Source organism: Aurantibrevibacter litoralis (assembly GCF_034651555.1).
GTDB lineage: Bacteria > Bacteroidota > Bacteroidia > Flavobacteriales > Flavobacteriaceae > Aurantibrevibacter > Aurantibrevibacter litoralis.
In genome coordinates this window covers 1-57,671 of the sequence record NZ_JAYEEQ010000020.1, presented here as the reverse complement: position 1 = coordinate 57,671, position 57,671 = coordinate 1, and the positions used below count along the sequence as shown (strand labels likewise).

The 57,671-nt window shown below is 39.5% G+C and carries 55 protein-coding genes, 1 tRNA gene and 1 pseudogene (1 of these 57 running past the window's edge); 30 read left to right on the top strand and 27 right to left on the bottom strand.

Translation table 11 applies throughout. The annotated features are described in order from the left end of the window. From U1E44_RS14260 to U1E44_RS14240, 5 genes are all read right to left on the bottom strand, one after another. Window positions 1-608: the beginning of an FHA domain-containing protein gene (locus tag U1E44_RS14260; RefSeq protein ID WP_322931778.1), read on the bottom strand. It extends 1,735 nt beyond the left edge of the window; only the first 608 of its 2,343 coding nucleotides appear in the window; it begins with the start codon at window positions 606-608; its stop codon lies off the left edge, out of view. 4 nt (window positions 609-612) lie between these two features. Then, window positions 613-1,449: a M48 family metallopeptidase gene (locus U1E44_RS14255; RefSeq protein WP_322931777.1), complete on the bottom strand. Its 837-nt coding sequence runs from the start codon at window positions 1,447-1,449 to the stop codon at window positions 613-615. A gap of 56 nt (window positions 1,450-1,505) precedes the next feature. Next, complete coding sequence (locus tag U1E44_RS14250; RefSeq protein WP_322931776.1) at window positions 1,506-3,035, bottom strand: PcfJ domain-containing protein; 1,530 nt, start codon at window positions 3,033-3,035, stop codon at window positions 1,506-1,508. A gap of 609 nt (window positions 3,036-3,644) precedes the next feature. Continuing rightward, window positions 3,645-3,721: transfer RNA gene (locus tag U1E44_RS14245), tRNA-Ala, on the bottom strand. A gap of 69 nt (window positions 3,722-3,790) precedes the next feature. Next, window positions 3,791-4,588 (bottom strand): universal stress protein, encoded by a 798-nt coding sequence (locus U1E44_RS14240; RefSeq protein WP_322931775.1) that lies wholly within the window; start codon window positions 4,586-4,588, stop codon window positions 3,791-3,793. A 54-nt stretch (window positions 4,589-4,642) separates the two neighbouring features. Between U1E44_RS14240 and U1E44_RS14235 the strand changes: the two genes are divergently transcribed. From U1E44_RS14235 to U1E44_RS14225, 3 genes are read left to right on the top strand one after another with little or no spacing between them, the layout of a single operon-like run. Next, a complete protein-coding gene (locus U1E44_RS14235; RefSeq protein WP_322931774.1) occupies window positions 4,643-5,143 on the top strand; it encodes a GNAT family N-acetyltransferase in 501 nt (166 codons plus the stop codon). Between the two features lie 12 nt (window positions 5,144-5,155). Then, on the top strand, window positions 5,156-6,490 hold the full coding sequence (locus tag U1E44_RS14230) for an MATE family efflux transporter (protein WP_322931773.1): 1,335 nt from the start codon (window positions 5,156-5,158) through the stop codon (window positions 6,488-6,490). Between the two features lie 21 nt (window positions 6,491-6,511). Continuing rightward, the gene (locus U1E44_RS14225; RefSeq protein ID WP_323673908.1) at window positions 6,512-7,282 is read left to right on the top strand and encodes an enoyl-CoA hydratase/isomerase family protein; all 771 of its coding nucleotides are present in this window, start codon (window positions 6,512-6,514) and stop codon (window positions 7,280-7,282) included. Window positions 7,283-8,130: 848 nt separating this feature from the next. Here the strand turns inward: U1E44_RS14225 and U1E44_RS14220 are convergent. Further along, a complete protein-coding gene (locus U1E44_RS14220) occupies window positions 8,131-8,772 on the bottom strand; it encodes a 2OG-Fe(II) oxygenase (RefSeq protein ID WP_322931771.1) in 642 nt (213 codons plus the stop codon). A gap of 88 nt (window positions 8,773-8,860) precedes the next feature. Here U1E44_RS14220 and U1E44_RS14215 point away from each other — a divergent pair, with 88 nt between their 5' ends. Together U1E44_RS14215 and U1E44_RS14210 are read left to right on the top strand one after the other, a co-directional pair. Beyond that, a complete protein-coding gene (locus tag U1E44_RS14215; protein ID WP_322931770.1) occupies window positions 8,861-9,310 on the top strand; it encodes a 6-pyruvoyl trahydropterin synthase family protein in 450 nt (149 codons plus the stop codon). Window positions 9,311-9,402: 92 nt separating this feature from the next. Then, on the top strand, window positions 9,403-10,170 hold the full coding sequence (locus U1E44_RS14210) for a UDP-2,3-diacylglucosamine diphosphatase (RefSeq protein ID WP_322931769.1): 768 nt from the start codon (window positions 9,403-9,405) through the stop codon (window positions 10,168-10,170). Here the strand turns inward: U1E44_RS14210 and U1E44_RS14205 are convergent. Together U1E44_RS14205 and U1E44_RS14200 are read right to left on the bottom strand one after the other, a co-directional pair. Continuing rightward, window positions 10,167-10,523, bottom strand: coding sequence for a hypothetical protein (locus U1E44_RS14205; protein ID WP_322931768.1), 357 nt, complete (start codon window positions 10,521-10,523; stop codon window positions 10,167-10,169). The genes U1E44_RS14210 and U1E44_RS14205 overlap by 4 nt on opposite strands. Window positions 10,524-10,584: 61 nt before the next feature. After that, entirely contained in the window at window positions 10,585-11,511 is a 927-nt protein-coding gene (locus U1E44_RS14200; RefSeq protein ID WP_322931767.1) for a DUF6607 family protein, read from the bottom strand. Window positions 11,512-11,613: 102 nt separating this feature from the next. Between U1E44_RS14200 and U1E44_RS14195 the strand changes: the two genes are divergently transcribed. From U1E44_RS14195 to U1E44_RS14185, 3 genes are read left to right on the top strand one after another with little or no spacing between them, the layout of a single operon-like run. Then, entirely contained in the window at window positions 11,614-13,698 is a 2,085-nt protein-coding gene (locus U1E44_RS14195; protein ID WP_322931766.1) for a TonB-dependent receptor plug domain-containing protein, read from the top strand. A gap of 12 nt (window positions 13,699-13,710) precedes the next feature. Next, window positions 13,711-14,340, top strand: coding sequence for an HmuY family protein (locus tag U1E44_RS14190; protein WP_322931765.1), 630 nt, complete (start codon window positions 13,711-13,713; stop codon window positions 14,338-14,340). Then, a complete protein-coding gene (locus U1E44_RS14185) occupies window positions 14,340-14,789 on the top strand; it encodes a DoxX family membrane protein (RefSeq protein WP_322931764.1) in 450 nt (149 codons plus the stop codon). The genes U1E44_RS14190 and U1E44_RS14185 overlap by 1 nt, the downstream gene beginning before the upstream one ends. Window positions 14,790-14,868: 79 nt before the next feature. On the opposite strand, the gene recJ is transcribed toward U1E44_RS14185, so the two are convergent. The 3 genes from recJ to U1E44_RS14170 form a co-directional block, all read right to left on the bottom strand. Next, window positions 14,869-16,557: a single-stranded-DNA-specific exonuclease RecJ gene (gene recJ / locus U1E44_RS14180; protein WP_322931763.1), complete on the bottom strand. Its 1,689-nt coding sequence runs from the start codon at window positions 16,555-16,557 to the stop codon at window positions 14,869-14,871. A gap of 118 nt (window positions 16,558-16,675) precedes the next feature. Continuing rightward, a complete protein-coding gene (locus U1E44_RS14175) occupies window positions 16,676-17,026 on the bottom strand; it encodes a four helix bundle protein (protein WP_322931762.1) in 351 nt (116 codons plus the stop codon). Window positions 17,027-17,084: 58 nt separating this feature from the next. Further along, on the bottom strand, window positions 17,085-17,513 hold the full coding sequence (locus tag U1E44_RS14170) for an OsmC family protein (protein ID WP_322931761.1): 429 nt from the start codon (window positions 17,511-17,513) through the stop codon (window positions 17,085-17,087). A 49-nt stretch (window positions 17,514-17,562) separates the two neighbouring features. Here U1E44_RS14170 and U1E44_RS14165 point away from each other — a divergent pair, with 49 nt between their 5' ends. Next, window positions 17,563-18,156 (top strand): carboxymuconolactone decarboxylase family protein, encoded by a 594-nt coding sequence (locus U1E44_RS14165; protein ID WP_322931760.1) that lies wholly within the window; start codon window positions 17,563-17,565, stop codon window positions 18,154-18,156. 72 nt (window positions 18,157-18,228) lie between these two features. On the opposite strand, the gene U1E44_RS14160 is transcribed toward U1E44_RS14165, so the two are convergent. The 3 genes and pseudogenes from U1E44_RS14160 to U1E44_RS16865 all read right to left on the bottom strand — a co-directional run. Next, on the bottom strand, window positions 18,229-18,708 hold the full coding sequence (locus U1E44_RS14160; protein ID WP_322931759.1) for a c-type cytochrome: 480 nt from the start codon (window positions 18,706-18,708) through the stop codon (window positions 18,229-18,231). Window positions 18,709-19,060: 352 nt separating this feature from the next. Then, window positions 19,061-20,614, bottom strand: a complete 1,554-nt coding sequence (gene amaB, locus U1E44_RS14155; protein ID WP_322931758.1) for an L-piperidine-6-carboxylate dehydrogenase — start codon at window positions 20,612-20,614, stop codon at window positions 19,061-19,063. A gap of 335 nt (window positions 20,615-20,949) precedes the next feature. Next, a pseudogene (locus U1E44_RS16865) lies at window positions 20,950-21,015 on the bottom strand (hypothetical protein); the annotation flags it as partial. A 973-nt stretch (window positions 21,016-21,988) separates the two neighbouring features. Here U1E44_RS16865 and U1E44_RS14150 point away from each other — a divergent pair. Next, the gene (locus tag U1E44_RS14150; protein WP_322931757.1) at window positions 21,989-22,504 is read left to right on the top strand and encodes a hypothetical protein; all 516 of its coding nucleotides are present in this window, start codon (window positions 21,989-21,991) and stop codon (window positions 22,502-22,504) included. A gap of 670 nt (window positions 22,505-23,174) precedes the next feature. Then, window positions 23,175-25,346 (top strand): TonB-dependent receptor, encoded by a 2,172-nt coding sequence (locus tag U1E44_RS14145; protein WP_322931756.1) that lies wholly within the window; start codon window positions 23,175-23,177, stop codon window positions 25,344-25,346. 421 nt (window positions 25,347-25,767) lie between these two features. Here the strand turns inward: U1E44_RS14145 and U1E44_RS14140 are convergent, their stop codons facing one another. The 5 genes from U1E44_RS14140 to U1E44_RS14120 all read right to left on the bottom strand — a co-directional run bounded on the left by U1E44_RS14140 (window position 25,768) and on the right by U1E44_RS14120 (window position 33,848). Beyond that, complete coding sequence (locus U1E44_RS14140; protein ID WP_322931755.1) at window positions 25,768-28,980, bottom strand: TonB-dependent receptor; 3,213 nt, start codon at window positions 28,978-28,980, stop codon at window positions 25,768-25,770. 163 nt (window positions 28,981-29,143) lie between these two features. Further along, window positions 29,144-30,781 (bottom strand): glucose-6-phosphate isomerase, encoded by a 1,638-nt coding sequence (gene pgi, locus U1E44_RS14135; RefSeq protein ID WP_322931754.1) that lies wholly within the window; start codon window positions 30,779-30,781, stop codon window positions 29,144-29,146. A 1-nt stretch (window position 30,782) separates the two neighbouring features. After that, window positions 30,783-32,054 carry a peptidoglycan DD-metalloendopeptidase family protein gene (locus U1E44_RS14130; protein ID WP_322931753.1) on the bottom strand — a complete coding sequence of 424 codons (1,272 nt, stop codon included), beginning with the start codon at window positions 32,052-32,054 and terminating at the stop codon, window positions 30,783-30,785. Between the two features lie 6 nt (window positions 32,055-32,060). Continuing rightward, entirely contained in the window at window positions 32,061-33,023 is a 963-nt protein-coding gene (locus tag U1E44_RS14125) for a tryptophan 2,3-dioxygenase family protein (protein WP_322931752.1), read from the bottom strand. 9 nt (window positions 33,024-33,032) lie between these two features. After that, complete coding sequence (locus U1E44_RS14120; protein WP_322931751.1) at window positions 33,033-33,848, bottom strand: DUF3108 domain-containing protein; 816 nt, start codon at window positions 33,846-33,848, stop codon at window positions 33,033-33,035. 802 nt (window positions 33,849-34,650) lie between these two features. Between U1E44_RS14120 and atpD the strand changes: the two genes are divergently transcribed. Both atpD and U1E44_RS14110 read left to right on the top strand, forming a co-directional pair. Next, window positions 34,651-36,159, top strand: a complete 1,509-nt coding sequence (gene atpD / locus U1E44_RS14115) for a F0F1 ATP synthase subunit beta (RefSeq protein WP_322931750.1) — start codon at window positions 34,651-34,653, stop codon at window positions 36,157-36,159. An 82-nt stretch (window positions 36,160-36,241) separates the two neighbouring features. Beyond that, complete coding sequence (locus tag U1E44_RS14110; RefSeq protein ID WP_322931749.1) at window positions 36,242-36,520, top strand: F0F1 ATP synthase subunit delta/epsilon; 279 nt, start codon at window positions 36,242-36,244, stop codon at window positions 36,518-36,520. Window positions 36,521-36,654: 134 nt separating this feature from the next. On the opposite strand, the gene U1E44_RS14105 is transcribed toward U1E44_RS14110, so the two are convergent. The 3 genes from U1E44_RS14105 to U1E44_RS14100 form a co-directional block, all read right to left on the bottom strand. Next, complete coding sequence (locus tag U1E44_RS14105; RefSeq protein ID WP_322931748.1) at window positions 36,655-36,867, bottom strand: helix-turn-helix domain-containing protein; 213 nt, start codon at window positions 36,865-36,867, stop codon at window positions 36,655-36,657. A gap of 2 nt (window positions 36,868-36,869) precedes the next feature. Next, a complete protein-coding gene (locus U1E44_RS16860) occupies window positions 36,870-37,274 on the bottom strand; it encodes a DUF2975 domain-containing protein (RefSeq protein ID WP_416242064.1) in 405 nt (134 codons plus the stop codon). Between the two features lie 196 nt (window positions 37,275-37,470). Continuing rightward, window positions 37,471-38,007: a GNAT family N-acetyltransferase gene (locus tag U1E44_RS14100; RefSeq protein WP_322931747.1), complete on the bottom strand. Its 537-nt coding sequence runs from the start codon at window positions 38,005-38,007 to the stop codon at window positions 37,471-37,473. Between the two features lie 148 nt (window positions 38,008-38,155). Between U1E44_RS14100 and U1E44_RS14095 the strand changes: the two genes are divergently transcribed. From U1E44_RS14095 to bioD, 3 genes are all read left to right on the top strand, one after another. Beyond that, complete coding sequence (locus tag U1E44_RS14095) at window positions 38,156-39,355, top strand: aminotransferase class I/II-fold pyridoxal phosphate-dependent enzyme (protein ID WP_322931746.1); 1,200 nt, start codon at window positions 38,156-38,158, stop codon at window positions 39,353-39,355. Between the two features lie 182 nt (window positions 39,356-39,537). After that, complete coding sequence (locus U1E44_RS14090; RefSeq protein ID WP_322931745.1) at window positions 39,538-39,927, top strand: putative signal transducing protein; 390 nt, start codon at window positions 39,538-39,540, stop codon at window positions 39,925-39,927. Between the two features lie 45 nt (window positions 39,928-39,972). Beyond that, on the top strand, window positions 39,973-40,590 hold the full coding sequence (gene bioD / locus U1E44_RS14085; RefSeq protein WP_322931744.1) for a dethiobiotin synthase: 618 nt from the start codon (window positions 39,973-39,975) through the stop codon (window positions 40,588-40,590). Here bioD and U1E44_RS14080 read toward each other — a convergent pair. Further along, on the bottom strand, window positions 40,579-42,066 hold the full coding sequence (locus U1E44_RS14080; protein WP_322931743.1) for an ArnT family glycosyltransferase: 1,488 nt from the start codon (window positions 42,064-42,066) through the stop codon (window positions 40,579-40,581). The two genes, bioD and U1E44_RS14080, sit on opposite strands and share 12 nt — an antisense overlap. Before the next feature lie 86 nt (window positions 42,067-42,152). On the opposite strand from U1E44_RS14080, the gene bioA reads away from it, so the two are divergent. From bioA to U1E44_RS14060, 4 genes are all read left to right on the top strand, one after another. Next, window positions 42,153-43,421: an adenosylmethionine--8-amino-7-oxononanoate transaminase gene (bioA, locus tag U1E44_RS14075; RefSeq protein ID WP_322931742.1), complete on the top strand. Its 1,269-nt coding sequence runs from the start codon at window positions 42,153-42,155 to the stop codon at window positions 43,419-43,421. Between the two features lie 25 nt (window positions 43,422-43,446). Beyond that, entirely contained in the window at window positions 43,447-44,604 is a 1,158-nt protein-coding gene (locus tag U1E44_RS14070; protein WP_322931741.1) for a beta-ketoacyl synthase N-terminal-like domain-containing protein, read from the top strand. Between the two features lie 99 nt (window positions 44,605-44,703). Beyond that, window positions 44,704-45,792 carry a biotin synthase BioB gene (gene bioB, locus U1E44_RS14065; RefSeq protein ID WP_322931740.1) on the top strand — a complete coding sequence of 363 codons (1,089 nt, stop codon included), beginning with the start codon at window positions 44,704-44,706 and terminating at the stop codon, window positions 45,790-45,792. A 135-nt stretch (window positions 45,793-45,927) separates the two neighbouring features. Beyond that, the gene (locus U1E44_RS14060) at window positions 45,928-46,788 is read left to right on the top strand and encodes a cupin-like domain-containing protein (RefSeq protein WP_322931739.1); all 861 of its coding nucleotides are present in this window, start codon (window positions 45,928-45,930) and stop codon (window positions 46,786-46,788) included. On the opposite strand, the gene U1E44_RS14055 is transcribed toward U1E44_RS14060, so the two are convergent. Then, window positions 46,785-47,273: a regulatory protein RecX gene (locus U1E44_RS14055; protein WP_322931738.1), complete on the bottom strand. Its 489-nt coding sequence runs from the start codon at window positions 47,271-47,273 to the stop codon at window positions 46,785-46,787. The genes U1E44_RS14060 and U1E44_RS14055 overlap by 4 nt on opposite strands. 195 nt (window positions 47,274-47,468) lie before the next feature. Between U1E44_RS14055 and U1E44_RS14050 the strand changes: the two genes are divergently transcribed. After that, on the top strand, window positions 47,469-48,416 hold the full coding sequence (locus U1E44_RS14050; protein WP_322931737.1) for a 3-keto-disaccharide hydrolase: 948 nt from the start codon (window positions 47,469-47,471) through the stop codon (window positions 48,414-48,416). 55 nt (window positions 48,417-48,471) lie between these two features. On the opposite strand, the gene U1E44_RS14045 is transcribed toward U1E44_RS14050, so the two are convergent. Beyond that, window positions 48,472-50,019: a ribonuclease E/G gene (locus U1E44_RS14045; RefSeq protein ID WP_322931736.1), complete on the bottom strand. Its 1,548-nt coding sequence runs from the start codon at window positions 50,017-50,019 to the stop codon at window positions 48,472-48,474. Between the two features lie 257 nt (window positions 50,020-50,276). After that, window positions 50,277-50,567, bottom strand: a complete 291-nt coding sequence (locus tag U1E44_RS14040; protein WP_322931735.1) for an HU family DNA-binding protein — start codon at window positions 50,565-50,567, stop codon at window positions 50,277-50,279. A gap of 126 nt (window positions 50,568-50,693) precedes the next feature. Here U1E44_RS14040 and mutY point away from each other — a divergent pair, with 126 nt between their 5' ends. From mutY to gldD, 4 genes are read left to right on the top strand one after another with little or no spacing between them, the layout of a single operon-like run. Next, complete coding sequence (gene mutY, locus U1E44_RS14035; protein ID WP_416242063.1) at window positions 50,694-51,743, top strand: A/G-specific adenine glycosylase; 1,050 nt, start codon at window positions 50,694-50,696, stop codon at window positions 51,741-51,743. A gap of 24 nt (window positions 51,744-51,767) precedes the next feature. Next, window positions 51,768-52,238 carry a single-stranded DNA-binding protein gene (locus tag U1E44_RS14030; RefSeq protein WP_322931733.1) on the top strand — a complete coding sequence of 157 codons (471 nt, stop codon included), beginning with the start codon at window positions 51,768-51,770 and terminating at the stop codon, window positions 52,236-52,238. A gap of 18 nt (window positions 52,239-52,256) precedes the next feature. Continuing rightward, a complete protein-coding gene (locus tag U1E44_RS14025; protein WP_322931732.1) occupies window positions 52,257-53,585 on the top strand; it encodes a gliding motility-associated protein GldE in 1,329 nt (442 codons plus the stop codon). Next, on the top strand, window positions 53,575-54,132 hold the full coding sequence (gldD, locus tag U1E44_RS14020; protein WP_322931731.1) for a gliding motility lipoprotein GldD: 558 nt from the start codon (window positions 53,575-53,577) through the stop codon (window positions 54,130-54,132). The genes U1E44_RS14025 and gldD overlap by 11 nt, the downstream gene beginning before the upstream one ends. Before the next feature lie 2 nt (window positions 54,133-54,134). Here gldD and U1E44_RS14015 read toward each other — a convergent pair whose 3' ends face one another. Continuing rightward, window positions 54,135-54,560, bottom strand: coding sequence for a hypothetical protein (locus U1E44_RS14015; protein ID WP_322931730.1), 426 nt, complete (start codon window positions 54,558-54,560; stop codon window positions 54,135-54,137). Window positions 54,561-54,880: 320 nt separating this feature from the next. Between U1E44_RS14015 and U1E44_RS14010 the strand changes: the two genes are divergently transcribed. The 5 genes from U1E44_RS14010 to U1E44_RS13990 form a co-directional block, all read left to right on the top strand. Next, window positions 54,881-55,345 (top strand): hypothetical protein, encoded by a 465-nt coding sequence (locus U1E44_RS14010; protein ID WP_322931729.1) that lies wholly within the window; start codon window positions 54,881-54,883, stop codon window positions 55,343-55,345. Between the two features lie 99 nt (window positions 55,346-55,444). After that, the gene (rplU, locus tag U1E44_RS14005) at window positions 55,445-55,969 is read left to right on the top strand and encodes a 50S ribosomal protein L21 (protein ID WP_322931728.1); all 525 of its coding nucleotides are present in this window, start codon (window positions 55,445-55,447) and stop codon (window positions 55,967-55,969) included. A gap of 22 nt (window positions 55,970-55,991) precedes the next feature. Beyond that, the gene (gene rpmA, locus U1E44_RS14000) at window positions 55,992-56,252 is read left to right on the top strand and encodes a 50S ribosomal protein L27 (RefSeq protein ID WP_322931727.1); all 261 of its coding nucleotides are present in this window, start codon (window positions 55,992-55,994) and stop codon (window positions 56,250-56,252) included. Between the two features lie 153 nt (window positions 56,253-56,405). Beyond that, window positions 56,406-57,473 (top strand): tetratricopeptide repeat protein, encoded by a 1,068-nt coding sequence (locus U1E44_RS13995; RefSeq protein WP_322931726.1) that lies wholly within the window; start codon window positions 56,406-56,408, stop codon window positions 57,471-57,473. Then, a partial coding sequence (locus U1E44_RS13990) for a transposase (protein WP_322931725.1) occupies window positions 57,454-57,671 on the top strand: 218 nt, incomplete at its 3' end. The genes U1E44_RS13995 and U1E44_RS13990, both read left to right, overlap by 20 nt.

Below are 57,671 nucleotides of genomic sequence, written 5' to 3'. Positions count from 1 at the left end.
ACTTTTCTCAGATCTTTGAAGCCATCGCCAAGGGTTATGCTATAGAACGATATCGTGATCACATCACTGTCCTTTAGCTTTGTTTTGATTCTTATTTCTCTTCCGTTGAGGTAAGTTTTGTTGGTAGAACCCAGATCTTCAACCCAAAAATTTCCTTGGGAATAGGACAACAAAGCGTGTTCACGAGTCACCGTAGGATCGTTCAAAACAATATCATTGCTCTTTTCGCGCCCAACTTTTAGAATCCCTTTTGAAATAATTTTTTGTTTAAAGCCCGATGTTCTAGAATCTTCAATTGCTTCATGCCTCTTTTTTTGATTAGGCTTGTCAAGGGTCAGGTGGAAATTCAAAGAAGCTATGTGTATCACATCTCCAGACTCTATACTCGTCCAAACATTGGGTTTTAAACGTTTTTGGTTTACCATGGTTCCGTTGGCACTCTCTAAATCAATAATGAATACCCCTTCCAACCTTTTTTCGATCTGCGCATGCTGTCTGGAAACCTTTTGGCTGTCTACCAGCATCTCTGCGCCATATCCCTCTCTTCCAATGGTAAGCTTTTTCCCTAATTCAAGGGGAATTGACTGTGTATTATGAACTAAATACATGTTTTTAACGATTGTTGGTGATGTACGAAAGGACACAATTCTTTCTGTGTTCCGCAAAGGGGTGTGTTGATGTAAGTTTTCTTAGCAAATCTTTTTTTTCATAACGCTCCAACTTTGTAAAGAAGTCTGTAAATTTATTTACATCATATCCAGCAGCCTTAGCGAGTTCAAAACCTACTTTATCGGCTTCATATTCGTCAATTTGATCGAAGGGCGGGGAGAGCGTTTTGTTGATCTTAGTAGCTATTTCCGTGAAACCTTCCATCCGGGTCATTCCTCCTAAATCTGTAGACAGTGTAAGCTTGGTCACTTTTCGTTTGGTGTGCAATTTATCCTCGTGAGCCACTTCATGGCCTATGATAAAGGCCAGCTCATCATAGGTATCTACAAAGTCTAATAGTCCCGTGGTGATATATAGGTAACCACCGAGAGTGGCGAAGGCGTTTATTTCGTCAGATTTAAGTATACTCAATGTATAATTTACTTCTTTACGAGATACGTTCTTTGTGATTTCCCTTAGGATTTCCTCAACTTTTTCCTTGGAAAAATGGGTATTGTCTAATTTGTTCAATAGGACATACTGGTTATAAATGTCCTTGCCTATGGAACTTTTGGAATTACTACTGATGTAGAGTGCAAAATCAAGCCAATTGTTCTCGGCTTGTTTTAATAAATAAGCAGGACCATCGAATGCATGGCCACAGTTGTTCAACAAGGTGGCATCCTCAACTTTAGAAGTATAGACCGCTATGGCCTGGTCTAGTTTATTCAAGGGTATTTCTTGGGCACTTGTCCATTTAAAAATAAGAACAAAAAGAAGCGTGAACAGAGTTAGTTTCATTTCGGTTTTAAGATATATAACCAAAATTAGCAAATGTCATCTTTTATTCAGAAAGTTTAAGTAAAAACTTTGCCACAAGCCAATGATAACCATCGCTTAATTACGTTTGATTCCTCCTCCGAGGGTCTTCTGTTGCCCTTGCCCAAACATTGAACTAACATTCGGAGTTTTGGACTTATCTCAATTGTAATTACCCTATTTCCATTCTTTTTCAGAGAGAAAATCGCCGAAGTCCCTGAAGCACATCTTCCTACATAGGTTCCCACACAATGGCGCATGTACTGTCCTTCTTCATACAGCTGTTTGCCATTGATCAGTTCCGTAAAGTCCCAAGCGTCACCCTTCCCATCTGTAAAGATCCAGTCCCAGTTATGTCCCTCCCAGTGGTACCCTACCCATGAAGGCTTAAAACGTGTGGCCGCATATTCCTCACTGGCTACGAGCACGTTGCGCACCTTTCTTCCCTTCCAAGTGAATTCTTTTTCATTCCTAATTCGGGTCGTTTCGGTATATCTATGAAGCGCCCAATCTACAATGAGACTGCTTTCCTCATCGCTTATGGCTTCTCTGTTTTTTATCAACCAAAAAACGGTGTGCTGCCAAAATTTAAGATAGGATTCATCATATGTCTGCTCCGTAGGGTCAATGACCAATGAACGACTGTACATGATGCGCATAAAATCTTGTCGATTGCCTCCTAGCCTAAATATTTCGGCATAGAGGCATGATTCCATTGGGTAGTTGGTATTGGGAGCTTCTAAAAGAAAGTGCTGGAATTTATTGTAAATGTTCCATGCAAAACGTTTTGATGCCTTTTGAAGGCTTCCCCCTTGTCCGATGATAAGATACCAGACGATCCATTTAAAAGGAAGGTATCGCCTTCCGAAACCTTCGTGCGTATTTGGAAACCACTGTTCTAAAAGAAAACTTGGCACATCGTAAAAGATGAAAAGATGGTCAAGAATGTGTTTCCCGCTTTCTGGCTTCCAAGATTGCGGACTTCTCAACCAAAATGGAGATAACAGACAAGTCCATTTCGCAATAAAGGCACTATGTTTTGGATCTACCGCCTGTTCGATGATTTCAATGTTAGACACATTCCCAATTGCCGCACGAAGACTTTTAACGGTCATATCCCTATTCTGTTCAAGATTGTCTAAATCCATAAAATGCTTATAAAGCCTTTCTTCAATATGGTTTCCGGGCACAGAGCTGCTTTGGAGTTTTTGGAGGTTTGAGCCCCTAAGAAACGAAATGTCATCCCCAATATTCAAGTTCTGAACCGTCCTTTCGAAGTTTGTGATATTTTCAAACAACTTCTGATAGTTGTATTCGCAGATGTCTTTCGGACTTCCCATCCCAATTTCGTCGTAGTAACAATTCTCACAACAATGGAAACCGGGAATATATCCAATCAAAGTTGCCAGTGGGTTTCTCAGGTTATCCCAGTACATATCATGTACGTGTCCAGAATTATCTAGATGGTATTGCTCTAGTTCTTCCTCCAAAGAGGCCTTTGCGTTCTTTAAGCCATAATATCTTTGCCAACGCCAGTTATGTGGTTTCTTATAAAACTTACCGCTCATTTGGTAATGATTTAATCGTTAAACTAAATTATTTTAACCCTTTATAACTAAAATATCAAAAAGTCATCATTATAGTTTAGTAAAAAGCAAAATGAACAGAATTTGTATTTCTTATGAGTATATTCTGATGTGCTATAAAACTGCCTATTTATGGTAACATTTTAATCAATAAAAAGCTTGTACATTAAGCATCCGATTAGTGGTTTTTTTAGTATTCTAGTTAATTTCTAGTTGAAGGAACTAAGATTTCCTGACCCGTTTTTCATTTTGGTTTAGTTTATTGAATTTTTGCCCTGGCCTAAAGGGCAAATCGAAGAAATCTTCATTACTTCCTTCAGGATCGAGGCAAATAATGAAGATTTCAATATCAAATAAGCACTAAATAATCAAAATGCACAACGGGTATTTATTACTTTAATATTGAAGTTAAATCACCCCATAAATAGAGATGCTTTTTAAAAACAATATTTTGTTAACCGTTAAGAAGCATGAAATAAACCAAAATGTATCACATAATACCCAACAAAATTGAAAACCAGTTTTGCGTGCAAATTGCGTGCAAATGAAAAAAGCTCCAAAAATTAAAAACTCTTGAAGCCCTATAAAAATTGGTGGAGAATACCGGATTCGAACCGGTGACCTCTTGCCTGCCAGGCAAGCGCTCTAGCCAACTGAGCTAATCCCCCTAATGGACGGCAAAGAAAATACTTTTTACTTAGGTATCAAAATGCAATCGGCCTAAAATGAAATAAGCATTAGTCTTTTTTTACGCTCAATACTAAAACAGGAATGGGAACATAAAACTCTGACTTTAAAATGGTGCTTTTTTCCCATAAACTTTTAAAAAAGCCTCTTTTTCTCCTAAAAACACACAGTAAATCCGGATGTTGCTCCCTAAAATGTTCTAGTACGCCGTGGTACGTGGTGGCATTTTCACTTAAGGTAAGCTGCGCACTAATATCCATTAATTCCGTGTTAATTTTAAGATCATCTTCGGTATAACCGGGTGTTTTCACTAAGAGCAAGTTTACCTTGGCCTTAAATTTATCTTTTACCTGCACCAAGGGATTAAGAATTTCCTTCCCCTTTAAAATACCCGATCTAAATGCGGTAAGTATGGTTTTATAAGGCTTAAAAACCGTACCCTTTGGAACAATCAATGTTGGGATATCTGTTCGCTTTATGATCCTTCCTGAGGTATAGCCCAAGTAGCGTTCTTCGGAAATGTCATTGCTTCTCGGGGCAATAATAATTAAATCGATCCCAAGTTCTTTATCTATATCCTTTAGCCCATCAATAATATCACCATTGTAGGTAGCTATTTTTATGGTACTGTTTTTTGCATCTACTTTACGTATTACTTCCTTAAGATGCTCCTTACTGTTTTCTGCTACTTTTTCTTCAATATTCACCAAATCTCCGGCACCGGATTTTACATTAAAAACCTCCATGACAAAAATTTCAGCACTAAAATGTGCGGCAAAATCCACCGCATATTGTAAGGTTTCATGGGAGTTTGGTGATGTGCCGATAGGAACCAATATTTTTTTCATACTACACTGTTATGTTAAGATATTATAAATTTACAATTAAATTGTATTCCGCAAATGATTCGACATGCAAAGATTTCAGAAATTGCAGCTATTAGTTCCCTAACCCAAGCCTGCACCAAAATGATGGAGCAAAACGGAATCTACCAATGGAACTACCACTATCCTTCTGCTGTCGTTTTTGAAAAAGACATACGCCGAAATGAGCTCTATCTTCTGGAGAAACAAAACACTATAATTGGTTGTATTGCCATTTCATCGCTAATGGATTTAGAATATGAAACCGTAACATGGGTAACGCCAAACAACCACAGTTATTATATTCATCGGCTGGCTATAGCGCCTAATTACCAACGACAGGGATACGCCCATCAACTCATGGATTTTGCAGAGGATTTGGCGCGTAATAAAGGGCTTATTTCGGTACGTTTAGATACCTTTAGTCAAAATTCCGGAAATCAAAAATTTTATGAAAGCAGGGGCTACCAAAAATTGGAAACCATCTATTTTCCACATCAAAGTAAACACCCTTTCTATTGCTATGAATTGGTGCTTTAATCTCCCAACTGTTTGAAAACTGCCATCAGCTTTAAAAACATCAATAAAATAGCCATTCCGGCAACCATTGCCGGGATAGCAGAACCGCTGCTATCCTTAACCGATACCGCCATTGTAGGCAACATTCCGGTAAACGGACTGGAATCGTTGGCTGCAGCAGGCATCGTAGGTTCTTTTATGTCGATGTTGATTTGGGTGCTTGGCCAAACCCAAAGTGCCATATCGGCAATTATTTCGCAATATTTGGGTGCCAACAGATTGGAAGAAGTAAAAACCCTACCAGTCCAGGCCATTGCCCTAAATATTTTGGTAAGTCTTATCCTTTTATTCTCAACGGTATTTGTCATTGAGGATATTTTTAAATTGATGAATGCCTCCGGGAAAATATTGGAATTATGCATTTCGTATTACGCCATTCGGGTTTGGGGCTTTCCACTAACTCTTTTTACCTTCGCCGTTTTTGGTATTTTCAAGGGATTGCAAAACACCTATTGGCCTATGATCATTGCGATTACAGGGGCAATTTTAAATGCAGTGATGGACTTTGTTCTGGTCTATGGCGTTGAGGGGTTTATAGCACCCATGTATTTGGAAGGGGCGGGCTGGGCCAGCCTTATTGCCCAGTTGGTTATGGCATTAATGGCTTTTATCCTCCTAATTTTAAAAACGGATATCAGCTGGCACCTTCGTCTTCCTTTACACCCCGAATTGGGACGATTGGTACTGATGAGCTTAAATCTTTTTGTGCGTTCTTTTGCCTTAAATACCGCACTCATCCTGTCCGTAAGAGAGGCCACCGACCTAGGTTCTCGTTTTATTGGCGCCCATACCATTGCCCTAAACCTTTGGTTATTTACTGCCTTTTTTATTGACGGGTATGCCACCGCAGGAAACGTCATGGGCGGTCGACTTCTAGGCGCTAAGGATTTTGACGGTCTTTGGGCTTTGGTCAAAAAAACCATGCGCTACGGTCTTGTGGTTTGCATGGGGTTAATGTTTTTGGGTTTTCTATTTTATAACCCTATAGGACGCTTATTTTCTAATGATATCGGAGTTTTGGAAACCTTTTTTAGCATCTTCTTTATTCTGCTTTTAGGATTACCCATTAACACAGTGGCGTTTGTTTTAGACGGTACCTTTAAAGGGCTGGGAGAGATGAAATACCTGAGGAATTTGTTGCTTTTTGCCACCTTTATAGGTTTTATTCCCGCTTTATTTTTATTGAAATATCTTGGGTTCGCATTACATGGTATTTGGCTTGCTTTAGTACTGTGGATGGGCATCCGGGCAGGTGCACTGCTTTGGAAATTCCGAAGAAAATTTCACCCGCGATTACAAAAGTCGTAATTTTGAGTAAATTGAAAGATGATGGGAACTACAAGACCTAATGGAAGTTTATATACCAAAATTGAGGGTACTATAGCCACGGTGGAATTTGGGCATCCGGCGGGAAATTCCTTTGTTTTGGAACTATTGAATAGATTAACTTCTGAATTTCAAAAGCTATCTGATGCCCCAAATATTACGCTTATCGTTTTAAAATCTGAGGGCGACGAAGGTCCGTTTTGCGGGGGTGCTTCGTTTGATGAACTTATGGCGGTATCCACACGTGCAGAGGGGAACGTGTTTTTTAGTGGATTTGCCAACCTCATCAATGCCATGCGCCAATGTGAAAAACTTATTGTAGGACGTGTTCAAGGCAAAACTGTAGGTGGCGGAGTAGGTCTTATTGCAGCCTGTGATTATGTTTTTGCTACCGATGCAGCAGCTATCAGACTTTCTGAACTCAGTATTGGTATTGCGCCTTTGGTTATTGCACCGGCAGTGGAACGAAAAATTGGCACCGCAGCACTTTCCGAAATGTCGCTTGCCCCAACAGAATGGAAAAATGCCTATTGGGCACAACAGAAAGGCCTTTTTTCAAAGGTTTTTGAAAGTTTGAAAGAAATGGATAAGGAATTGGCGTTTTTTACGGAGAAACTAGCAGCTTATAATCCGGAAGCCCTCGCAGAATGGAAAAAAGTACTCTGGAAAGGTACCGATCATTGGGAAAATCTCTTGCTTACACGTGCCGAACTTAGCGGAAAATTGGTGTTGTCCGAGTTTACTAAAAAGGCATTGGCCACCTTTAAAAAATAAAATCGCACAAAAAACGTTTTGCCTATACCTTTAATAAATTATAGTATGAATGTGATCGACTTCCTAAACGGAAATCTCATTTTTCCCATGATGCTCCTCATTGTTGGTGCCGTATATTTTGTAAACCGGTTCCGAAATAATAGGCGCTATAAGCGATAAACATAACGCTAGTACTCGTTATAAACGAGTGCGGCGCATTGTAGTCTATTTTGTAAATCGATATAAGAACAACCAAAAGTATACATGCTGCGTTAGCTGGTTTTTAACCAGCCGGTGATACTAAGTTTATCCCTTTTGGCAGGTTTTACTTCATAAGCTAACATCCAACTTGTATCTGCATTAACTATCTTTAATGTATCTTCTAACTTATTTTCAATTTCACAAAAAATTTGAAACCTTTGAAATCGAACTTGATACTTAAGTTTGACAACTTTGTAATTTCCATTTACCAATAACCCAAAACAGTAAAGAAAAGTTCAGGTTAGGAAACCTCCTTCTGTAGTGTAGCAATCATGGCCGTAAAGAATTTTTGAAGCCTTGGAAAAAATTTAGGCCTTGATTGCGGTCCTGGAAATCCTTTTTGATTTCCGGGAACACATAAGAAGGAGTGTCTTTTTCTTTGTTTCGTTTCTTTTGGACAAGCAAAAAAAATGAAAGAACGTGTCAATTACCCCAAACACCTATTTTACCTCGCTCCTCAATTCAAACCTAAAAGCAACGCCCGCCACGTAAAAAAATCCGAAACAAAGTGTACGGAAACTTTATTTTCCCTCTTTTTAGTCCTGATTTTGAGGGTAGTTTATTTCGTAAATCGATTTAAGACCAACCGAAAATTTAAGCGGTAATTTTCATCGGGTTTTTAGCCAGCCGGTGATGCTCAAGCGATCCCTTTTGGCCGGTTTTACTTCATGTTCCAAAACCTGACTCTCAAAAATAACCATCCTACCACTAAGTGGATGAATTTTTTTGGAAAGTTCAATGCCATTTTCGTTTACATACAAAACTAACTCGCCTTCATCTTCGGGCTGCCAGTTTGCAAGATTAAGATAGCATACCATAGATAATTTTCGGCGGTCATCATTTTGAAACGTATCCAAATGCCGTTTGTAAAAAGTGCCTTTAGGATAAAGGGCATAATGAAACTCCGTGTGCATGATCCCTAAAAAACAGGTTTTGTTTAAATAGCGGGCTAGGTCATTAATTCTATTAAAAAAGAGTTTTTCTGCAGGTTCTGTTTGGCATTCATCCATCCACAGAATAAAATCGCCTCGAATTGCTTTGGCTACAATGGCATTTGAAGCATTGCCTATAGCGGCTTTTTTGAATTGATCTTTATCATAGTTTTCTAATAAGGCCAAGCGCAACTTTTCTACAATGGCTGAGGAGAAAAAATCATCTACGATGCTGTATTGCTGTGCTAGTAAATCACTAATGACCCGTTCGTACAAAGGATTTTCAACAAAGTCTAGTTGTTCAAAAAGTTCTGCCACAAGCGTGCCATTTAGAAAGCGGGCAAATGTAGCTCAAATATGGTTTCGTTGCTCAAGAATCCTTACTTTTGCAAGTCAAATCCTTTTTATGAGTACCATTAGAATTACCAAGCAATTTAGTTTTGAAACAGGCCATGCCTTATACGGCTACGACGGCAAATGCCGAAACGTTCACGGCCATAGCTATCGCTTGTCGGTCACGGTGATTGGTAGTCCTATTACCGACAAAAACCATGTAAAATTGGGGATGGTAATCGATTTTGGCGATCTCAAAAAAATTGTAAAAGAAGAAATTGTAGATACCTTTGACCATGCCACGGTCTTTAATATGAACACCCCTCATATAGACTTAGCAAACGAACTCATACAACGAGGACATAATGTAATTTTAGCCGACTACCAACCGACTAGTGAAAATATGGTCATCGATTTTGCTGCCAAAATAAAGGCGCGCTTGCCGCGACATATTCAGTTATATTCTTTAAAACTTCAGGAGACGGAAACCTCCTTTGCGGAATGGTACGCCAGTGATAATTAATTCCCCTAGCCCTAAAAAGGATATGGATCTCGTTAGGCTGAACTTTCAATTTAGCTAAATGCATCCCCACTTTTTCCATATCTTTACCACGCATGAAGACCATACCCCTGCCAAAGGACAAGAAAATCTATTTTGCGAGTGATAATCATCTAGGAGCACCCAATGCTTCGGAAAGTCGGCCTCGTGAAAAACGTTTTGTATCTTGGTTAGACAGTATCAAAGCAGATGCCGGAGCCATCTTTCTTCTGGGCGATTTATTTGATTTTTGGTTTGAATACAAAACCGTTGTTCCCAAATACTTTACCCGTACCTTGGGCAAATTGGCCGAACTCAGTGATGCAGGCATTCCCATTTATTATTTTGTGGGCAACCACGATCTATGGATGGACGGATATTTTGAAGAAGAACTACACATTACCGTTTTTCACAAACCGCAACAGTTTAGCTTTAACAATACCTCCTTTTTTATGGGTCATGGTGATGGTTTGGGACCGCACGACAAAGGCTATAAACGGATGAAAAAAGTCTTTACCAATCCGGTAGCCAAATGGTTTTTCCGTTGGCTGCACCCGGATTTGGGGGTGAAACTAGCCCAATACTTATCGGTTAAAAACAAATTGATTTCCGGAGACGCCGATATTCAATTTTTAGGAGAAGAGAAAGAATGGCTAGTGAGCTACGCCAAACGTAAACTGGAACAACAGCATTATGATTACTTTGTTTTTGGTCACCGACACTTGCCTTTAGAGATTGCATTAAATGAAAAATCGACATACGTAAACTTAGGAGATTGGATTACCTATTTTACCTATGCCGTTTTCGATGGGAAGAAGCTTTCGCTACACAACTACAAACCTTAAGCCTTGCAAATACTACCCAGATAATTGTCCAGATTGAGCTGAAATAAGGTTCCCTGGACCAAATCATAAATACCCTGCAACTCTTTTTGGTTTACGGCAAGCGATACCTGCGGCGCGGGAGTATCAATTAATAAAGCACGACAGGCATCATTATTGGCGCAATCGGAACATAAAGCATTACCATCTATGGTACATTTAATATTTTTAAGAAATTGATGTAGTTCCGGAAGCGTAAGTAAAAGTCCCGTATTGCGAAAAACGAGTTGCACTTTCTTTATGTCTTTGGTAGCACTGCTCTTCCATTGAAATGCAATCCCGAAAGAGTTATGATAAATGGCGTTAATGTCTTCCATCGGATAAAAATTTTTAACCTTTTTACTACATCTTACCTTTGAATCAGAAAATACCTCAACTTCAATTTCCGGTTGTAATAGATTCTGTTTTTGGATGAATAAATTTTTGAATTACCTGTAATACCGCTTCCTTTCCTACAGCATTCTTTTGCAATGCATCAAAATGCATAAACAACGGTTTTGCGTCCACTTGTTTTAAAAGCGTCAAATTTCCAGAACGATTATATACCTCATCCCAAGCACCGCGTATGGTAGCCCAAAAAGTTTGGTTTTCTTTCCACCATGTTTTTGCAGCCTTACATTTTGCATCAGGGACTTTAGTATAGGTGTTAAATCCTTTTTCCTGCGCAAGCAGCACATCTTCCTTACCAAGAGTCCTAATTAGTTTGTCATTATCCTGTTCATGAATCCAGCCGTATTGGGTAATTTCCTGTCGATTGCCACGTACCATTACATTATAATCAGATCGTTTGCTGTGCTCTCTTCGCGGTAGCGGCGAATCGGTTTTATTTTCCCAATAATTTCTACCATCAGCATGCACCCATGTGGCTGAACCGGAATACCTGGGACTATCATCTACCTGAAAAACTTTTTGTGTCCATTGCCCTTTTACTTGCTCTTTGGGCAAGGTTTTAAAAACCCAGTTATTGTCTTTGTCATAATAAAAGACCTTCTGGTTTTCGTATTCCCAATCTTGTCGCCAATGTTTAATCACCATGGTATCATTGATAACTAGTAAATGTTGAATGGATAGTTTTTGATCACTATCCGTTATCAATTCCGCCCATTCCAAGGCCGTAGCCCTATAATCTGAGTGCTTTGCATAAGCTGTATCTGGCGCAAAGGTTTCTGTGTACTTAAACTCGATCTCATAGCAGCCACACATATCCCTAATGGAAGCGATGTCTTGTTGCTTTTTATTGGATTGTGCTTGTAGTGCAGAAAAGGTAGTTAAGGAAATGGTAACGAGTAAGGCTAATTTTTTCATTTCAAAATAGTTTAAATGGATCTAATATTTATTTCGGCAAAAATATAAATTTTATTTAGATTAAATAAAAATAACTAATATATTTGTCGAAAATTATTCAGAATGATTCTAAATAAATTACCGATGCTTGTTGCTTTTCTAGGCATTCTTTCTGCACTGCAAGCTCAAGAAACGGTAGACAGCATTCAAACTCAAGCGCTGGATGAGGTTGTTGTAACAGCAACCCGAACCATAAGACAGCTCTCCGAAATTCCGCTTCCTGTAACTATAATTTCTAAAAAACAAATTCAAAATACCGGTGTAATTCGTCTTAACGAGATTCTAAATGAACAAACGGGCATTATAACAGTTAGTGATGAAAGTGGGTTTGATGGGGTGCAAATACAGGGGATAGCTTCCGACTATATTTTAATTTTAATCAATGGTGTGCCCTTAGTGGGAAGATCTTCGGGCAATTTTGATTTAAGTAGACTCACCGTTGGCAACATAAAACAAGTCGAAGTAGTAAAAGGCCCATCGTCCAGTCTTTACGGCTCGGAAGCTTTGGGTGGTGTCATCAATATAATTACCGAAAACCCTATTGAGTGTCAATTAAATGGAAATGCTTCCTATCGTTTTGCATCTTTTAACACTCACGATGCCAACATCAACCTAAATCAGCAAGCGAAAAAATTGGGCTATTCCGTTTATGCAAATTCTCTGCATAGCGAAGGTTATGATTTAGCACCGGAAACTCCAGGACAAACCGTGAGTCCATTCCAAAACTATACGTTACATCCACAAGTATGGTATTCCTTTTCTGACCGATTAAAAATGTATACCTCGGGACGACTTTATAATCAAAAACAAGATGCGACTGTATTGGTGGATGAAGAATTGTATGAAGGAGATAGTGCTATTAATGAATTTAATATTCACGGCCTGTTAGACCATACAGTAAATGAAAGGTTAAGCTTTCAGTATGAGTTCTATCAAACAAATTACAAAGCCAACGAGCTTTTGCAAAGTCCGGTTTCCCAAACCGTTCTGAGCGAAAGTGACTTTGACCAGAAATTAGTGCGTCCTGAAATCAGGGGAATCTACAACTTCTCTCCCAAACAAACCCTAACCCTTGGATTGGGATATAATCATGAAAATTTAGATCGCACCTTCTTCGATGAAAGGGTGGTCTTCAATTCCCAATATATCTATGCGCAATACGACTTTCATCCCTTAAAAAAATTAAACCTCATACTCGGGTCTCGCTTTGATCATCACAGTGAATATAGATCCCAATTAAGCCCCAAATTCTCAGCCAACTATAGCATTAGTTCCACTATTTCTCTTAAAGGCTCGGTAGGCTACGGTTTTAAAGCTCCCGATTTTCGGCAGTTGTATTTCGATTTTACGAATTCTGCCGTGGGATATTCTGTTTTGGGTTATAATGTAGCTGTAGAAAAAATTCAGGAATTGGAGGAACAAGGGCAGCTCACCGATATCCTTTTTGATTATGCTGAACTCAACGCACCTTTACAGCCCGAAAGCTCTGTTGGATATAATCTTGGTGCAGCACATACCTACAAAAAATTAAAGACTGAACTCAACTTCTTTAGAAATGATTTTAAAAATCTGATTGATACCCGTATCGTTGCCCGCAAAACCAACGGACAAAATGTCTTTAGTTATGTCAATTTTAACCGCATTTACACCACGGGTGCTGAATTCAACTCCAGCTACACCCTTACTAAAAACCTTACTCTTTCCGCAGGGTATCAATTGCTGTTTGCAAAGGATAAGGATAAGGAGGCTACTATAAAACGGGACGAGGTATTTGCCCGTGATCCTGAAACACTACAGACGGTACAGTTAAGCTCCTCCGATTATTTTGGTCTCATCAACCGTTCGCGACATACGGCTAACTTTAAACTTTTTTACGACATCCCCAAATGGAAGGCCAACGCTAACTTCCGAATCAATTATCGCAGTAAATACGGGCTTTTCAATGGTAACGGTAACGGCATTCTGGACACCTACGACACCTCTTTTGTGGATGGATACGCCTTGGTACATGTTACGCTTAATAAATCCTTTTCCGATCGGTACCGCCTGCAAATAGGCGTAAACAACCTCTTTGATTATACCGATATAAACAATATTCCCGGGCTGCCCGGAATACAGATTTTTACTAAACTAAATATTCATTTTTAAATTCTAAAAATTATGCAATCCACTTTTAAATTTTTTACACTAGTCTTCATCTTTACCGCTTTTATGGCCTGTAACAGCGATGATGGTCAAACCCCATTAGATCCTATTGAAAGTAAAGCCATAAGCAACTTGCCTGCACCCCAGACGGGTGGACAAGGGCAGCCTGTTGGAGGCCCCTTTACAAAATTTAGCTTTGCCACAGGAGCCACTACGAGCAGCGAAACCGAATGGGATATTGCCTTTCGGGGTACTACCATTGCGGTTAATGGAGGGGTAGCAACCGGAACAACCGATGAGCCTGCAAGAAACGGAGATGCCGGAGCGGCGATAGCTACAGGAACATTTGCAAGTGTCACGGATGCGGCAGTATATGCCTTTCTCCAAGACGAGGCGACTTCTTTTGCTATCCCAACGGGGAGTGATAATGGCTGGTATAACTATAGTCCGCAGACCAATCTAGTGAATCCAATTCCCGGAAAAATACTGGTCATTCGTACGCACGACGGAAAATATGCCAAAGTAGAACTATTGAGTTATTACAAAGATGCTCCCGCCCAGCCCGATGGCTTTACGGATGAAGCCCGTTTTTATACCTTTAATTATGTGTATAATCCCAATGAAGGGGAAACATCCTTGAACTAATGCAGAAGTCAGTTAGCATTTTATTCATTGTACTACGCCTTATTTTAGGGGGGATGATGGTTTACGGAGGAATTCAAAAATTTCAAAAACCTATTCCTACTCCCATAGCCGTGGTGGAAAAGGCGGAACAATTTAAGGCACCGGAAAAGGAAAGCACCTTGCAGAAAATATTGTATATCAGTGGGGCAAAACAAACCGGATATTTCTGGCAGGTGTTGGGCATTTGCGAACTCATCTTTGGATTATTACTCTTGCTTCAGGGAACAGGATTTATCGGCGCATTGTTTTTGTTGCCCATAACCTTACATATTTTCTTATTCCATCTCTTTTTAGAGTCGGATGAAATACAGGAATTAATCCAAGCCGGGGGGCTGTTTTTAATCAATATTTTGCTGGTGCTAAAAGAAAAAGCAAAGTGGAAATCCCTGCTCTGGATAAAACCGATGTAAGTTTAAGTTAGTTAGTTTTTTTGTTCAAGCCAAAGTGCAGCAGTGCTTTGGCTTTTTGTAATGCCAAAATGGAATACTACTACCTCAAATCCCTAATTTTTAACTGCACGCTGACCATTCCCTGCCACTCATTTTCATCAATCGAGAAAACAGCATCAAAAGGTTTCTTGTCCGCAGTCAAAAGAAGTTTATCTCCTAAATTAAAACCAATAGCTCCGATGGCTTCTGAATCATGTTGTTTCACCGTCAGTTTTAAATGCTTTTCTTCTTCCCCTACTCCTTTGCAGTAGCCCGTATCGGTAAGACGCTCTGCCATAAAAACAGGCGTCATATTCCCCGGACCAAAGGGAGCGAATTGGCGTATAATACGCAGTAATTTAGGGGTAATGTCTTTTAGTTGTATCAAAGCGTCCACCGAAATCTCCGGAGTTAACAATCCGGGATCAATGGTTTCTGAAACCACTTTTTCAAATTGCTTTTTAAAGGTCTCATATTGTTCTTCCAATAAGGTAAGTCCGGCTGCATATTTATGTCCGCCGAATTGCTCAATACAATCCGCGCATTCCTCCAACGCATTATAAACATCAAACCCTTTTACAGAACGGGCAGAGGCAGCCAGTTTATTCCCGCTTTTGGTAAATACCAGTGTGGGTCGATAATAGGTTTCGGTAAGTCGGGAAGCGACAATGCCTATGACCCCTTTGTGCCAGTTTTTATTATAAACCACAGAAGTAAATCGTTCTTCCTCTTTATTTTCCTGTATTTGCAATAAAGCCTCTTTAGTAATTTCCTGATCCAGACTACGGCGATCCAAATTAAATTGTTCAATCCCTACGGCAAATTCCTGTGCTCTTTCCAAATTGGTTTCGGTGAGTAAGTTCACCGCATGTTGCCCATGCTCCATGCGCCCTGCAGCATTAATACGTGGGGCAATGATAAAAACCACATCGGTAATGGTAAGCTCCTGTTTTTTTATTTGACTGATAATCGCTTTAAAACCAACCCGCGGATTTGAATTGATTACCTGTAAACCGTAATACGCCAATATCCTGTTTTCTCCTGTTATGGGAACAATATCGGCACCGATAGCGGTAGCTACCAAATCAAGGTAGGGGATTAAATCTTCTATGGTTTCTCCTAGTCGTGCACCAAGTGCCTGAATCAGTTTAAAACCTACTCCACAGCCACATAATTCATCATAAGGATAGGTACAGTCGCCTCTTTTCGGGTCTAAAATTGCAACTGCCTCGGGCAAATGTTCTCCGGGACGATGGTGGTCGCAAATAATAAAATCGATGCCCTTTTTAGTTGCATACGCAACCTTGTCAATGGCTTTTATGCCGCAGTCCAACGCTACAATTAAACTAAAACCATTGTCCTCAGCAAAGTCGATTCCCTGAATCGAAATTCCATAGCCCTCGTTATAACGGTCCGGAATATAGGTGGCCACATTAGGATATTTCGTCAATAAATAAGAAGAAACCAATGCTACCGCGGTGGTACCGTCCACATCATAATCCCCAAAAACCAATATGTTTTCGTTGTTGGCAATGGCTTTTTCAATGCGAGCTACTGCCAAATCCATATCTTTCATCAAAAAGGGATCGTGAAGATCGGTCAACTGAGGTCTAAAGAATTTTTTTGCGTCTTCAAAGGTTTCAATACCCCTTTGCAGTAATAAGGTTGCGACCAAAGGTGCTACCTGCAACTCCATAGCTAAGCTAGCTATTTTGTGTGCTTCCGGTTTTGGCTTTATGGTCCAGCGCATGGGCTACCTACTTTTAGTTAAAATATAAACGGCAAATCAAATACAAATACAAATAGCAAAATCAAATACAAGATCGAAATTCAATTAATTAGGTTAATTCAAATAAAAAATTCTCTAATCAGGTTTTGTTCCTAATTATTGTGGCTACAATTTTTATTAATTGTTCTACCTCTTCCAAAATAGCTGCTCTTTTTATTTCAATTCCATAATCAATTCTTGCCAAGATTTTTAAATTCATACGCGACTCCTTGAGTTCCTTTAGAGAAATAGTAGCCTTATTTTTAAAATCCTTGTCAGATTGCGCACCCTGCATTTCGCCAAAGTTAAGTGCAGAACTACCTGAGGAGCGTAAAAGCTGTTGTCCATAATATTGTCCGACAAAATCATTTGGGACTTCTTTACAGAAAATAGCCGTATCGGCAGCAAAATTTACTAATCTTTCTTCAAGGTCATAACTTTTGTTTGACATAAATTGCGCTTGAATTTGATTTTTGAGTTTGGGCTCTGAAATTGATTTTTGAACTTATTTAACTATGATGAAAAACACTCTCAATCTTCAAAGCTGCAAACCGTCGAAACATTTCCATAACACCACAGTATTTTTCTACTGAGAGCGCGACAGCTTTTTTCAATTTGTCTTCCTTTAAATTGTTTCCATAAAAATGATATTCAATGGTTACCGCATCATAATACTTGGGATGCTCCTCTGTAAGATTGGCGATGGTCTCAATATGAAAATCGGCAACCTCTAACTTCATTTTTTTTATCAACATGGCAATATCTAACCCTGAGCAACCTGCCAACCCAGAAAGCATAAGGGCTTTAGGGCGAAATCCGTCTCCATCGCCCCCATCATCGGGGCTAGCGTCTATTTTTAAATGTAGCCCGGAAGGGTTGGTACTCTCAAAGGCCATGTTGCCCAGCCATTTGGTGGTGATATGATTTTTTGCTCCCATATTTTTCGTTTTTGTATCTTTCAAAAATACTATTTTTAACTGTAGAAATATGCCCCTCGTAACCCCTTTAGATCCCAATCACGATCCGGAAACAAAAAAATTGGCTGAATTTTTCAACGAAACATTGGGTTTTTGCCCCAATTCCGTCTTAACCATGCAGCACAGGCCTGCTATTTCCGCTGCTTTTATCAACCTCAACAAAGCCGTAATGACCAATGATGGGCGCGTAAGTTCCGCTTTAAAACGATTAATTGCTTGGGTAAGCAGTAACGCTTCCGGGTGTCGCTATTGCCAGGCTCATTCCATACGAGCCGCCGAACGCTATGGTGCCGGGCAGGAGCAATTAGATCATATTTGGGAATACCGCACGCATCCTGCTTTTTCAGAAGCTGAGCGCGTGGCCCTAGATTTTTCGTTGGCAGCCAGCCAAATACCGAATGCGGTAGACGCTACTTTACAACACCGCTTGCATACCTATTGGAACGAAGGAGAGATTGTAGAAATGTTAGGCGTTATTTCGCTTTTTGGATTTCTAAACCGTTGGAACGATTCTATGGGTACCACCATTGAAGCTGAGGCCACAGAAACTGCTACACAGTATCTAGGAAAACACGGCTGGGAAAAAGGAAAACACGGAAACTGAGCGCTACGGAAATATCGCAAAAAAAGCCGCCTATATAAAATAGGCAGCCGTTTCTACGTGTAGGTAGTTCCCTTACATGGTTCTTAAATATTCTGCAACAGCGCGCGCTTCTTCTTCCGTAAAGTTTTGATTTAACATAATGGCGTTGTTATACTCTTTAAGCAAGGCCTTTGCAATAGGATCTTCTTTGAGCATGCCGTCTGGATTAAGGATCATATTCATAACCCATTCCGGACTTCTGCGCTCGTAAACACCGGCTAAGGCAGGGCCAATCATTCGTTGATTAGCTTGATGGCACGCTACACAAGTAACATTGTATTTGGCCTCCCCTTTGGCTGCCAATTCCGTATCAATTTCCGCACCAAAGGTGACCGATGTAATAGGGCCTATTCCTTTGTTATTCATATCCACAGGAACACCGTCGGAAGCTTCCACCGCCTTGGTTTCCTTTTTGGCTCTATTCAATTCAAAACCTTCTTTCTTTTCCTCTTTTTTCTCGCCGCAACCGATTAAAAGACTCCCTAGAGCCAACATACTGACTAGCTTTTTCATTTTTAATGCTTTTTTTGGTTAGAATACATATTCCCTGAACCTAATCCATAAATACCAAGGTGATACAGGTTTTCTGCCTTTAAAATATTTTCGGTTCTAAGATAGGGAATAAACAATGAAATGTACAAATCTGTTTTTCTATTTATTTGAACAGGTATTGCATGCTAAGCCTTTAAAAGATCTCTGACGCCCAAAAGGGTCAAGGATATATTTCCGTGGTCTTAGGGTAAAAGAGAGAGACAACCGACTTACTACATGAGTATTCTGTTACTAAATAGGACCCTGTGCGACCGGCATAAATTCTTCGCTTCAATTTTTGCCTTTCGCAAACAAATGGAAGGCCGGTTCTCCTTTATAATTCAAATTTAATACCTTGCGCCAAGGGCAATGCGGTAGTATAATTAATGGTATTGGTTTGCCTACGCATATAGACTTTCCAAGCATCTGAGCCGGATTCTCGGCCACCACCTGTTTCCTTTTCTCCACCAAAGGCGCCACCAATTTCTGCACCCGAAGTACCTATGTTAACATTAGCTATACCACAATCGCTGCCTGAGGCTGATAGGAAACGTTCTGCCTCGCGCAAATTATTAGTCATAATGGCAGATGATAATCCCTGCACCACTCCATTTTGAATTTCAATTGCATTTTCTACAGCTCCGGAATATTTTAGGAGATATAGAATGGGAGCAAAAGTTTCTTGCTGCACCATTTCAAACTGTGGTTTTGCCCCGACTATGGCAGGTTTCACGTAGCATCCACTTTCATAGCCCTCACCTTCTAAAACACCTCCTTCTAATAGTAGAGTACCTCCCTCAGCTACAACTTTTTTTAACGTATGACTATAGGCAGCGACGGCATCGGTATCGATAAGGGGTCCTATATGATTATTTTCATCTAATGGATTACCAATACGGAGTTGCTGGTAGGCCTCCACAATAGCATTTTTCACTTTGTCGTATACGGCATCGTGGATAATTAATCTACGCGTAGAGGTGCAACGTTGCCCGGCGGTACCCACTGCACCGAAAACGGCACCGATTACTGTCATTTTAATATCGGCATCCGGTGTTACTATTATGGCATTGTTACCTCCTAATTCCAGCAGCGATTTTCCTAGTCTTGCTGCCACCGCCTGCGCTACTATCTTACCCATCCGGATAGATCCCGTGGCCGAGATAAGGGGAATACGACTATCGTGAGTCATAAACTCGCCCACCTTATAATCGCCATTAATAAGGCAGGAAATACCTTCTGGCAGATTGTTGGCCTTAAAGACTTCTGCCGCAATTTTTTGACAGGCTACACCACATAAAGGTGTTTTTTCTGATGGCTTCCACACACAAACATCGCCACAGACCCATGCCAGTGCCGTGTTCCACGCCCAAACGGCTACCGGAAAGTTAAATGCGGAAATAATTCCTACCACACCCAAAGGGTGGTACTGCTCGTACATCCGGTGACCGGGCCGCTCAGAATGCATGGTAAGACCATGAAGCTGCCTAGAAAGGCCTACAGCAAAATCGCAAATGTCTATCATTTCCTGTACCTCACCCAGCCCTTCCTGATAACTTTTGCCCATTTCATAAGAAACCAATTTCCCAAGAGGCTCCTTTAACTCCCGGAGCTTATTCCCAAATTGACGCACAATCTCTCCGCGTTGGGGTGCCGGTTTTGAGCGCCAAATGTTAAATGCCGCAGTTGCAGTTTCCATTACCTTGTTATAGTCTGTTTTTGAGGTCGTTATAACCGAAGCTATCAATTGACCATCTACCGGCGAATACGAAGGTAGCCTATCACCGGATGCATAATGTACCGATCCCGTACTTGTTCCCTTATTAATTTCCTGTATCCCCAAGGTCTTTAATGCCTCTTGAATCCCAAAAGCAGTGCTTATTTCAGACATTTTATAACTTTTAATAGTTTAATTGTTATATTTTAAGCAAATTTACAGCAATTTATTGTTTTGAGGAGCATCGATCTCCAAATACTTTAAAGGAAAACATGGCTGTCCGATAAGAATCTAAACTACTAAAAAATCCTTTCATTCTGTCTCTAGATTTTTTAAGAACATGAACACATCCATATAGGTCATTAATCAAACTACCTCTATCCCTTGCACCTTTTACTCTCTGCTTTTCATTGGATAACGAGCATGATTAGCTGGATTATTAAACTGACCCAAATTGGTATCTCTATGGCATTTTGATTGTCTACAAGAAAATATTTTAGCGTAAAGTTCTACTTAAGGCTTTTGAATAGGGTCTCTATCTGCCACCTATTCTTCTTGATCTCAGCCATTTTATCTGCTGGGAGTTCCTAATTGTTGGTGATAAACTCATAGACTTTTAGATGCTTATTGCACCCAAAAGCGATTCTGCTGAGGTAAAATTGTGGCTTAACGGACAGGCATCTAATACAAGGTTACCTCTGAGATTAGTGAACATTAGACTGCAAAACCCTATAGTTGGACGTAAGCAAGGGTTGTAAATCATGTCGGTTACACTAAAAGCGATATGAGTTTTTCGTAGGGGGTCTGTAGCGTCAACCGGAGGTTATGCCGATAGAACTAGTGCTATAAAGTCGTTATACAGAAGACAGCCAAGACCATAGTAGCAAAGGGTTTTCTGTAATGGAAATGGAACCAAGGGTCGCATCCTTATAGCCGTAGCGTTTTCTTGGAATAATAAAAGCCAATGGAAACGGTGAGAAAACAAGAGAAAATCCAGATGAAGTCTGCAAGCCAGAAAGAATGTAATTATAGTGCTACCCGTATGATATATAGATAATGGAAAGGGAAACCCTAGGTTCACGGAAATACCTATGGCCAGCGATCATACCGGAACGTACATAACAACGCCTTTAAAAATGAAGGGGACAGCTACAGCATTGAGGTTGCGAACAAAGATGAAAGAGACGCTGCGCTACAGATCGATGCTAACGGAAATTGTAATAAAAAAATTCTTGAAACTGACTATCCCCGAGGCAAGCCATAGGGTATTTCGCCAGTTTCATTTTGGCCTTTGGGCCAAAAACCGAAATTTTGTATTTCACCTCACCCGGAACTGCAAAAAGACAGTTCCGACCTCTCCAAAGGAGAGGTAAATAGGAAACCCCGACCCAAGGGTCGGGGAATCTTTAGATTGAACTTTAAGTTCGTTTTTATCGCCGGTTTGGTTTGGTTCATGGAGTTGCATTTGTGCAGCTTTTTTTATTTTTAAATTAAACCTTTTACATTTGTTGCCATCCAAGTAGTAACAACCTAACAAAGGAGTACCACATGACTAACAAAAAAACGCCATTTTCTTTTCAAGTTCGACTAATACATAGATACTTAGGTTATTTTTTGGCAGGTATTATGGCCGTGTATGCCATCAGTGGAATCATCATGATTTTTAGGCAAACGAACTTTCTTAAAAGCGAGGTGGTTGAAGAAATACATATTGGCTCTAACTTATCGGAAGGCGAAATAGGGCCAAAGATAAAAATGGGTGTAAAAGTTGACAAAAAGGAGGGCGATGTACTCTACTTTAAAGATGGAAATTACAATGAGGCTACAGGAATGGCTACGGTAAAAAAAATGAAGTTGCCCTTTCTTCTCGATAAAATGGAAAAAATGCATAAGGCAACCACCAAGAGTCCCTTGTTCTATTTAAATATCTTCTTTGGAACTTCTCTTTTGTTTTTTGTGATTTCCGCTTTTTGGATGTATACCCCAAAAATGCCTGTTTTTAAAAAAGGGATGTATTTTGCCTTGGCGGGATTTTTACTTACCCTGATTATGGTTTTTGTATAGGTTATTTTGTTCCATCTTCTTAAGCGTATCAATAGCCACAATGATCGAGTCTACCTTATTTTCATAGGCATTCAAATTTCTTTTGGTCTTCCTTTGAAGTGCCGGTTTGGATAAATTCTGCCTCGTGGCTATTCCTAGGTAGCACTCCTGTTTTTAAACATTTACCTTCCCTTTCCAGCGTAGTTTCGGCACCCAGAAATACCCGTATTTCAGAAACTATAAAAAACCCAACGACTACGCCCAAAAGCGCAAGAAGTAGCTAGCTAATTACAATTTTAAGGGTCAATTTTTTTAGATCTGCTCATTGTATGCTTTTGAAAATGAAAGTCTTCCAAATTCAATACGGACAAAAGCGATATAGAGGTGGTAAGGCTAGGTTAATTATGTTCTCATTTTCCATGGAAATTAAAAAAGACTGAAGTACATTTGTACCATCTCAAAGGGGTGCTAAATCGCAAACCAAAAATCAGAATAAACCTGATAATGGTTATGGACGAAGCTGAGATTATACCCAACGAACCTGGGCAGGTAATGCTGCCAAGGGAAGCTAATATAGCTCATTGGAGTTACAACGGTTTCTTTTCACGGAACTTTCAGTCCGGGTTTAAAACCAAAAATCAATTATTAATCAGGAATAATAGCCCCTTTTATTCGTAATTCATATTTACGAATGAAACCTATTTTCACCACTATTGCCGTTTTTGGACTGATCCATTGGGGTCAGGCTCAAGAAAAACCTTTAGATTCCCTAGAGGGAAGTAAAATTAATTTAGATGAAGTTCTTGTGTCCGCAGTACGCGCAACTACCGCATCACCCATTACCTTTACTAATGTTACCAAAGAAGATCTGAAACCCCGAAATCTGGGTCAGGACATCCCCATTTTACTTAATTTTTTACCGGCTGTTGTAACCACATCCGATGCCGGCGCAGGCATTGGCTATACCAGCATCCGTGTTCGGGGTAGTGATGCTACACGGGTAAATGTAACCGTAAACGGAGTGCCCTACAACGATGCGGAGTCGCACGGCACGTTCTGGGTAAATATGCCCGATTTTGCATCTTCTACCGAAAGTTTACAATTGCAGCGTGGAGTAGGCACCTCTACGAATGGTTCTGGTGCTTTTGGTGCCAGTTTAAACCTGCTTACTGATGCAGTATCCGATCAGCCCTACGGGCAAATTTCCTCCTCTGTAGGGAGTTTTAATACCCTGAGGAACAACATAAAATTTAGCACGGGATTGCTCAACGAACATGTAGAATTTTCGGGGCGTCTCTCCCGAATTACGTCCGATGGCTACGTAGATCGGGCTAGTGCCGAACTGGATTCCTATTTTTTACAAGGGGCGTATAAAGATAAGAACACGCTACTAAAAGCGCTTTTATTTGGCGGTCACGAAATAACCTACCAAGCTTGGAACGGAATCGATGCCCAAACCCTCGCTACAAACCGAACTTTTAACACCGCTGGGATGTTTACCGACGAAAACGGGGTAACTCAATTTTATGAAAACGAAGTAGATAATTACAAACAAGATCACTTTCAATTGCATTGGAATGAACAAGTTAACGCGAATTGGAATACCAATTTGGCTATTTTTTATACACGGGGCCGTGGATTCTTTGAGCAGTTTCGGGAAGACGACGATTTTGCAACCTACGATTTTGATCCTATTATCGTCAACGGAACCGAAGTGAACACCACAGATCTTATTCGCCGACGTTGGTTAGATAATGATTTTTACGGCACTACGTTTTCCACCAACTATACCCGAGAAAACCTTAATGTAATTTTGGGTGGAGGATGGAGCAATTACGACGGGGATCATTTTGGGGAAGTGATATGGGCTCGTTTTGCCAGCAACAGTAATATTCGAGATCGGTATTACGACAACAGCAGTACTAAAAGCGATTTCAACAGTTTTGCCAAGGTAAATTACAACATTCACAAAAAGTGGAACCTTTTTGGCGATATGCAATTTCGTCGTGTACATTATGAAGCTGATAGTCCGGATACAGGTTTGGTAGACGACACCTTTAATTTCTTTAATCCAAAAGCGGGATTAACGTATAATCTAAATCATAAAAACAACATCTACTTTTCTTTTGCCAGAGCCAACCGGGAACCCAACCGAAACGATTACGAAAATGGCAGTCCCCGTCCCGAAAGACTCAATGATTTTGAATTAGGATGGCGGCATGTTTCAGGAAAGGCGCACCTAAATACGAACGTGTACTATATGCGTTACAAAGACCAATTGGTACTTACCGGCGAACTCAATGATGTGGGTGCGCCTTTACGATCTAACGTGGGCGATAGTTACAGGCTTGGTATAGAAGTAGATGCACTCATTCAATTAGGTAAGCAATTTGTACTGGCGCCAAATATTGCCTTGAGCAGTAACAAAAACAGAAACTTTCTATTTCAACGCGATGGCGTATTAGAAAATTTGGGCAATACCCACATTGCCTTTTCCCCGAATGTGATATTAGGGAATCGCTTTAGCTATCTGCCAACAGAAAACTTGCAATTATCCTTACTCACCAAATACGTGGGCAAGCAGTATATGGGGAATATAGACGCAGAAAGCTCGGTATTAGATGCCTATTCGCAAACCGATTTTAATGTGCAGTACGAGATACAACCCAAATGGCTTGTAAAAAGCATTGTCTTTTCCGGACTTGTGAATAATATTTTTGATTCGTTGTTTGAATCTAATGGTTTTTTCTTTACCTATGACGATGATTTTTCTACACCTGGTACGATAACCACCATGGAGGGAGCCGGCTTTTATCCGCAGGCGGGTATCCATTTTTTACTTGGAGCCACGGTGACATTTTAGATAGTGTTGCTTTTTTTATTGTAGTAAAAACGCCTTAGTCTCATGTTATGAGACTAAGGCGTTTTGGGTTTCCTATTTGGAATTTTGATGGCAATTTAGAAAACCGCGCAGCAATTTTAGCATGATGTACATGTAGCCAAGTCTACTGTTAGGTACACTGGAACTACTAAGGCTTGAAACAGTATCAACTACATGGCATCTTCTTTTGGCATGCTCAACGGAATCTTTCTAATGTGTCTTTCGAAAAAAAACATAATACCCTAAACGTATTCGCTTTACGAAACGGTAGGGGGTTAGAATACTTGAAACTGAACCAAAAAAAAGAGACAATACCAGTGGTATTGTCTCTGTAATGATGATCATTTATATCTAATTCGAAAAACAATCCACTAGGGTGGTTAGTGTGCTTTTCAGGTACAAGTTAATTAAACGAATACCTTAGTCCTATTTGCATTTGCCATCTAGAAGACTGCAAACCGGAATCGTCTATCTGATTTAGGCGGCTTGCCGCATTGGGGTTAAACCTAAAGGTAGGTGTAGTACCATCGGTGTCAAACCCGGCAAAATCTATAAGTTGCACGGCATCAAAATTAGAGAAATACCGTTTGCCCCAATCTTTGTTTAACAAATTGGTGAAATTAAAAATGTCTGCCGTAAACTCTAGGGCATGACGCTTGTTGTTCACCATAATTCCGAATTCTTGGGCAAATTTAAAATCAATGACGTGACTCCATTTAAGTCGATCGCCATTTCTTTCGGCATGTGTTCCTCTTCTGCTATTTAGGTACTCGTTTCCGCTAATAAAGGCGTTTAACTGTTCCCATTGTTGGTCTGCCGTTAGGCCATTGTTGGCATCTACCAGAACAATTTCATTTCTGTTTGCAGGAACGTAGATCAAGGCGTTAGGGCCAAATGTATCTCGTAACAAGTTCCCTTGGTCGTTATACACATAACTTATTGGGGTTCCATCTGCACCTTCGTAAAAGAAGCCTAAGGTCGTCTTTACGTTTTTGTTCCATTTGAAACTAAAGGAAGAATTGCTCGTAATTCTATGGCCTTGATCAAAATCGGACCTCGAAGTACCTCTTAGTGCATTAGATCCATTAACAGACTCAATATTGATCCATTGAGAGGCATTTATGGATGATGTTCCGTCAAAAAACACATTCGATTCTCCGTAGGAATAGGAGCCTTGTACGGTGGCATTAAAAAAGTCACTGTAAAAGTTTTTGGTTAAAGTAAAAGCGGCATTCCAAGAATCGCCCTCACCTGTGTTGGACGCTAAATAGATACCGTCATACGTATTGTCTACTCTCACTCCGCCATAGTTGGGTCGTACATCGGCTCCGGTAGTTCTAAACTGAGGGCCTGCAAGGTTTATATTCTCATATTTTATAGACGTGATGTTATCATTATGAATAAACTCGGCGGTAGCTATAATACCTCCGGGCAATTTCTGATCAATAGCAATATTGGTTTTAAATACCTGTGGTAATTTAAAGTTAGGGGCAAACAAATCGATGTTACCACCAACTCCACCACTACCCGGAAGCGGATCTCTAAACTGATTGTTAACATCTGCGGTAAATGTTGGGGTATTGGCTGCACCATTTATGGTTAAACTGCCATTAGTGAGTCCATTGTTATTATACATGCCGCCCGGCCATACCAAAGGCAATCTGGAAGTAAAAATTCCAAATCCGCCTCTAAGGGTGGTCTGCTTGTTTCCTGTAACATCCCAATTAAAGCCAACACGGGGAGATACATGAACAATAGGATCTACTCTTTTCCCCACTCTGGCACCTTGCAAATTTTTACCGGCAGCCTCTAGCAATGCTACTGATCGCGTGTTAAAATCATCATTGGCCAAACCGCTTTCCCAATACGGAATATCGAAACGGACACCTGCTGAAAGTTTAAAATTTTCAGAAATATTTATCTCATCCTGAACATAAAATCCCAGTTGAAACAAATCGAACTCGGCAGCTCCTTGAGAGTCATCACCAATACCACCCAAAAGCGAATAGTTCGTTCTATATCTGTTTGCGTTATTACCATCTAGAAAATCTTGTAAATTACTAAAACGATATTCCCCAAAATTCCTATTAAAGAATACATTTTTTACGGAGGAAAATTCGTTATGCGTCCCTATTGTAATGGTGTGTTTACCAAAATACATTTCAAAATTATTCGTCAGAGTAACGATATCTTGTGTCAGCAGGTTTGCTGTAGATGCTTGGTCCGAACCAAAGAAAATAGTACCTGCGCCATCCACAATAGAAACACTAGGGAAAGGATTGCCTGTAAATCCCCTGTCATCTCTTACTCGAGTATACCCAAGAACCAAATTATTGGCGAATTTATCGCCAAATCTAGAACTTAATTCCAAAGAAGTAGAGTTGGTAGTTGATGGAAATTGCTGGGCACCATTTAAAAAGTTGATGGCTCGCGGTGTAGAACTTCCTCTGGAAAGGTTAGTTGCCTTTACATAGCTATGTCGTAACGCCAAGTTATTATTATCATTAATATTCCAGTCTATTTTTGCAATAAGTTTATCACTCTCCAAAGAATTTATATTATTATTAAAGGATCCCGGATCGTAATTGAACTGATTGGTAATAAAACTGCGCAACGCATCCAAATCGGCAGCTGAAGCGTTGCCGAGATAATTGCTCACATTAAAGGGCTGTGGCGTTTCTATTTCTTGTCTTTCATAGTTTACAAAGAAGAATAGCTTGTCCTTGATGATAGGGCCACCAATGCGCACTCCATAAGTGTCGGCAGAAAATTCGGGTAATTTTTCCCTTTCGTCTCCATCACCCAAAAGACCTACCGGAGTTTTACCGGAAAGATCTTCATTCCGTACAAGTGCATAGGCCGAACCTTGGAATTCATTGGTTCCCGATCGGGTAGTAGCACTAATAGCACCCCCCGCAAATCCAGAAATCCGAACATCGAAAGGCGCAATACTTATTTGGAAAGATTCAATCGCATCCAAAGAAATAGGGCTCACACCGGTTTGCCCACCGTTTGTACCGTTGGCCGCCAAACCAAACACATCGTTGTTCACTGCACCATCAATATAAATTGCATTAAAACGATTATTTTGCCCTGAAATGGAAATAACATCGTCTCCCCGGATTTGGGCTTGTGGGGTTAACCGCGCAAAATCGGCAATGTTTCTTGAAATAGAAGGTAAGGCTTGTATCTTAGACTGCCCTACCACCGTTTCTGCACCTGTTTTGTTAGAATTGAACAAATCGCCGGAAGTTGCCGTAACCACTACCTCATCTAAAGCAGTGGCAGATTCTGAGAGTGCTACACTAAATCTTTCGGTCTGACCTAATTGAAGATACACCGAAGAATTGGTGAAATCATTAAACCCTACATACGAGATAGTAATGGCATAGGGGCCTCCTGTTCTCATATTGGAGATACGATAGTACCCATCAAAATCGGTTGAAACACCATACTTGGTACCCGAAGGTCCATGCACAGCTATAACCGTGGCACCGGGTAGGGGTTCGCCTTCGGTATCTGTTACCTGTCCGCCGATCGCAGACGTAGTAACACCCTGAGAAAAAGCGATTGCCGCACAGAAAAATAGAACAACCGCAACATACATTTTTTTCATTTTCTAAGTGTTTTTTAGTTCGCTGCAAATGTGATTTAAATACATCACTTTTACATTAAGCCAACGTTAAATTAATTGGCGCAAAATTAACATAAAAAATACTTAAAAAATATTGAAAATCAATAAGATGACCTGTTTGCTATAAAAATTCGGAATTACGAAATCATTCCTTAAATTTTTGTAAAAGATGCAGTGTAGAGCTGTCGTGTTTGCCGATTTCTGAGTTTTTAATCTCGTTCAGAATCGTGCTTGCTAATTGCTTGCCAAGCTCTACACCCCATTGGTCATAACTGTATATATTCCATAGTACCCCCTGAACGAAAATTTTATGTTCATAAAGTGCTATTAGGGCACCCAAACTCTTGGGCGTTAACTTCTGAATTAAAAGCGTATTCGTGGGTTTGTTACCCTCAAAAACCTTGAATGGCACTAAACTTTTCTTTTCGGCATCAGACATACCATTGTCTTTTAATTCTGCTTCTACTTCCTCTTTCGATTTTCCATGAAGCAATGCCTCTGTTTGTGCAAAAAAATTGGCCATCAATTTATCGTGATGGTCTTTATCGCCATATAAGGACTCTTTAAACCCAATAAAATCGGCCGGAATCACTTTTGTGCCTTGGTGTATGAGTTGAAAGAACGCATGTTGGGCATTGGTGCCAGGCTCTCCCCAAATAACGGTGCCCGTTTGGTAGGTCACCCTATTGCCATTTCTATCTACACTTTTCCCATTACTCTCCATAATTCCTTGTTGCAAATAGGCTGAAAACCGATGCAAATATTGGGTGTATGGAATTATAGCCTCTGTTTCTGCACCATAAAAATTGTTATACCAAATACTAATAAGCGCTAAAACAACCGGGATATTCTCTTTAAAATCTGCTGTTCTAAAGTGTTCATCCATATCCTGAGCCCCTTCTAGTAGAGCCTCAAAATTGGCTGAGCCAACGGCAAGGGCAATAGATAATCCCACGGCACTCCAAAGCGAAAACCGCCCACCAACCCAATCCCACATGGGAAATACATTTTTCGGAGCAATCCCGAATTCCGCAATCTTTGTTGTATTAGTAGAAACCGCTGCAAAATGTGTGGCAATATCGTGCTGCGAAGCACTTTTTAAGAACCATTTTTTTATGGTAAGGGCATTACTAAGGGTTTCTTGTGTCGTAAATGTTTTGGATACGACAACAAACAAAGTGGTTTCTGCCGGCAAGCCTTTTAAAATTTCGTGAACATGATCGCCATCTACGTTGCTCACAAAATGCATTTTTAAATGGTTTCCGTAAAATTTAAGAGCCTCTGTTACCATAGCCGGCCCCAAATCGGAACCGCCAATGCCAATGTTTACAACATCCGTAAAAGGTTTTCCTGTATAACCCTTTTTCTCTCCTGCTATAACTGCATTTGCGAATGCCGCTATTTTTTTCCTTACTGCAAAAACTTCGGGAACTATGTTCTGGCCATCAACGGTAACGACGGCATCCCTATTTGCCCTTAGTGCTGTATGAAGTACCGCCCGGTTTTCCGTAGCATTTATAATATCTCCGCTAAAGTACTTTTCAACAGCATCTTCCAATTTCAGTTCTTTAGCCAGTGCTATAAGCAAGTCTATTGTTTCCGGACGCATCCTGTTTTTAGAATAGTCCAGCAAAAAATCCTTCCATTGCAAGGTCAATTTTTGTGCTCTTTGGGGATCTGAAACAAAAAGTTCCTTTAGGGTTTCTGTATGGACTTCTTTGAAATGTTGTTCAAGTTTTTCCCAAGCTTTGGTTGCTGTGGGATTTATAGCGTGTAATGGCATTTTATTCGTTAAGTGTAATTAATTCCTCTACGGGTTCTTCCAAATATTCAATACAATCTAATTGTACTTTTTTGGGGTCAATAAAACTTAAATAGGTGTCTTTTAAGGAAGCGTCTATAGGTTCTGCCGAGGGTAGTTCTTCTCGCAAAGGGTCTACCTGTTGCCCATTTTTCCAGAAACGATAACACACATGAGGGCCGCCGGTGTTGCCGGTCATGCCTACCCACCCAATGACATCTCCTTGCTTAACAAACTGACCCATCTTAACATTTTGATTTTTCATATGAAGGTATTGCGTGCTATAGGTGCCATTATGCTTAATTTTTACATATTTGCCGTTACCTCCCTTTCTTGTAGATTCTTCTACAACACCATTAGCCGTGGCCAAAATAGGAGTGCCTACGGGTGCGGCATAATCGGTTCCTTTGTGGGGTCTTACCTTGTAGCCATAATAGGCAATCCTTCGATTTAAATTGAAACGGGACGATATTCTGCTAAATTGTACCGGGGCCTGCAAAAATGCCTTGCGTAAATTTTTGGCGTCATCATCGTAATAATCCATAACTTGGTTTACGCTGTCTGTTTCAAAGGCAAAGGCATAAAACGGTTTTCCATTGTGCTCAAAATAGGCGGCTTCTATAGCTTCTGAGCCGGCATAGATAGTGTCGTTAATATACTTTTCTTTATAAATGACCTTAAATCGATCGCCTTTCTGCAAGCGGAAAAAATCGATAGACCACGCATAAATTTCCGATAAGCGATTGGTTACATTATAATCTATGCCTTGCTTTAATATCGCTTCTGAAAGCGAGGTTTCTATAATTCCGGATGCCTCCCGTTCTACATACTTTACCTTTTGCCTTTTGCGATAGGCCACTACCGAATCTCTGAAATCGATAACAGTATAATTAATAGGGTCGTTCTGATAGATAAAAACCTGAGCGCTTTCTAAGGTGTCTTTGGACTTCAAAATTAAATATGGCTTTCCGACTACAATTTTTCGGACATCGAAGGTGTCTTTAAATTGTTCTGCCACCGCATGTATTTTTGGATATGCCACGTTGTTTTGAAGCATGAGTTCCCCAAAACTGTCCCCGTTTTTCACTACCGCCTCATGTACTTGAAAATGGTCTAAATTAAACCCAAATCGCAGGTTTTCTTTCGGTAGTTCGGTTACTGTAGGTTCCGAACTATGGTCTGCAACAATTTTTTCTTCATTAGTACAAGATGCCAAAAGTAAGATTACTACAAATGCGCCCCAATATTTCTGCATATCCTTTTACTTTTTTTCGGGATTAAAAATGTGATCTAGCCATTGTTTGCCCCAATTGTTTTTTTCTTCGTCGGTATAAAGATCAGGGAAAAATATTACTTTTTGAAAACTAGGGGGTAAATATTTTTTCCAATTTGTACCTCCGGTAGCTTTAATGTCCCCATCGTCCTTACTAAGGTAGCGATACGCAGAGCCCATGTGTACTAAGGGCCAATTTACATTGGCATTAAGATCTAAGGCCTTCATGGCCTCTAGTAAGGTGGCATCGTTACGAAGTTGCTCGGGTAATTGCTGGTATTTATGATAGATGGTCTTGTGTTCTAGTTGCTTGGCAATTCGGACTAATCTTGGCGTATATCGGTATTCAAATTGTTTTAAGGTTAGGGACTTATCTCCGGTAGCACTGTCGGTAGCTCCTTTCTTCCAATAAATAAGCTCAAACAATTCTTCTATGGTGCTATTGGTGCTTATTTTATTTCGATCTGTATGGTGCACCAGATGTGTTAGCGGAGTGGCGTAAATTTCTATCATTCTGTATTGCGCAGATTGAAAGCCGCTCGATGGCAACAGAGCCATTCTGTACTTTAAAAATTGCTCTCGCTCCATCCCGTTGATCATAATACCAAAAGACGATATCAGTACTTTGAAATAATTATTGATTCGGTTGATTTTTTCGATATAAAACTCGAGATGCTGTGTTTTGTCGTCTACAATCTGTTTTTGTTCATGTAGAATAAGCTTAAAATAAAGCTCGGTAATTTGATGGTACATGATAAAAATTTCCTCATCGGGGAAATAGGTTCTTGGAATTTGAAGACTTAATAAGGTGTCTAAGTGGATGTAGTCCCAATAGGTAAGATATCGTTGGTACAACAGACCGTCTAAATACGAACTTAAGTCTTGACCAGAACCTTTAAACTTTTCTTCTAATTTAACCAATTGGGATTCAATATGCGCACTGTTATCCATAGGTGTTCTTTAATCCATTATTATTTTAAACTGATTTTTGAGTCCGTTATAGCCCTCCAAATCAGCCTTAATGGATCCTACGGCAAGATCTGCTTTAATACGAATTGGAATTTTATTTAAGTCGTTTGATACCCATAAGGAAAGACTCTCCTGTTCTTTAAATACGCGACCAGATTGTACGTAGGGTCTAAACTTTAAACATTCTACCTTTCCGTATTTCGTTTTTAAAATTTCTTTCCCTAAGTACTTAAGCCTAAATCTAAAAAGACCGTCATCATCATACAACATGTTCAATTCAATAGATTTTCCTTCTACTAAATCTTCGGCTCTAAAATTGTTTCTAATATGGTAAAAAGCAGAAACTAAATCTTGAACATCTTCTTGAATGCTTAAGTTGTGAACTTTGTTCTTTTTATGATCCTTAATAATGGCAACGTCATTTTGGTGATCAAAGTTTATTTCTACATCCTTGGTGTACCCACCTTCATTAATTTTACGAATAAATTTATAGGGCTTGCCATCCTTTTGGCCAAAATAACTTTCGTACGTATCATCTACTTTAAAAAATATGCTGGCAAAACCTGTTGTTTGTCCCCTACCCACTACGTGATATACTGGGATGGTATCTATATGGGTAGTTTTAACGTGTAACGTAGCGTAGCTTGCATTTAAAAATCCATAGTGTATCCGAAATTGCAGCCATTCACCCGGTTGAAACGCGACCGGGATTTCTTCGGCTTTAAGGTCATCCAAATAAGATGTTGGTTTGGATACTTGTCCATTGATAGTGAATAATGCAAAAAAAAGCAGTCCTATACGTTCCATGGTTCTGAAAATTAGTTCAAAATTACTAAAACGTTCTTACAAAGGTTTTTATTTACAATTTATTAAATAAATTTTAGCATATTAAGGCAGGTGACAAAGGAAATAAAAAAATTCTTTATGGTTTGTTGTCCTCTCACAACGCTTTATGCACATCCGTGTACAGGAGTTTCCTTAAAGTGTATTACGAAATAATCCTCTGATTACGTTCTTCTTTACCTATAGAAAGATAAATTCCGGTGCAATGACGCTTTCCATACTTCCGCCATGGAATACAGACGATGTTGCAGAAATGGGGGCTTCCTGACCTATGTACAGTGGCAAAAGCGAGTTTCTTCATTTCGTATCAGTTGTAAAGGTATCGCTATTATTCCGTTTAACTCCACGAAATAACGATGCCATACTTTAATAAATTCAGCAGGTAGATACAGTAAGAAAGATAGGTGTTTTCCATAAAAATCGGGATGTGTACTGATGTTTCTCTTTTACCAAAAGAGTTTAAAAAATAGACATATCAAAAGCGCCTTTTCCATCCTATAAAAAGAATATCCTAGTTCTTTGCCTATTTTTCGGAAGCACGTATTTTTAAGCCTTTCAGATACGGGGATACACTTCTTTTTGAAGCGCACGAAGCGTGCGATTTTATGCGGCAACCCCCAACCCTATTTTTTTATCAAAAAAACGCAGTTCAACCGTTGGTTTTAGCTATAAAAGATTATATTTGCACCGCAAAAAATGAGTATATTTTATACGGTTAATTACTGTACCATAACAGCTTATTGCATTAAATATTAAACACTTAGCAATGTCAAAAAATACAGGTAAAGTTTCTCAAATTATCGGTCCCGTTGTTGATGTAGAATTCGAATCGGGTTCGGATCTTCCCAAAATATACGATTCTTTAGAAATCCTTAAGAAGGATGGTTCCATCTTAGTTTTGGAGGTGCAATCTCATGTTGGTGAAAATACCGTACGTACCATATCTATGGACTCTACCGATGGTTTAAGCAGAGGTGTTTCTGTAAACGCTACAGGTAGTGCCATACAAATGCCAATTGGTGCGGATGTGTACGGACGTTTATTTAACGTGATAGGGGATGCTATCGATGGTATAGGAAACTTGCCAAAAGCCGGTAAGGATGGGCTTCCTATTCACCGCGAGGCACCTAAGTTTGAGGATTTATCAACCTCTACGGAGGTGTTGTTTACCGGGATTAAGGTAATCGATTTAATTGAGCCTTATGCCAAAGGAGGAAAAATTGGATTGTTCGGCGGTGCTGGGGTAGGCAAAACGGTATTAATTCAGGAACTCATTAATAATATTGCTAAAGGCCATGGTGGACTTTCGGTTTTTGCCGGTGTAGGAGAGCGCACTAGAGAAGGAAACGATTTGCTGAGAGAGATGTTAGAGTCTGGCATTATAAAATACGGAGAAGCCTTTTTGCATTCCATGGAAGAAGGCGGTTGGGACTTGACTAAAGTGGACAAAAAAGCCATGAAAGAGTCTAAAGCCACCTTCGTTTTTGGACAAATGAACGAGCCTCCAGGAGCACGTGCCCGAGTAGCACTTTCCGGACTAACCATAGCGGAGTATTTTCGTGATGGTGCCGGGGAAGGTCAAGGAAAAGATGTATTGTTTTTTGTAGATAATATTTTCCGGTTTACACAAGCAGGTTCCGAGGTATCGGCCTTATTGGGTCGTATGCCTTCAGCAGTGGGATATCAACCTACATTGGCTACCGAAATGGGTGCCATGCAGGAACGCATTACCTCTACCAAAAGAGGTTCTATTACCTCTGTGCAGGCGGTTTATGTTCCTGCCGATGACTTAACGGATCCGGCACCGGCTACTACCTTCGCCCACTTAGATGCTACAACGGTATTATCTCGGAAAATAGCAGAGTTAGGTATTTATCCTGCGGTAGATCCCTTAGACTCCACTTCTAGGATTTTGACCGCTGAAATTTTAGGCAAAGAGCACTATGCATGTGCACAGCGGGTAAAGGAATTGTTGCAACGCTACAAAGAACTACAAGATATTATTGCTATTTTGGGAATGGAAGAACTTTCTGAAGAAGATAAATTGGCCGTAGGTCGGGCAAGACGGGTACAACGTTTCTTGTCGCAGCCTTTTCATGTGGCAGAACAGTTTACAGGAATTCCCGGGGTTTTGGTAGATATTAAAGAAACCATAAAAGGATTCAATATGATTATGGATGGGGAATTGGATCACCTTCCGGAATCTGCCTTTAACCTAAAAGGAACTATTGAGGAAGCTATTGAAGCCGGAGAAAAAATGTTAGCGGAAGCATAAATAGTTGACGGTTGACAGTTGTTAGTTTTCAGTAACTAGAAAATACCATCAACGATCAACCAACAACCAACAACTAAAAAAAATGTATCTAGAAATTGTATCACCGGAAGCCACTTTATTTGCAGGAGATGTTGTATCGGTATCTGTCCCCGGGGTAGATGGCGAATTCCAAGTATTGAATAACCACGCCCCTATAGTTTCTTTACTTCAACAAGGTAAAGTTAAAATAGAAGGGAATGTTGCTCTCTCTGAAGCAAATGAAAAGAAGTTTACCAAAGATAACTTAGGGAAGACCGTGCTTGCGATATCGAGTGGCACTCTTGAAATGAAAGATAATAAAGTGATTATTCTGGCAGACTAATTAATAATAGAAAACTGAAATACATTGGCTTGTCCGCAAATACAGTATTTGATACAATTTTATTGTCATTTTGACAAAAAAGTTTCCATAAGTTACAGTCCACTTTGAACTAAAATAATAATTAAAAAGGAGAATCATAAAGGATCTTCCTTATATTCTAATATATCAGCAGGTTGACAGTTTAATGCTACACAAATGGCCTCCAAGGTAGAAAAGCGAATCGCTTTTGCCTTACCTGATTTAAGTATAGAAAGATTTGCCTCTGTAATTCCGATTATTTCAGCAAGCTCCTTACTCTTAATTTTTTTTTCTGATAAAATAAACTCTAAGTTTACGACGATACCCATGACTAAATTGTTAGGTCGTTTTCCATTTGTATTTTATATCCATTTTTGAAAATTTGTGTCAAAAAAAGAGCAATTACTCCAAAAATCAAATGCAAAATAAGATTGTGAATGTCTTTATAATCTGTTTTTTCCATTATAGGAAAATGAATAAGAAGATAGACTATTGGAGCTACGACTAGATTTAAAATTGTAAAAAAATGAAGATTGGTAATCGACTTTTTATTAAATATTATCCTGGCTCCTAATGCTTTGAAAATGTTTGAGAGGATATAAAAAAAAATTGCTCCAAAAAATAAGACGATTAAAACTGTCAAAATTACATTAAATTGATAATCACCATGTATGGAAGAATTTGTGAATGGAATACGTATATAATACCTGCCACTTTCAATTTGAAACTTACCCATCAAAATGGAAAAGATGACATAAATTACAGTTGATAGGGTTAGTAGGGATAAAGTCCTAAAGAGATAAAAAAGTATGGTTGATAAAGACTTTGAACCAAATGTTTTGAAGTAAAGAAAATTAGTGTTCATAACTTAAATAATTATTGTTTAACAATAACAAATATAATTAAATTATCAAAAAACAATAATAAAAATTTTATTTAGCTTCCAAACCAATCAATTTCCAATCTTGTCCTCCCGAAGTATACTTTTTCAAATCTTTAAATCCCACGGCATAATGCGCTTGTAAGGAACGTTCATTTTGGGCATCTACTTCAGTAATAATATGGCGATACTCCAACTTTACTGCATTGGCCATGGTTTCATATAATTTTCTAAAAATTCCCATTTTGCGATATGCTTTTTCGATACAGATTTGCCCCATCACCAAATACATTTCATTTTTTGGAAGTACCGTTTCAATTTCTCGGAACATAGGTTGTAAAATTTCTATCTCCTCCGCAAATTGAACATGCATACAAAGGGCATACCCAACCACCTTGTCTTGATCCTTGGCGATGATGTGCGCACATACCTTGTTCATCTGCTCCAGCAAAGCTAAGGTATGCGCCACTGTAACAAAGCCTTCCTTTTCTTTTTCGGCCAAGGGTATTCCGGTTAAAAGGTTTTTTTGTTGCAACGCCAGAATTTGCTTTAATTCATCCTCGTTGGTTACTCGAGTAATCATCATCATTTACATTGGGGTTATAGCATCATACTTTTTGCGAACGACCTCACTATTTCTGAATTTTCACAGTATTGCTTTGGTGTTTTATCAAAATTTCACATAGAATTATAATTCCGAATATACTACATAAATCGCGAAGTGCTACATTTGTTCTATGTCAGATTTTCCAATAAAACTAGCTGAAAAGCTTACCAAACGTGAGCGGGAAAATGCCTTAAGGCTACTTCCACAAAGAAATAATTTAATCGATTTTTCTTCCAATGACTATCTCGGTTTTGCAAAAAATCAAACCATTTATGCCCACACGTTTCAACTCCTTTTAAATCAAGGCGATTTTCAGAATGGAGCTACCGGGTCGCGTTTATTAACCGGCAACCATTCTCTATACAAGGTATTAGAAGATATTCTTGCGCGCACGTATCAAACAGAAAGCGCCCTCGTTTTTAACTCCGGGTACGATGCGAACCTAGGTTTTTTTACAGTCGTGCCCCAGCGGGGTGATCTCGTTTTTTTCGACGAATATATACACGCTAGTATTCGCGATGGGATTGACGCCGGTATGGCCAAGGGCTATAAGTTTGCCCATAATGATTTGGAAGATCTTACACAGGTCATTTCCAGAGTGCTGCAGCAGCAGTCGGCACCACCGGAGACGGAAATATATATTGTTACGGAATCTGTTTTTTCTATGGATGGAGACACACCCAACGTAAGGGCGCTGGCTCAGTTTTGTACCTCAAATAACTATAGACTTGTGGTAGATGAAGCACACGCCATTGGTGTTTTTGGACCAAAGGGAACAGGGCTTTTACAGGATTTAGAACTGCATACTCAGGTATTTGCGCGCATAATTACGTTTGGAAAAGCTATGGGTTGCCATGGAGCGGCCATTGTAGGAAGTACCATGCTTAAAACCTATTTAGTGAATTTTGCGCGAAGCCTTATTTATACCACTGCACTTACGCCACACACCATTGCGTCCGTAATTTCGGCTTATGAATATGCTATAGAACAAGGAGAAGACGACCGCGCGCAACTTTATAAAAATATTTCAATATTCAAAGCGCGGATGTTAAAATTGGGATTACAGGATTCCTTTATCCCGAGCGATTCGGCCATACATTGCTGTATTATTTCAGGCAATGAAAAGGCAAAAAAAGTTGCCTCACAATTACAAGAAAATGGATTTAATATAAAACCAATTTTAGCACCAACAGTTCCGTTAGGTCAAGAACGATTAAGATTCTGTTTGCACAGTTATAATTCTAAAGAAGAAATAGAATTGGCACTGGAATTACTAGGTACATTAAATAAAAAATTTCTTGAAACTGACTATCCCCGAGGCAAGCCATAGGGGTATACTTCTACTGCGCTCAGCACGGGTTTCGCCAGTTTCATTTTGGCCTTTGAGCCAAAATCCGAAATTTTGTATTTTACCTCACCCGGAACTGCAAAAAGGCAGTTCCGACCTCTCCAAAGGAGAGGTAAATAGGAAACCCCTACCCAAGGGTCGGGGAATCTTTAGATTGAAAACCAATGAAGGAAAAATTTTTTGTGCTCGGCGCCTTCGAGTATGTAGCAGATGTTGAAATTTTAAAAGGAAAGCTAACGTCTGAAGGGATTGCTGTTTTTCTAAAGGATGAAAACATCGTGAACGCAGATCCCTTGATTAGCAACGCCATTGGCGGGGTAAAAGTAATGGTCTATGAGGAAGATGCCGAACAAGCATTACGCATTTATAATACCCTAAGAAATTATGCCGTAGATGCTCATGGCCATCCGATTATCTGCCCCAACTGCAAAGCAGCTAGGTCAGAATCATATTATGCCCGCCGGGGAGTTTTTTATAAACTGTTTCCGTTTTTCGAAAAAAGAAAATATAAATGCCTAAATTGTAACATGATTACAAACCCACTACATGTATAGCATAATACCTTATTGGGAACATTAATGAACTTGAATAGCGAACATATGCAACATATATTTGTAACAGGAATTTCTACGAATGTTGGAAAAACTATGGTTTGCGCCATACTCGCAGAGGCACTGGAAGCCGATTATTGGAAACCCGTGCAGGCAGGCGACTTAGAATACACAGATAGTGATCGGGTAACTAGTCTCATATCCAATTCTAAAACAGTAATTCATCCCAGCAAGTACCAGTTAAAAAATGCGCTAAGTCCCCATGCAGCTGCAGCATTGGAAAATATTACAATAGACATTAACCGTATAGAAGAGCCCGCTACGGAAAATCACCTTATAATTGAAGGTGCAGGAGGTATTTTAGTGCCCCTTACCGATTCGGATACGATTTTGGATCTTATAATGCCCAATTATAAAGTAGTCGTAGTTTCGCAACATTATTTGGGAAGCATCAATCATACACTGCTTACGGTATTATGGCTTCAGCAAAGGGGATATGAAGTCGCTATCATCTTTAATGGATCGGAAAATAAAGACACCGAACGTGTTATTTTAAAAAAGACCGGGGCTACTTTTCTAGGACGTTTGGAACACGAACCCGATTTTAATAAAAGCACTGTTAAAAAGTACGCAACACTTTGGCAAAAAGACCTTCTACTTCTTTAAACGTTTGTATATAAGGGCATTATCTATAGTCTGTATGGTGTCGTATTCTGTAGCAAGATAGTTTGCCATATATGTATTTTCCGCTGTATAATGTTTTTCAAACAGCCGTCTATTTTTTCGGGTAACGATAAGTTCGGGCTTAAGTTCTCGCAGTACAAATTGTATCTCTTCTAAGGACGATGTTCTTGGGTTCTGGTAAAAAGGAAATAATTCGTCTCTGCAAAGATTGCTCGGGTGCGTAGAAGATAGTGTAGGCGGTTTTCTACCCATTACCCAGTAGCCGATATGAAAATCGAGAAATAGTATATTATTTGCGCTTAGGTTATTTTTTGCAATATACTCCGGAACCTCAAACCCCTCGCCGTTGTAATAGGAGCCTTCTTCTTCTTTATTTTCTGTAATAGTGTAGTATTCATTGTAAGCCTCCACGGGCAACAATACTAAAAGCAGTACATAGGGTTTATAGTTCCATGTAGCCGGAAAAGGAATGCTACTCACAGATAGCGCAAAAAAGATGATTAAGATAGGGTATAGTTGAATGAGGTAATGACCATTGATATGACCTGCCTTAACAAAGGAAAAAAGAATTCCCAAAAAAGCGATCATTAAAATCTGTTGGTGTATATTTTTAAGGTTGATGTATTTTTTCTTCCAAACCCAAAGAAAAAAAAGAGCAATAAATAAAAAAAAGGGGGTCATTTTTAGGGTAGACGCCCATGTCGTATCTGCGTATTCCAATGACGCACGTACTACAGAATGCCACCATACCAAAGAGATGCCTTTATCGTAATAGGGCAAAAAAGTACAAAAAATGACAAGAAGGATGCCAAACGCATACGCTGTGGCAAGCCCTAGCCCTTTAGAAATATAATTTTTTGTAAAAGCTACATAGAGTATAAATAGACCCACTAAAAGTACGGCATACGCTAAGTTTAGTTTGGTCATGACCGCAAGTCCCATGAGTACCCCTGCCGTAAAAACCCAAAAAACAGAATTCTTCTTTAAAATAAGATATAGGGCAGGCATAAAAAAAGCCATACTGATATGTTCGGACATTACACCTTGTACGCTCCCAAACATACTTTGTAAAAGGGCACAACCGAGAGCAGCCCAAAAAGCAACTTTCTTGGTGCTGATGGTAGCGGCTATTTTAAAAGTGAAAAGGGCACTAATAACGACTAAAAGACAGCCAAAAAAACGAATGGCGATAAAACTTTTTCCAAAAATTGAAATGATGATCGCAAAAAAGAGAAATACAATAGGTGGTTTTAAATCCCATAATTGGGTATACGGTAAATACCCATCTACCCACGATTGACCCATGAGGATAAAAGTACTTTCATCCCTATCGATGTAGTCTCTGAAAAAAAAAGGAAAACGAATAAAAAGAGTAACCCAGAAAAGAATCCAAAAAACCCGCCATAGGCTAAGATTAGCGTAATTTGGCGTAAGGTAATGAGCAATTTTTGTCAGCATTAGTCCTTAAAGGATAATTTATTGATCTTTGCAAGGTAAATTAAAAAACAATATAAAAGGTTTCTATAACTTTAAAACGATGAAGGTTGAAAAATATTTCCAAAAGAGATAAACAGCATCTTTGGCATCCCCTTACACAACACAAACTTTATCCGGATATGTTGGCCATTACCACGGCAAAAGGATGTGTTTTGACCGATGAGGCGGGTAAAGAATATATAGATGGTATTGCCTCTTGGTACACGTGCATGTACGGTCATTGTAATGAAAAAATAGTTGAAAAAGTACAAGAGCAACTGCAGATTTTAGATCAGGTGGTATTTAGCGGTTTTACACACCAACCCGCCGTAGCATTATCGGAAGCACTCATAAAAATGCTACCGCACAATCAAAATAAATTATTTTTTTCGGATAATGGTTCTACGGCGGTGGATATCGCCTTAAAAATGGCATTACAGTACCATGATAACCGAGGTGATAAACGATCGGTTTTTCTGGCATTCGAAAATGGTTTTCATGGGGATACATTCGGTGCCATGTCCGTTTCGGGCCTCTCTGTATATAACGGGTCTTTTACAGATTTTAGTTTGGCGGTAGAACGCATTCCTATACCAACCTCAGCGAACTTGGACGCCACCTTAAATTTTTTAACACAAAGACTTCAAAAAAACGATATAGCGGCTTTTATATACGAACCCTTGGTGCAGGGTGCGGCGGCCATGCAAATGTACAATGCAGAACACCTTGCCCCGATACTTGAACTTGTATCTTCCCATAAGGTTTTGACCATTGCAGATGAAGTTATGACCGGATTTGGCAAAACTGGGCAATTTTTCGCCTCGGACTATATCCCTATCAAACCCGATATGATGTGCCTTTCTAAAGCATTAACGGCAGGGATGGTTCCTATGGCTATTACAACTTGTACACAAGATGTTTTCGATGCATTTTACAGCGACGATTTAGCAAAAGGTCTATTTCATGGGCACACCTATACGGCAAATCCTATTGCTTGTGCCGCTGCATTGGCAGGTATTGCATTACTTAAATCGAACAAAATTCAAAAAAAAATACAGCGTATCCAAAAATGGCATCAGAAGTTCGATGTCGAAATTAGAACACATCCCAAAGTAGCACATACAAGACAAACAGGCATCATATATGCCTTGGACTTGGCCGTGGCCATGGAACGCTACGGAGATTTACGGAACAAACTGTTTCACCATTTTATGAATCACGGTGTTTTTTTGCGTCCTTTGGGTAACACCATCTATATTTTGGCTCCGTATACGATTTCTAAAAAACAAATGAAAAAAATATATTCCGCCATACAATCTGCTCTGGATTTGGTGTAATTTTTAAAGCTACCCTATACGTTCTATGTTGTCACCCATTTCTATAACAGCGTTCTCTTCCATCTCCCCCATAGGCATTTCTACCGATGAAATTTGGCGTGGTTATCAGCATGATGACCATTTTTTTCAGCGGGATTTTTTTCAAGAAAATGAAGCATGGATAGCACCTTTATCGGCGCATGCAAGAGCCGAAATAGGGCAACTAAAAACATCAGATGCCAAATATAAAAATCTAGATCCAAGTGTCCTTTATGCTTTATATGTAGCCAGAAAGGCCATTGCGGATGCGGGTTGGATAGGCAACCGTAATTTTGGCATTAACATCGGTTCTTCTAGAGGTGCAACAACGCTTTTTGAAAAGTACCATGAGGAATTTATCCGAGATAAGAAAACATCAACACTTGCATCACCAACCACAACCTTAGGGAATATCTCCTCTTGGGTTGCGCATGATTTGGGCACTTTGGGACCGGAAATTTCACATTCTATTACCTGCTCCACCGGGCTGCATGCAGTTCTAAACGGTATAGCGTGGATTGGTAGCGGTATGGCCGATACGTTTTTGGTAGGTGGTAGTGAAGCGCCACTAACGGTTTTTACGATTGCCCAAATGAAGGCACTAAAGATATATGCCGATGGCAGTGACCACTATCCCTGTCGCGCTATGGATTTTGACAAAAAAAGAAATTCTATGGCACTCGGAGAAGGCGCATCGGTCTGTACTTTGGAGAAGGGTATTACACATAATGCATTAGCAGTTATTGAGGGTATTGGGTATGCTACGGAACCATTGGAACACAATATTTCTATTTCAACCGATGCCGTGTGTTTTCAACGTTCCATGCAAATGGCGTTAGCGCATACTTCGGCAGATGAAGTCGATGCTGTGGTTATGCATGCCCCGGGCACTCTAAAAGGCGACATTGCAGAACGGTTCGCTATAGAAAGGGTATTTCAAAAACAGCTCCCGGCACTAACCAATAACAAATGGAAAATTGGGCATACTTTTGGTGCTTCCGGGATGTTTAGCTTACAAATGGCCGTATTGATGTTACAACACCAAAAATTTATTAAAGTGCCGTATATAAACTATAAGAAAGCGCCCTTGAAATTGCGAAAAATTATGGTTAATGCAGTGGGTTTCGGTGGAAATGCAGTAAGTATATTGGTGTCTAAAAGATAAAAGGATCCAGTAACAGAGGTCATAGAACAAATGGAACAGTTCTTTTTTTGGGATTTGATTTTTAAATAGGTTATTTTTGATTTGTAATACAACAGCTTTATGAGCAACCTGAGACATAATTGGACTAAAGCCGAAATACTTGATATTTACAACAAGCCTTTAATGGATTTACTCTATGAAGCGGCCTCCGTACATCGTACTCATCATGAACCTAATACGGTGCAGGTGTCCACCTTAATTTCTATTAAAACAGGGGGCTGTCCAGAAGATTGCGGATATTGCCCGCAAGCAGCACGGTACCATACAAATATAGAAGGCAACGATTTAATGTCTGTTTCTCAGGTAAAGGCGCAAGCATTACGAGCAAAATCCTCGGGAAGTTCTAGAGTTTGTATGGGTGCGGCATGGCGGAATGTTAAAGATGGCCCCGAGTTTGACCAAGTGCTGGAAATGGTCCGAACCATCAACAAATTAGATATGGAAGTCTGCTGCACACTAGGTATGATCACAGAAAATCAGGCACTGCGTTTGGCGGAGGCCGGACTTTATGCGTATAATCATAACTTAGATACTTCAGAAGATTACTATAAAGATGTTATTTCTACCCGTGCCTTTCAGGATCGCCTAGATACCATTGCCAATGTGCGTAAGAGCAATGTAACGGTTTGCAGTGGCGGGATTATAGGAATGGGAGAAGATTTGGAAGACCGTGCCGGAATGCTGGTTGCCCTAGCGACCCTAAACCCACAACCCGAGTCGGTTCCCATTAACGCTTTGGTAGCGGTAAAAGGAACCCCCATGGAAGCCATGGAACCCATCGCTATTTGGGACATGATTCGTATGGTGGCAACAACTCGTATCGTAATGCCGCAAACACAGGTACGCCTATCGGCTGGAAGAAACGAAATGACTAGAGAAGGCCAAGCACTGTGCTTTTTTGCCGGAGCGAATTCCATTTTTGCCGGAGATAAATTACTGACAACGCCTAATCCGGATGTTAATGAGGATATGGCCATGTTTAAGCTTTTGGGACTAGTACCGCAAAAACCCTTCGTAAAAATGGCGCAACCTGAAACGGTAGAAGCCAAAGACACTGCCCATAATGCATTAGGCGAAAAACCAAAATGGAGTCGTCCAAGCCATAGCATAGAACGCAATGAAATGGCCAATGATAAGTCTAGAAGATAAATAACGGTAGGGAGTCTTGCGCGCTACGCGAAAAGACCCTTTTTTGGCGGGAGCGCTATATTTAAATGCATGTATACTAGATTTTTTATGGAATTTAGGCATATTCATAAAAAACAGATAACAACCTGATACATATTGAAGCTACAGGAGATTCCGAGGGTAAAAACCCTAAGCAAAGAGGCCTTTATAAAGGACTATTTGAAACCTCAAAAACCAGTGGTCATTGAAAGGTTTATAGAGGATTGGCCTGCTTTTACCAAATGGAATTTGGACTATATGCAACACGTAGCCGGAGACAAAATAGTGCCTCTTTACGACGACAGGCCAGTAAGTCATAAAGACGGCTTCAACGAGCCGCACGCTCAAATGAAAATGACAGAATACATCGATCTGTTAAAAAAGGAACCTACCCGCTACCGTATTTTTCTTTGGAATATATTGAAACAAGTACCCGAACTGCAAAAGGATTTTTGTTATCCGGATTTTGGTCTGCGGCTTATGAAAGGGCTACCCATGCTTTTTTTTGGCGGATCAGATTCCTATACTTTTATGCATTACGACCTGGATTTAGCTAATATCTTTCACTTTCATTTTCAAGGTAAAAAGGAAATTATTCTCTTTCCACAATCTCAGAATCCGTATCTATACAAAGTGCCTCATTCCCTAATTACACATGAAAGCATCGATTTTTCGAATCCCGATTATACCACATGGCCTGCCCTAAAAAAAGCTGAAGGGTTTAAAACCTGTTTAAAACACGGTGAAGTATTATATATGCCCGAGGGCTATTGGCACTATATGAAATACCTTACCCCCGGATTTTCTATGAGTTTACGCGCAGTAGCTCGTAATCCAAAAAACTTTGCACGAGCACTGTATAATTTTTTCTTTATGCGGCACATGGATAATCTGATGCGTAAGCTACAAGGGCAAAAATGGATCGATTGGAAAAACGAAGAAGCTATTCGTAGAACGAGAAAACGAAATGGTTATTAGGGGATTAATTCGCGAATTTTGTCATAAATTAAGTGGCTTTCCCACCCCCTATACATTAAATAATCTATTAATTTTTTTCTTTTTTTTTGGGGGTCGCTTTCAGACAGCGAAGCTAATTTCTTTCGAGCGAGTGCGTCCAATGTGGCTATATAAGCACCATCATCGATCTCTCTAAGGGCAATTTGTATATTGAATTTTGATATCTCTCGTAGTTCTAATTCACGGGTAATCTTTAATTTCCCCCACTTTTTTATATTAAATTTTCCACGAGCATAACTTCGAGCAAAACGCTCTTCACTAAGAAAGTTATGTTGTATAAGATGTGTCATAATTTGGTCTATAGCTTCAGGAATCATCCGCATTTCCTTTAATTTTGTAGCCACCTCTTTATGGCAACGATCCTGATAGGCGCAATACCCTTCTAATTTTTTTATAGCCTCAGTGAGCGTATACGATGTATAAGGTTTGGTCACGATGTACTTCATTACTATCGAATGTACGTAATTTTTTAATTCTTTAAGAGCCATTTGCTTCGCTATGGCAAACCCAAATGACAATGCAAAATTACGTTAAATTTAATGGGGCATTTTACTCCTAATAGGACACGTTTTGAGTTAGGACAAGTCTACAATATTTGGTATCTTGGAGGGCTATAACCTAACTTTTATAAACATTTAAAAATGAACATTAGATCATCTTTATTTTTAAGCTTCACCATTCTTTATGGCCTGCTACTTTCTCTCCCTGTTATGGCGCAAGATACAAACCCCTTAGAAGGCCGATGGGATTTGGTGATTGCGCAAGAGGGCAAAGAATTGCCTTCTTGGTTGGAAATTCGTCATTCCGGAAATCATACCTTAGTGGGGCGTTTTGTGTATGCGTTTGGAAGCGCCAGACCTATTGCAGAAGTAAAAGTAAAAGACGGAAAATTTAGCTTTGCTATTCCGCCACAATGGGAGCCTGGTGAGCGTTACATGGAATTTGAAGGGCAACTACAAGGAGAAACACTAACAGGCACTATGGTGTATACAGACAGAAAAACATATTCGTGGACTGGGGTACGGGCACCACAATTGGCCTATACCAATACACCTGTTTGGGGGGCTACCCAAGCCCTTTTTAATGGTAAAAATTTAAACGGTTGGCACGCCATGGGAGCGGAAAATCAATGGATCGTAGAAGAAGGAATTTTAAAAAGTCCGAAATCCGGAGCTAATTTAGTTTCGGATGCCACCTTTACCGATTTTAAATTGAATGTAGAATTTCGTATTCCGGAGGGCAGTAATAGCGGCATCTATCTTCGTGGGCGGTATGAGGTGCAAATCATGGACAGTAAAGGGCAAGAGCCTTCGGACGTATTGTTCGGTGGGGTCTACGGCTTTCTAACGCCAAATGAACAAGTAGCAAAAAGTCCCAGGGAATGGCAAACTTTTGATATTACCCTCATTGGAAGAAGACTTACCCTTGTAGCCAACGGCAAAACGATCATCAATGACCAAATAATTCCCGGTATAACCGGAGGCGCTTTGGACAGTAAAGAAGAAACGCCAGGCCCTTTTATGATTCAAGGAGATCATGGCCCGGTGGAGTTTCGGAAAATAGAGGTTACGCCAATGGCTAAACTATAATTGCAGATAGCTTCAATAAAAAAAGCGGCTCCGATAATCGAAGCCGCTTTTTTTATTAATATATTTTTTTTCCGTCCTTGTCTTTAAAACGAAATTCGAGATAGGTGTAGGCATCTCGGGGTTGTATTTTTATCCACTTCTTGTGTTCTAAAAACCATTTAGAACGTATAGATGGAAACCCTTTTGTGAGGTATGCCGCAATAAATGGATGTGTATTAAGTACAATGCCATTATGGGCAGCCGGACCTTTTAACAGCCTTTCGAGATCTACGTTAATCCTATCAATTAAACCAATTGGTGCTTCCACTTCCTGCCCGGGGGCATCGGGATTCTCTTCACTGGTTTTAATATTCATTTCGGGACGTACCCGCTGTCTTGTTATTTGTATAAGTCCGAACTTACTAGGCGGTAATATTTTGTGTTTTGCCCGGTCTTCTTTCATCTCGTCCCGAAGGTGATCAAAAAGTTTTCTTCGATGCTCCCCTTTGGTCATATCAATAAAATCGACCACAATAATCCCCCCCATATCACGCAATCGCAATTGTCTTGCGATTTCGGAAGCCGCCAAAAGATTTACTTCTAAAGCTGTATCTTCTTGATTCTTGGCCTTATTAGAACGATTACCGCTGTTTACGTCGATAACGTGGAGCGCTTCGGTATGTTCTATAATTAAGTAGGCGCCTTTACTCATTGTGGCGGTTCGCCCAAAGGATGTTTTTATTTGCCGTTCAATACCAAATTTTTCAAATATAGGTACGGGCGAAGAATACAACTTAACAATAGCCTCTTTTTCGGGAGCAATTTCTTGCACATAATCTTTTACTTGGGCATAAAGCGTTTCATCATCAACATAAACGCCTGTAAAGCTATCGTTGAACACGTCTCTTAAAATGGAAGAAGCACGGTTGAGTTCTACCAAAACTTTTGACGGATGTGGTGCTTTTTGCAATTTTTTACACATTACGGACCATTTGGTCAGTAAATTTTGTAGATCTTTGTCTAGTTCCGCTACTTTTTTGCCTTCTGCAACTGTTCGGATGATGACACCAAATCCTTTTGGCTTTATACTCTTTACAAGTCTTTTAAGCCTGTCTTTTTCTTCGTTGCTCTCAATTTTCTGTGAAACCGAGACGCGATCAGAAAAAGGGACCATAACCAAATAGCGTCCGGCAATGGATAGCTCAGAGCTTATTCTTGGGCCTTTGGTTGAAATGGGTTCCTTAACAATTTGTACTAATAAAGATTGATTGGCTTTGATAACATCGTTAATGCTACCATCCTTATCAATATCTGGTTCGGACGGAAAGTCGCTTAAGGAATACTCTTTGAGCCTTCCGGTGCTAACTTGTTTAATGAATTTTAACATGGTAGATAATTGAGGCCCTAAGTCATGATAGTGCAAAAAAGCATCTTTTTCATAACCTACGTTTACAAAAGCCGCATTTAGACCGGTAACCGGTTTGCGCACTTTAGCGATAAAAATATCGCCTACCGCAAAGTTGTTGCTCTCTTCTTCTTTATGTAATTCTATTAGTTTTCCATCCTTTAGTAAAGCAAAATCTATGGTATCGGAATTAGATCTTATGATTAATTCTCTATTCACCTGATTTTATTTTTTGTCCGCTCCGCTATTTAGGAACGAATGGATTAAACATTGGTACTATACAGGTAGTAAATACCTGCAAAATTCAATTTGGAAATTCCTATGTCAATGAACATTTAAAACGAAAAAGTAGTTAAAATAACTACTTTTTCTTGTGGCGGTTTGCTCTCCGGCGCTTTTTACGCTTATGGGTCGCTACCTTATGTCTTTTTCTTTTTTTACCACTCGGCATAAACTAAGTTTTAAATATTAATACTTTATTTCACGTGTACATTGCTCTTAACTCCCTCAACGAACACCTTTGCTGGTTTAAAAGCTGGAATATTGTGTGCCGGTATTTTAAGCGTGGTATTTTTGGATATGTTTCTACCTGTTTTTTCCGCTCTTGTTTTAATAATAAAACTTCCAAAACCGCGCAAATATACATTGTCTCCACTTTCCAAAGAAGATTTTACTTCCTCCATAAAAGATTCAACTGTGGCTTGCACGTCTCCTTTCTCAATTCCCAGTTTTTCTGAGATTCTAGTAACAATTTCCGCTTTTGTCATTTTGAATTATAGATTTTGTGTATGTTTTTTAGGGTTGCAAATATATAAATTTAATTCATTCTTTTAGCCTAATGGACTTAATTTTAAGTATATAAACCGTTACTTTTGCTTTTAGCTTTAAAGTTGATGACTTTTTCAGAAAAAATCCTTCATTGGTACGCCCTAAATAAGCGTGCGCTGCCATGGCGAAGCAGCCAGAATCCGTATCATATTTGGCTTTCCGAGATCATTCTTCAACAAACAAGGGTGGCGCAGGGAATTCCGTACTACCAAAAGTTTGTAACACGGTTCCCCACGGTAGTCCATTTGGCCGAAGCACAGGAAGAAGAGGTATTAAAATTATGGCAAGGCTTGGGGTATTATTCTCGCGCACGTAACCTACATGCCGCGGCTAAAACAGTGGTAACGCAGTACAATGGCTCGTTTCCCGAAACATATCAAGAACTTATAAGACTTAAAGGTATTGGCGATTATACTGCAAGCGCTATTGCTTCTATTTGTTTTGCAGCACCCGAACCGGTGGTAGATGGTAACGTATACAGGGTGCTAGCGCGCTATTTTGGCATCGCTACACCTATTAATAGCTCGGAGGGCATTTCTTATTTTAAGACCTTGGCCCGAAAGGTCATGGACACCAAAAATGTAAGAGACTACAATCAGGGAATTATGGAATTTGGCGCCTTACAATGCCAACCCAAGAATCCTAATTGTGCCGTTTGTCCATTAGCCAATGAGTGCAATGCATTAGAAAAAAAGACCATAGGACACCTTCCGGTAAAATTAAACAGGAACAACATTAGAAAGCGTTTTTTTAACTATATTGTGCCTTTGGCTTACGATAAAGAAGGAAAACCTCGTACCAAACTAAAGCAGCGAAAGGGCAAAGGTATTTGGGAAAATTTATACGAATTTCCGTTATTGGAAACCGAGAACAGCGTAAATGAGAAGTTTATCTGGAAAGAAATAGATACGGTAGTCTCGCACGCTACAGTTCAGGATATTTATGTTTATAATACAACACCCATACTACACAAATTATCGCACCAACATTTAGTTGTGCACTTTTGGATTGTATCGCTAAAGGAAGATTTTCCGGAAAGTCTTTTGTTTTCGGAAATAGAACGATATCCGGTTCCGGTTTTAATTGCAGAATTTATAAATACATTTAAAATTTAGTACTTTTGATCTAAGACTACACATATGACAGGTACATTAAATAAAGTGATGCTCATTGGGCATTTAGGCGATGATGTAAAAACACATTATTTTGAAGGAGGAAATTGCATAGGGCGTTTTCCGCTCGCCACCAATGAAACGTACACCAATAAGCAAACAGGAGAAAAAGTGACCAATACAGATTGGCACAACATTGTTTTGCGCAATAAGGCCGCGGAAATTTGTGAAAAATACTTGAGCAAAGGTGATAAAATTTATGTAGAAGGAAAGTTGAAAAACAGGCAGTGGCAGGCCGAGGACGGCACCACGAAATATACTACTGAGGTACATGTGAATGAGTTTACCTTTCTTTCTACCAAAGGCGACGACCTTGGACGGAACGCCGATACAGCTCGCAAAGAACAGCACAACCCCTCACAGAGCCACCCCAATGCTGAGCACCAAAGGAACGCTCCGGGCGAAGGTTCTGATAATGAAGCTAATTTGCCCTACTAACTTTTAATAGTATCATTCTTGGATCTAGACCCTTTTAGTGCATTATTTAGTGTTTCCTTTTTGGATAGTGATTTTGTACTGAAAATGGTAATTCTTGTTGTGCTTTTGTGTTGTTCTGCCCTTATTTCCGGTGCCGAAGTAGCTTTTTTTGGACTTTCTTCCACTGATGTAAATGAAATTTCGGAAGAAAAAACTTCAAAAGGTGCTATAGTGGTTAAACTGCTGGAACGGCCTAAAAAGCTGTTGGCCACCATACTCATTGCAAATAATGCCGTAAACATCGGTATTGTTCTTCTTTTTAGTGCGCTAGGGAACACCTTGTTTGCCAAACTTAATATGGTGCTGTTTGGGTTGGTGTCTGTTCGGTTTTTACTGGAAGTAGTGGTTGCCACTTTTTTAATTCTAATGTTTGGTGAAATATTACCCAAAGTTTATGCCAATAGAAATAGAATTAATTTCTCCCTGTTTATGGCGTATCCTCTAAAAGTCCTCGATATACTTTTTTCACCTCTTAGCCTTCCCATGCGGCAAGGCACCCTCTATTTATATGCCAAGTTGGGCAAACAAAAAACGAATATCAGCGTAGATCACTTGTCGCATGCCTTAGAACTTACCTCAGACAGAGACACGACCAAAGAGGAGCAAAAAATATTACAGGGCATTGTGTCTTTTGGCAACACAGACACCAAACAGGTAATGCGCCCTAGAATTGATATTTTTGCCATTAATGCGCAAATGAAGTTTTTAGAAGTCTTGGAGGATATACAAAAACAAGGGTATTCTAGAATTCCCGTATTTTCAGATCACATAGATAAGGTCATTGGCATTCTTTACGTAAAAGATTTACTGCCCTATATAGATCGAAAGACATTTAACTGGATTACACTTATACGGGAGCCCTATTTTGTGCCGGAAAATAAAAAATTAGATGATTTGCTCATGGAATTTCAAGAAAAGAAAAACCATTTGGCTGTTGTCGTAGATGAGTATGGCGGCACTTCCGGTATCGTTACTTTGGAAGATATTATTGAGGAAATTGTAGGCGATATTAGTGATGAGTTTGATGATGAGGATCTCATTTTCTCTAAATTAGATGATTTTAATTATGTGTTTGATGGAAAAACAACCCTTCGCGATTTTTATAAGGTAACTAAGATTGAAAATGAGGAACTTTTTGAAGATCATAAAGGAGAGTCCGAAACCATTGCTGGATTTGTATTAGAAATATCGGGAAATTTTCCTAAGAAGGGGGTTAAAATACCCTTCAATGGCTATACTTTTGTAGTTGAAAGTCACGATAATAAACGGTTAAAACAAATAAAGATAAGCCTGCCCAATGAAAAATAAATACACAACCTTATTCGTGGTATTATTCCTTTTTTTGCAGGGTTGCAAGGAAAATATACTTCCTAAACCAAAGGCAATGTTGCGTCTGGAATACCCTGAGGCCGAAACCAATTCCTTACAAACAGCGTATTTTAGTTTCAATTACAACACCCTTGCTAAAGTAAATAAAAAGGGAAATACGTCTTTAACCTTAGATTATCCCAGCTTAAAGGGATCTATTTTTATAAATTATAAAGTTGTCGATGGAAACCTAAATGGGCTGCTTTCCGATGCTCAAAAATTTTCCTACGAACACGTTATTAAGGCCGATAATATTGTAGAACAACCTTTTATAAATCCGGAGCAGAAGGTATACGGTATGTATTACGAAGTTAAGGGCGATGCTGCATCTCAATCGCAATTTTATGTTACAGACAGTACATCGCACTTTGTTACCGGATCACTTTACTTTTATGCCAAACCCAATTACGATTCCATATTGCCCGTAGCAGCCTACCTGCAAAACGACATACGTAGCATTATGGAAACCCTACAGTGGACTAAATAGCCCTATTCTTTACCCAAAATCTTTTTGGCGTTTTCGATGCTAGTATCAAATTGCTGTTGAACCTTTCTTATATGCTCTTCTTCTTCGGCCAACCATTGCTGCTTTTGTTCGGTAAGCGGTGCCCCATTCATAATTTCATCGGAGGTAAAACGATTGCCAAAATTTTGCATCCAATCCATCATCGATTTATGTGCGGTTTGCAAGTCTTTTTTGGCTTCATCATATTTCAATCCAGCTTCAGTACTGTCCGCTACGGTATTGAGCTCGGCTACTAGTTTCCCCAGCGTAGTCATTTTTGGCATCACCTCATCGTGTATCATCATAACCTGTTTCATCTTAGATGGAGGCAAATCTTCCTTTTTTGCGTCCTTACAAGAACCCAAGGCAACTACTAAAGTTAAAAGTAATAAATAGACGGATTTTCTCATTTTTCTCATTTTTAATTCGTAATAGAGGCACTTTTCATTCTAGTGTCAAAGATATCACATAAAGCGCATTTTTGCCCTAATAGAATGCGTAATTGAATCAAGAATTCTGAGTTGAAACATCGTGCGCATAAATAAATAATTGTATGTCTTATGGATTGTGATCTAAAATCAGTAATTTAGGCATGAAGCCAATACCAAAGATGGTGCGAATTCGGTCTTGCAGTCATCTTGGTTTGTGGTTCTTAACGGATATAAATAAGATACACACAAAACCGTAAGATTCTTAAAATTTTAGAGACTAACCAAAAAATTTTAACTTTATGAAACAATTTGCCCTTTATGCGTTACCTATCCGATTCGGAATAGCCACTAGTGGTTCGTTGATTGCTTATTTTTTAATTTTGTCACTCTTTAATTTACACACTAATATCTTCTTTAGCCTTTTTAATGGGGTCATTACTGGATTTGGAATTTACGAATCCATAAAATATTTTAAGTTAAAGGATACGGTGTCTTTTAATTATGGAAAAGGGTTTACAGCCGGTGTGGTAACCGGGGTTTTATCTACTATAATTTTTACTTTTTTCTTTGCGTTCTACGCCACAGAAATTAATACAGAATTTCTAGACGCATTGTCTAAAGCTTGGTTTCAGGATCATAATATATCCGAAGGCATTTTATTTTTTACAGTTGCTATTATGGGCTTTGCCACTACCCTAGTGCTTTCCTTGTCATTTATGCAATTGTTTAAAGGCTCAAGAAACCCTAAAAAGAAAAATCAGTAATTTAAAAAATAGCCTTGCACATTACGGATTTAGGCGTATATTTGCACCCGCTCAAGAAAACTGGGCTAGTTCTTATAAATCATAATTAATACACAAGCTATGTACGCAATTGTAGAGATAGCAGGGCAGCAATTTAAAGTTGCAAAAGACCAAAAAGTGTATGTTCACCGTTTGAAAGACGAAGAAGGTAGTACCGTTACTTTTGATAACGTACTATTGTTAGAAGACGGAAGCAACATTACGCTAGGCGCCCCAGCTATAGACGGAGCCACTGTTCAGGCAAAAGTCGTAAAACATCTTAAAGGAGATAAGGTAATTGTCTTCAAAAAGAAAAGAAGAAAAGGATATAAAAAGAAAAATGGCCACCGTCAGTATTTAACCGAATTGGTGATTGCAAATATTAGTGCCTCAGGCGGCAAAAAGACAGGTAAGGCCAAGGTCGTAGAACCTGCAGAAAAAGCAACTCCAAAGGCCGTAGAACCTGTTGCAAAAGTCAAGGTAGAGGTTTCTGAAGATTTAAGCAGCAAAACCGTTGCCGAATTGAAGGAATTGGCCAAAGCCAAAGGAATTGAAGGGATATCTGCGTTGAAAAAGGCGGAATTGATTGAAGCGCTTAGTAAATAGTAACGTTTTTAAATAAAATATCATGGCACATAAGAAAGGTGTAGGTAGTTCCAAGAACGGAAGAGAATCAGAATCGAAACGTTTAGGCGTTAAGATTTTCGGAGGTCAGGCAGCTACAGCCGGTAATATCATCGTAAGACAACGAGGCACAAAGCACAATGCAGGCAACAATGTGTACGTAGCCAAAGACCATACACTTCATGCTAGAGTAGATGGTATTGTTAGGTTTCAGAAGAAAGCAGACGGAAAATCTTTTGTTTCCGTTGATCCTTTCGAGGCATAGATTGAATACGTTAAAAAGGAATCCTCGGGATCATAGAAATTATGGTTTCGAGGGTTTTTTATTTCATTAACAGAACTTGGCTTAACTTAAATTTAATATAAATACAATAGTGTTTGGAACTGTACAACTGGTGGAAAATTGTATTTTGATCCTATGTTTTTGTGTATACATGTGCGTCGCTATTCGTGGCTAATTCTACTGCTTTTAAACGCATCATTATTTTCCCAAAATTCTCATGAAGTCGAGAATTTCCAAACGGAAGACTCTCTTTTTTACCAACATAAAAGAAATCTGGAGGAAGCAAAAAAAAATGGCGGGCATCTTCTAATAGCTCATGAATACCTTAAAATGGGATCCTTTTACTTCGAGTCTGGTATATATAACCTTGCCATTCAACAATACGCTGATGGACTAGCCTTTTGCAATAGGGATAAAGACACAATATTCTCCATATTAAGCAATAAAATCGGTGAAGTTTATTTGAGTCGAAATAATTTCGAAATAGCCAAAAGATATCTAGTTTCTGCTATCGAAGCGTCTGAAAAACTTAGATATGAGGCCGGTTTAGCGAAAGGGACAGCCCTTTTGGGATTTTGTCTGGAAAAAACGGGGGAGTATAAAGACGCATTAGTGCTTCAAAAACAAAGTCTGGCAATTTTTACCAAAATAAACGATCCAAATGGAAGGGCTCTTGCTTATGAGAATATAGGAAGTATTTATGAAGATTTGGAAAATTATCCAAAGGCACTTGAATATTTTGAGAAAGCACACAATATTGTGAAAGGTAAAAGAAATACAGAAGAAGCAGTGGTGCTAAACAATATTGGGGATGTATTCAGAAAAATGGGGAACTACAAAATTGCACTTTATTACACCAATAATGCCCTGAATGTGGCACAGGAGCTTAGGGATCTGCATCAATTAAAAAGTGCATACAAGGATTTATCTAAAACTTATGTGCTGTTAAATGACTTTGAAAAAGCCTATTCATTTTTGGAACAGCATATTCTTTACAATGAAATTTGGTTAACACAACAGAATTCCCAACAGATTAATGTACTCAATGCCATTTACGATACCGATAAAAAGGGCGCTCAAATTGCCCTATTACAAGAACAGAATAATACAGCTAGTGTAGCCTTCCCCAAAAATAGGACAGTTTATAATTCGAATTTATTAACTTTAAATTCAAACTGTCACAATGAAAATCAGCAAGTTTAGTGAGAGCCAGATCGTGAAGGCTCTAAAGGAAATCGAACAGGGGCGTAGTGTTCCTGAAGTATCAAGGGAATTGGGAATCGACAAGAGCACCATCTATTATTGGCGCAAGAAGTATGGGGGTATGGAACAGCAACAGTTAAAACGTTTAAAGGAACTTGAAGTAGAAAACGTTAGGCTCAAGCAAATGTATGCTGATGT

Coding starts and splice junctions, on each gene's coding strand:
- U1E44_RS14185 (WP_322931764.1), top strand. CDS start 14,340: ATGCAGAAGTCAGTTAGCATTTTATTCATTGTACTACGCCTTATTTTA.
- U1E44_RS14250 (WP_322931776.1), bottom strand. CDS start 3,035: ATGAGCGGTAAGTTTTATAAGAAACCACATAACTGGCGTTGGCAAAGA.
- recJ (WP_322931763.1), bottom strand. CDS start 16,557: ATGCGCTGGACCATAAAGCCAAAACCGGAAGCACACAAAATAGCTAGC.
- U1E44_RS13995 (WP_322931726.1), top strand. CDS start 56,406: ATGTTTTTGTGTATACATGTGCGTCGCTATTCGTGGCTAATTCTACTG.
- U1E44_RS14050 (WP_322931737.1), top strand. CDS start 47,469: ATGAACATTAGATCATCTTTATTTTTAAGCTTCACCATTCTTTATGGC.
- U1E44_RS14090 (WP_322931745.1), top strand. CDS start 39,538: ATGAAGGAAAAATTTTTTGTGCTCGGCGCCTTCGAGTATGTAGCAGAT.
- rpmA (WP_322931727.1), top strand. CDS start 55,992: ATGGCACATAAGAAAGGTGTAGGTAGTTCCAAGAACGGAAGAGAATCA.
- U1E44_RS14165 (WP_322931760.1), top strand. CDS start 17,563: ATGCCCCTCGTAACCCCTTTAGATCCCAATCACGATCCGGAAACAAAA.
- U1E44_RS14170 (WP_322931761.1), bottom strand. CDS start 17,513: ATGGGAGCAAAAAATCATATCACCACCAAATGGCTGGGCAACATGGCC.
- U1E44_RS14015 (WP_322931730.1), bottom strand. CDS start 54,560: ATGAGAAAATCCGTCTATTTATTACTTTTAACTTTAGTAGTTGCCTTG.
- U1E44_RS14040 (WP_322931735.1), bottom strand. CDS start 50,567: ATGACAAAAGCGGAAATTGTTACTAGAATCTCAGAAAAACTGGGAATT.
- U1E44_RS14195 (WP_322931766.1), top strand. CDS start 11,614: ATGATTCTAAATAAATTACCGATGCTTGTTGCTTTTCTAGGCATTCTT.
- U1E44_RS14095 (WP_322931746.1), top strand. CDS start 38,156: ATGTCAGATTTTCCAATAAAACTAGCTGAAAAGCTTACCAAACGTGAG.
- U1E44_RS14010 (WP_322931729.1), top strand. CDS start 54,881: ATGAAACAATTTGCCCTTTATGCGTTACCTATCCGATTCGGAATAGCC.
- U1E44_RS14140 (WP_322931755.1), bottom strand. CDS start 28,980: ATGAAAAAAATGTATGTTGCGGTTGTTCTATTTTTCTGTGCGGCAATC.
- U1E44_RS14240 (WP_322931775.1), bottom strand. CDS start 4,588: ATGAAAAAAATATTGGTTCCTATCGGCACATCACCAAACTCCCATGAA.
- U1E44_RS14125 (WP_322931752.1), bottom strand. CDS start 33,023: ATGGATAACAGTGCGCATATTGAATCCCAATTGGTTAAATTAGAAGAA.
- U1E44_RS14175 (WP_322931762.1), bottom strand. CDS start 17,026: ATGTCAAACAAAAGTTATGACCTTGAAGAAAGATTAGTAAATTTTGCT.
- U1E44_RS14030 (WP_322931733.1), top strand. CDS start 51,768: ATGACAGGTACATTAAATAAAGTGATGCTCATTGGGCATTTAGGCGAT.
- atpD (WP_322931750.1), top strand. CDS start 34,651: ATGTCAAAAAATACAGGTAAAGTTTCTCAAATTATCGGTCCCGTTGTT.
- U1E44_RS14235 (WP_322931774.1), top strand. CDS start 4,643: ATGATTCGACATGCAAAGATTTCAGAAATTGCAGCTATTAGTTCCCTA.
- U1E44_RS14210 (WP_322931769.1), top strand. CDS start 9,403: ATGAAGACCATACCCCTGCCAAAGGACAAGAAAATCTATTTTGCGAGT.
- U1E44_RS14055 (WP_322931738.1), bottom strand. CDS start 47,273: ATGAAGTACATCGTGACCAAACCTTATACATCGTATACGCTCACTGAG.
- amaB (WP_322931758.1), bottom strand. CDS start 20,614: ATGTCTGAAATAAGCACTGCTTTTGGGATTCAAGAGGCATTAAAGACC.
- U1E44_RS14070 (WP_322931741.1), top strand. CDS start 43,447: ATGTTGTCACCCATTTCTATAACAGCGTTCTCTTCCATCTCCCCCATA.
- rplU (WP_322931728.1), top strand. CDS start 55,445: ATGTACGCAATTGTAGAGATAGCAGGGCAGCAATTTAAAGTTGCAAAA.
- U1E44_RS14130 (WP_322931753.1), bottom strand. CDS start 32,054: ATGCAGAAATATTGGGGCGCATTTGTAGTAATCTTACTTTTGGCATCT.
- U1E44_RS14215 (WP_322931770.1), top strand. CDS start 8,861: ATGAGTACCATTAGAATTACCAAGCAATTTAGTTTTGAAACAGGCCAT.
- U1E44_RS14225 (WP_323673908.1), top strand. CDS start 6,512: ATGGGAACTACAAGACCTAATGGAAGTTTATATACCAAAATTGAGGGT.
- U1E44_RS14145 (WP_322931756.1), top strand. CDS start 23,175: ATGAAACCTATTTTCACCACTATTGCCGTTTTTGGACTGATCCATTGG.
- U1E44_RS14160 (WP_322931759.1), bottom strand. CDS start 18,708: ATGAAAAAGCTAGTCAGTATGTTGGCTCTAGGGAGTCTTTTAATCGGT.
- U1E44_RS14205 (WP_322931768.1), bottom strand. CDS start 10,523: ATGGAAGACATTAACGCCATTTATCATAACTCTTTCGGGATTGCATTT.
- U1E44_RS14105 (WP_322931748.1), bottom strand. CDS start 36,867: ATGGGTATCGTCGTAAACTTAGAGTTTATTTTATCAGAAAAAAAAATT.
- U1E44_RS14080 (WP_322931743.1), bottom strand. CDS start 42,066: ATGCTGACAAAAATTGCTCATTACCTTACGCCAAATTACGCTAATCTT.
- U1E44_RS14190 (WP_322931765.1), top strand. CDS start 13,711: ATGCAATCCACTTTTAAATTTTTTACACTAGTCTTCATCTTTACCGCT.
- U1E44_RS14110 (WP_322931749.1), top strand. CDS start 36,242: ATGTATCTAGAAATTGTATCACCGGAAGCCACTTTATTTGCAGGAGAT.
- mutY (WP_416242063.1), top strand. CDS start 50,694: ATGACTTTTTCAGAAAAAATCCTTCATTGGTACGCCCTAAATAAGCGT.
- pgi (WP_322931754.1), bottom strand. CDS start 30,781: ATGCCATTACACGCTATAAATCCCACAGCAACCAAAGCTTGGGAAAAA.
- gldD (WP_322931731.1), top strand. CDS start 53,575: ATGAAAAATAAATACACAACCTTATTCGTGGTATTATTCCTTTTTTTG.
- bioD (WP_322931744.1), top strand. CDS start 39,973: ATGCAACATATATTTGTAACAGGAATTTCTACGAATGTTGGAAAAACT.
- U1E44_RS14100 (WP_322931747.1), bottom strand. CDS start 38,007: ATGATGATGATTACTCGAGTAACCAACGAGGATGAATTAAAGCAAATT.
- bioB (WP_322931740.1), top strand. CDS start 44,704: ATGAGCAACCTGAGACATAATTGGACTAAAGCCGAAATACTTGATATT.
- U1E44_RS16860 (WP_416242064.1), bottom strand. CDS start 37,274: ATGGGTAAGTTTCAAATTGAAAGTGGCAGGTATTATATACGTATTCCA.
- U1E44_RS14150 (WP_322931757.1), top strand. CDS start 21,989: ATGACTAACAAAAAAACGCCATTTTCTTTTCAAGTTCGACTAATACAT.
- U1E44_RS14255 (WP_322931777.1), bottom strand. CDS start 1,449: ATGAAACTAACTCTGTTCACGCTTCTTTTTGTTCTTATTTTTAAATGG.
- U1E44_RS14200 (WP_322931767.1), bottom strand. CDS start 11,511: ATGAAAAAATTAGCCTTACTCGTTACCATTTCCTTAACTACCTTTTCT.
- U1E44_RS14120 (WP_322931751.1), bottom strand. CDS start 33,848: ATGGAACGTATAGGACTGCTTTTTTTTGCATTATTCACTATCAATGGA.